General features: G+C 72.3%; 53 protein-coding genes and 1 riboswitch (2 of these 54 cut by a window edge). Of the genes, 24 read left to right on the plus strand and 29 right to left on the minus strand.

Going from position 1 to position 54,647, the window contains the following annotated elements:
- The 6 genes from pdxS to pgsA all read right to left on the minus strand — a co-directional run.
- A protein-coding gene (gene pdxS, locus HHX31_RS20890; RefSeq protein ID WP_169950011.1) for a pyridoxal 5'-phosphate synthase lyase subunit PdxS crosses the window boundary here: on the minus strand, window positions 1-355 show its 5' end (the start). The gene continues 560 nt to the left of window position 1, outside the view; the window shows 355 of its 915 coding nt (coding positions 1-355); its start codon is at window positions 353-355; its stop codon lies off the left edge, out of view.
- Window positions 356-463: 108 nt separating this feature from the next.
- On the minus strand, window positions 464-1,471 hold the full coding sequence (locus HHX31_RS20895) for a DUF3048 domain-containing protein (RefSeq protein ID WP_311932139.1): 1,008 nt from the start codon (window positions 1,469-1,471) through the stop codon (window positions 464-466).
- 133 nt (window positions 1,472-1,604) lie between these two features.
- Window positions 1,605-2,144, minus strand: a complete 540-nt coding sequence (locus tag HHX31_RS20900; protein ID WP_169950012.1) for a hypothetical protein — start codon at window positions 2,142-2,144, stop codon at window positions 1,605-1,607.
- The gene (locus tag HHX31_RS20905; protein WP_169950013.1) at window positions 2,141-3,274 is read right to left on the minus strand and encodes a glycosyltransferase family 4 protein; all 1,134 of its coding nucleotides are present in this window, start codon (window positions 3,272-3,274) and stop codon (window positions 2,141-2,143) included. The genes HHX31_RS20900 and HHX31_RS20905 overlap by 4 nt, the downstream gene beginning before the upstream one ends.
- A complete protein-coding gene (locus HHX31_RS20910) occupies window positions 3,271-4,245 on the minus strand; it encodes a phosphatidylinositol mannoside acyltransferase (protein ID WP_169950014.1) in 975 nt (324 codons plus the stop codon). Before HHX31_RS20910 ends, HHX31_RS20905 begins: the two co-directional genes overlap by 4 nt.
- Window positions 4,245-4,847: a phosphatidylinositol phosphate synthase gene (gene pgsA / locus HHX31_RS20915; RefSeq protein ID WP_169950015.1), complete on the minus strand. Its 603-nt coding sequence runs from the start codon at window positions 4,845-4,847 to the stop codon at window positions 4,245-4,247. The genes HHX31_RS20910 and pgsA overlap by 1 nt, the downstream gene beginning before the upstream one ends.
- A gap of 282 nt (window positions 4,848-5,129) precedes the next feature.
- On the opposite strand from pgsA, the gene HHX31_RS20920 reads away from it, so the two are divergent.
- From HHX31_RS20920 to HHX31_RS20930, 3 genes are all read left to right on the plus strand, one after another.
- The gene (locus HHX31_RS20920) at window positions 5,130-7,262 is read left to right on the plus strand and encodes an elongation factor G-like protein EF-G2 (protein ID WP_169950016.1); all 2,133 of its coding nucleotides are present in this window, start codon (window positions 5,130-5,132) and stop codon (window positions 7,260-7,262) included.
- A gap of 235 nt (window positions 7,263-7,497) precedes the next feature.
- The gene (locus HHX31_RS20925) at window positions 7,498-9,099 is read left to right on the plus strand and encodes a family 10 glycosylhydrolase (RefSeq protein WP_169950017.1); all 1,602 of its coding nucleotides are present in this window, start codon (window positions 7,498-7,500) and stop codon (window positions 9,097-9,099) included.
- Between the two features lie 132 nt (window positions 9,100-9,231).
- Window positions 9,232-11,328: a hypothetical protein gene (locus HHX31_RS20930; protein ID WP_169950018.1), complete on the plus strand. Its 2,097-nt coding sequence runs from the start codon at window positions 9,232-9,234 to the stop codon at window positions 11,326-11,328.
- A 33-nt stretch (window positions 11,329-11,361) separates the two neighbouring features.
- On the opposite strand, the gene HHX31_RS20935 is transcribed toward HHX31_RS20930, so the two are convergent.
- Window positions 11,362-11,913, minus strand: a complete 552-nt coding sequence (locus HHX31_RS20935) for an HIT domain-containing protein (RefSeq protein WP_169950019.1) — start codon at window positions 11,911-11,913, stop codon at window positions 11,362-11,364.
- A 250-nt stretch (window positions 11,914-12,163) separates the two neighbouring features.
- Here HHX31_RS20935 and HHX31_RS20940 point away from each other — a divergent pair, with 250 nt between their 5' ends.
- The gene (locus tag HHX31_RS20940; protein WP_169950020.1) at window positions 12,164-12,832 is read left to right on the plus strand and encodes an Asp23/Gls24 family envelope stress response protein; all 669 of its coding nucleotides are present in this window, start codon (window positions 12,164-12,166) and stop codon (window positions 12,830-12,832) included.
- A gap of 131 nt (window positions 12,833-12,963) precedes the next feature.
- Here the strand turns inward: HHX31_RS20940 and thrS are convergent, their stop codons facing one another.
- Together thrS and HHX31_RS20950 are read right to left on the minus strand one after the other, a co-directional pair.
- Complete coding sequence (gene thrS / locus HHX31_RS20945; RefSeq protein ID WP_169950021.1) at window positions 12,964-14,940, minus strand: threonine--tRNA ligase; 1,977 nt, start codon at window positions 14,938-14,940, stop codon at window positions 12,964-12,966.
- A gap of 408 nt (window positions 14,941-15,348) precedes the next feature.
- Window positions 15,349-17,649, minus strand: coding sequence for a phosphoketolase family protein (locus HHX31_RS20950; protein WP_169950022.1), 2,301 nt, complete (start codon window positions 17,647-17,649; stop codon window positions 15,349-15,351).
- Between the two features lie 85 nt (window positions 17,650-17,734).
- Between HHX31_RS20950 and HHX31_RS20955 the strand changes: the two genes are divergently transcribed.
- The gene (locus HHX31_RS20955) at window positions 17,735-18,235 is read left to right on the plus strand and encodes a MarR family winged helix-turn-helix transcriptional regulator (RefSeq protein ID WP_169950023.1); all 501 of its coding nucleotides are present in this window, start codon (window positions 17,735-17,737) and stop codon (window positions 18,233-18,235) included.
- Between the two features lie 56 nt (window positions 18,236-18,291).
- Here the strand turns inward: HHX31_RS20955 and HHX31_RS20960 are convergent, their stop codons facing one another.
- Window positions 18,292-18,864, minus strand: a complete 573-nt coding sequence (locus tag HHX31_RS20960; protein ID WP_211590105.1) for a TetR/AcrR family transcriptional regulator — start codon at window positions 18,862-18,864, stop codon at window positions 18,292-18,294.
- 63 nt (window positions 18,865-18,927) lie between these two features.
- On the opposite strand from HHX31_RS20960, the gene HHX31_RS20965 reads away from it, so the two are divergent.
- Window positions 18,928-19,899, plus strand: coding sequence for an SDR family NAD(P)-dependent oxidoreductase (locus tag HHX31_RS20965; RefSeq protein WP_169950024.1), 972 nt, complete (start codon window positions 18,928-18,930; stop codon window positions 19,897-19,899).
- A gap of 18 nt (window positions 19,900-19,917) precedes the next feature.
- Here the strand turns inward: HHX31_RS20965 and HHX31_RS20970 are convergent, their stop codons facing one another.
- The 4 genes from HHX31_RS20970 to HHX31_RS20985 form a co-directional block, all read right to left on the minus strand.
- On the minus strand, window positions 19,918-20,415 hold the full coding sequence (locus tag HHX31_RS20970; RefSeq protein ID WP_169950025.1) for a TspO/MBR family protein: 498 nt from the start codon (window positions 20,413-20,415) through the stop codon (window positions 19,918-19,920).
- 28 nt (window positions 20,416-20,443) lie between these two features.
- Window positions 20,444-21,409, minus strand: a complete 966-nt coding sequence (locus tag HHX31_RS20975; protein WP_169950026.1) for a DUF523 and DUF1722 domain-containing protein — start codon at window positions 21,407-21,409, stop codon at window positions 20,444-20,446.
- Window positions 21,410-21,411: 2 nt separating this feature from the next.
- Window positions 21,412-21,933 carry an RNA polymerase sigma factor gene (locus HHX31_RS20980; protein WP_169950027.1) on the minus strand — a complete coding sequence of 174 codons (522 nt, stop codon included), beginning with the start codon at window positions 21,931-21,933 and terminating at the stop codon, window positions 21,412-21,414.
- Window positions 21,934-22,044: 111 nt separating this feature from the next.
- Window positions 22,045-23,061: a MerR family transcriptional regulator gene (locus HHX31_RS20985; RefSeq protein WP_169950028.1), complete on the minus strand. Its 1,017-nt coding sequence runs from the start codon at window positions 23,059-23,061 to the stop codon at window positions 22,045-22,047.
- Window positions 23,062-23,282: 221 nt separating this feature from the next.
- Between HHX31_RS20985 and HHX31_RS20990 the strand changes: the two genes are divergently transcribed.
- The 4 genes from HHX31_RS20990 to plsX are packed head-to-tail and all read left to right on the plus strand — an operon-like array spanning window position 23,283 to window position 27,578.
- On the plus strand, window positions 23,283-24,224 hold the full coding sequence (locus tag HHX31_RS20990) for a polyprenyl synthetase family protein (protein ID WP_169950029.1): 942 nt from the start codon (window positions 23,283-23,285) through the stop codon (window positions 24,222-24,224).
- A complete protein-coding gene (locus tag HHX31_RS20995) occupies window positions 24,221-25,681 on the plus strand; it encodes an NAD(P)/FAD-dependent oxidoreductase (RefSeq protein WP_169950030.1) in 1,461 nt (486 codons plus the stop codon). The genes HHX31_RS20990 and HHX31_RS20995 overlap by 4 nt, the downstream gene beginning before the upstream one ends.
- Window positions 25,678-26,598, plus strand: a complete 921-nt coding sequence (locus tag HHX31_RS21000; RefSeq protein WP_169950031.1) for a phytoene/squalene synthase family protein — start codon at window positions 25,678-25,680, stop codon at window positions 26,596-26,598. The genes HHX31_RS20995 and HHX31_RS21000 overlap by 4 nt, the downstream gene beginning before the upstream one ends.
- On the plus strand, window positions 26,598-27,578 hold the full coding sequence (gene plsX, locus HHX31_RS21005) for a phosphate acyltransferase PlsX (RefSeq protein WP_169950032.1): 981 nt from the start codon (window positions 26,598-26,600) through the stop codon (window positions 27,576-27,578). The genes HHX31_RS21000 and plsX overlap by 1 nt, the downstream gene beginning before the upstream one ends.
- A 2-nt stretch (window positions 27,579-27,580) precedes the next feature.
- On the opposite strand, the gene HHX31_RS21010 is transcribed toward plsX, so the two are convergent.
- The gene (locus HHX31_RS21010) at window positions 27,581-28,369 is read right to left on the minus strand and encodes a spheroidene monooxygenase (RefSeq protein ID WP_249346226.1); all 789 of its coding nucleotides are present in this window, start codon (window positions 28,367-28,369) and stop codon (window positions 27,581-27,583) included.
- Between HHX31_RS21010 and HHX31_RS21015 the strand changes: the two genes are divergently transcribed.
- On the plus strand, window positions 28,326-28,940 hold the full coding sequence (locus HHX31_RS21015; RefSeq protein WP_169950033.1) for a glycerol-3-phosphate acyltransferase: 615 nt from the start codon (window positions 28,326-28,328) through the stop codon (window positions 28,938-28,940). The two genes, HHX31_RS21010 and HHX31_RS21015, sit on opposite strands and share 44 nt — an antisense overlap.
- Here HHX31_RS21015 and HHX31_RS21020 read toward each other — a convergent pair.
- The 6 genes from HHX31_RS21020 to HHX31_RS21045 all read right to left on the minus strand — a co-directional run bounded on the left by HHX31_RS21020 (window position 28,891) and on the right by HHX31_RS21045 (window position 36,658).
- A complete protein-coding gene (locus tag HHX31_RS21020; protein ID WP_169950034.1) occupies window positions 28,891-30,114 on the minus strand; it encodes a glycosyltransferase family 2 protein in 1,224 nt (407 codons plus the stop codon). The genes HHX31_RS21015 and HHX31_RS21020 overlap by 50 nt on opposite strands.
- Window positions 30,111-31,649, minus strand: a complete 1,539-nt coding sequence (locus HHX31_RS21025; protein ID WP_211590107.1) for an NAD(P)/FAD-dependent oxidoreductase — start codon at window positions 31,647-31,649, stop codon at window positions 30,111-30,113. The genes HHX31_RS21020 and HHX31_RS21025 overlap by 4 nt, the downstream gene beginning before the upstream one ends.
- The gene (locus HHX31_RS21030) at window positions 31,637-32,386 is read right to left on the minus strand and encodes a carotenoid biosynthesis protein (RefSeq protein ID WP_311932141.1); all 750 of its coding nucleotides are present in this window, start codon (window positions 32,384-32,386) and stop codon (window positions 31,637-31,639) included. Before HHX31_RS21030 ends, HHX31_RS21025 begins: the two co-directional genes overlap by 13 nt.
- Before the next feature lie 280 nt (window positions 32,387-32,666).
- Window positions 32,667-33,644 carry an aldo/keto reductase gene (locus tag HHX31_RS21035; RefSeq protein WP_169950036.1) on the minus strand — a complete coding sequence of 326 codons (978 nt, stop codon included), beginning with the start codon at window positions 33,642-33,644 and terminating at the stop codon, window positions 32,667-32,669.
- Between the two features lie 4 nt (window positions 33,645-33,648).
- The gene (locus HHX31_RS21040) at window positions 33,649-34,338 is read right to left on the minus strand and encodes a dienelactone hydrolase family protein (RefSeq protein ID WP_169950037.1); all 690 of its coding nucleotides are present in this window, start codon (window positions 34,336-34,338) and stop codon (window positions 33,649-33,651) included.
- A 163-nt stretch (window positions 34,339-34,501) separates the two neighbouring features.
- On the minus strand, window positions 34,502-36,658 hold the full coding sequence (locus tag HHX31_RS21045; protein WP_169950038.1) for a glycogen debranching N-terminal domain-containing protein: 2,157 nt from the start codon (window positions 36,656-36,658) through the stop codon (window positions 34,502-34,504).
- 167 nt (window positions 36,659-36,825) lie between these two features.
- Between HHX31_RS21045 and HHX31_RS21050 the strand changes: the two genes are divergently transcribed.
- Window positions 36,826-37,026 carry a transposase gene (locus tag HHX31_RS21050; RefSeq protein ID WP_169950039.1) on the plus strand — a complete coding sequence of 67 codons (201 nt, stop codon included), beginning with the start codon at window positions 36,826-36,828 and terminating at the stop codon, window positions 37,024-37,026.
- Window positions 37,027-37,091: 65 nt separating this feature from the next.
- On the opposite strand, the gene HHX31_RS21055 is transcribed toward HHX31_RS21050, so the two are convergent.
- From HHX31_RS21055 to HHX31_RS21065, 3 genes are all read right to left on the minus strand, one after another.
- Entirely contained in the window at window positions 37,092-37,877 is a 786-nt protein-coding gene (locus HHX31_RS21055; protein WP_169950040.1) for a hypothetical protein, read from the minus strand.
- A 675-nt stretch (window positions 37,878-38,552) separates the two neighbouring features.
- Window positions 38,553-39,215, minus strand: coding sequence for a fasciclin domain-containing protein (locus tag HHX31_RS21060; protein WP_169950041.1), 663 nt, complete (start codon window positions 39,213-39,215; stop codon window positions 38,553-38,555).
- Between the two features lie 258 nt (window positions 39,216-39,473).
- A complete protein-coding gene (locus tag HHX31_RS21065) occupies window positions 39,474-40,070 on the minus strand; it encodes a hypothetical protein (RefSeq protein ID WP_169950042.1) in 597 nt (198 codons plus the stop codon).
- A gap of 394 nt (window positions 40,071-40,464) precedes the next feature.
- Between HHX31_RS21065 and HHX31_RS21070 the strand changes: the two genes are divergently transcribed.
- Window positions 40,465-40,692, plus strand: a complete 228-nt coding sequence (locus HHX31_RS21070; protein WP_169950043.1) for a DUF2945 domain-containing protein — start codon at window positions 40,465-40,467, stop codon at window positions 40,690-40,692.
- Between the two features lie 229 nt (window positions 40,693-40,921).
- On the opposite strand, the gene HHX31_RS21075 is transcribed toward HHX31_RS21070, so the two are convergent.
- A complete protein-coding gene (locus HHX31_RS21075) occupies window positions 40,922-41,101 on the minus strand; it encodes a DUF4236 domain-containing protein (protein WP_030505005.1) in 180 nt (59 codons plus the stop codon).
- A 232-nt stretch (window positions 41,102-41,333) separates the two neighbouring features.
- Here HHX31_RS21075 and HHX31_RS21080 point away from each other — a divergent pair, with 232 nt between their 5' ends.
- Complete coding sequence (locus HHX31_RS21080; RefSeq protein ID WP_169950044.1) at window positions 41,334-41,741, plus strand: four-helix bundle copper-binding protein; 408 nt, start codon at window positions 41,334-41,336, stop codon at window positions 41,739-41,741.
- A gap of 217 nt (window positions 41,742-41,958) precedes the next feature.
- On the plus strand, window positions 41,959-42,462 hold the full coding sequence (locus tag HHX31_RS21085) for a MarR family winged helix-turn-helix transcriptional regulator (RefSeq protein WP_169950045.1): 504 nt from the start codon (window positions 41,959-41,961) through the stop codon (window positions 42,460-42,462).
- A gap of 195 nt (window positions 42,463-42,657) precedes the next feature.
- Here HHX31_RS21085 and HHX31_RS21090 read toward each other — a convergent pair whose 3' ends face one another.
- Window positions 42,658-43,266 carry a hypothetical protein gene (locus HHX31_RS21090; RefSeq protein ID WP_169950046.1) on the minus strand — a complete coding sequence of 203 codons (609 nt, stop codon included), beginning with the start codon at window positions 43,264-43,266 and terminating at the stop codon, window positions 42,658-42,660.
- 159 nt (window positions 43,267-43,425) lie between these two features.
- Window positions 43,426-44,874, minus strand: coding sequence for an amidohydrolase family protein (locus tag HHX31_RS21095; protein ID WP_169950047.1), 1,449 nt, complete (start codon window positions 44,872-44,874; stop codon window positions 43,426-43,428).
- A 245-nt stretch (window positions 44,875-45,119) separates the two neighbouring features.
- Between HHX31_RS21095 and HHX31_RS21100 the strand changes: the two genes are divergently transcribed.
- The 6 genes from HHX31_RS21100 (at window position 45,120) to HHX31_RS21125 (ending at window position 50,156) form a co-directional block, all read left to right on the plus strand.
- Complete coding sequence (locus tag HHX31_RS21100; protein WP_169950048.1) at window positions 45,120-46,301, plus strand: CaiB/BaiF CoA-transferase family protein; 1,182 nt, start codon at window positions 45,120-45,122, stop codon at window positions 46,299-46,301.
- A complete protein-coding gene (locus HHX31_RS21105; protein WP_169950049.1) occupies window positions 46,294-47,115 on the plus strand; it encodes a citryl-CoA lyase in 822 nt (273 codons plus the stop codon). Before HHX31_RS21100 ends, HHX31_RS21105 begins: the two co-directional genes overlap by 8 nt.
- Before the next feature lie 17 nt (window positions 47,116-47,132).
- Window positions 47,133-47,996 (plus strand): extradiol ring-cleavage dioxygenase, encoded by an 864-nt coding sequence (locus tag HHX31_RS21110; RefSeq protein ID WP_169950050.1) that lies wholly within the window; start codon window positions 47,133-47,135, stop codon window positions 47,994-47,996.
- Complete coding sequence (locus tag HHX31_RS21115) at window positions 47,993-48,352, plus strand: hypothetical protein (RefSeq protein ID WP_169950051.1); 360 nt, start codon at window positions 47,993-47,995, stop codon at window positions 48,350-48,352. Before HHX31_RS21110 ends, HHX31_RS21115 begins: the two co-directional genes overlap by 4 nt.
- A 54-nt stretch (window positions 48,353-48,406) precedes the next feature.
- Entirely contained in the window at window positions 48,407-49,372 is a 966-nt protein-coding gene (locus tag HHX31_RS21120) for a zinc-binding dehydrogenase (protein WP_169950052.1), read from the plus strand.
- Between the two features lie 139 nt (window positions 49,373-49,511).
- Window positions 49,512-50,156: a DNA alkylation repair protein gene (locus HHX31_RS21125; protein ID WP_211590152.1), complete on the plus strand. Its 645-nt coding sequence runs from the start codon at window positions 49,512-49,514 to the stop codon at window positions 50,154-50,156.
- Window positions 50,157-50,326: 170 nt separating this feature from the next.
- Here the strand turns inward: HHX31_RS21125 and HHX31_RS21130 are convergent, their stop codons facing one another.
- A complete protein-coding gene (locus HHX31_RS21130; RefSeq protein ID WP_169950053.1) occupies window positions 50,327-51,127 on the minus strand; it encodes an IclR family transcriptional regulator C-terminal domain-containing protein in 801 nt (266 codons plus the stop codon).
- 491 nt (window positions 51,128-51,618) lie between these two features.
- Between HHX31_RS21130 and HHX31_RS21135 the strand changes: the two genes are divergently transcribed.
- Window positions 51,619-52,266: a DUF305 domain-containing protein gene (locus HHX31_RS21135; RefSeq protein ID WP_211590109.1), complete on the plus strand. Its 648-nt coding sequence runs from the start codon at window positions 51,619-51,621 to the stop codon at window positions 52,264-52,266.
- 28 nt (window positions 52,267-52,294) lie between these two features.
- Here the strand turns inward: HHX31_RS21135 and HHX31_RS21140 are convergent, their stop codons facing one another.
- Window positions 52,295-52,885: a CHAP domain-containing protein gene (locus HHX31_RS21140; protein ID WP_169950055.1), complete on the minus strand. Its 591-nt coding sequence runs from the start codon at window positions 52,883-52,885 to the stop codon at window positions 52,295-52,297.
- 390 nt (window positions 52,886-53,275) lie between these two features.
- Window positions 53,276-53,418, minus strand: a riboswitch (cyclic di-AMP (ydaO/yuaA leader).
- A gap of 309 nt (window positions 53,419-53,727) precedes the next feature.
- Here HHX31_RS21140 and HHX31_RS21145 point away from each other — a divergent pair.
- Both HHX31_RS21145 and HHX31_RS21150 read left to right on the plus strand, forming a co-directional pair.
- A complete protein-coding gene (locus HHX31_RS21145; protein WP_169950056.1) occupies window positions 53,728-54,471 on the plus strand; it encodes a dienelactone hydrolase family protein in 744 nt (247 codons plus the stop codon).
- Window positions 54,472-54,481: 10 nt separating this feature from the next.
- Window positions 54,482-54,647, plus strand: the 5' portion of a protein-coding gene (locus HHX31_RS21150) for a DUF6295 family protein (RefSeq protein ID WP_169950057.1). The gene runs 122 nt beyond the window's last position; the window shows 166 of its 288 coding nt (coding positions 1-166); the start codon lies at window positions 54,482-54,484; its stop codon lies off the right edge, out of view.

A 54,647-nucleotide genomic window follows, 5' to 3' on the forward strand; every position in this document is an offset into this window, starting at 1 on the left:
GGGTCAGGACCTCGGACTCGTCGATGTAGTCGACGCCGAGCGCCTGGAGCACCTGGGCCTCGACGAAGTGCCCGATCCTGGCCTTGGCCATCACGGGGATGGAGACGGCGCCGATGATGCCCTCGATCATGTCGGGGTCGCTCATCCGGGACACTCCGCCCTGGGCGCGGATGTCGGCGGGGACGCGCTCGAGCGCCATGACTGCGACGGCTCCGGCGTCCTCGGCGATCTTGGCCTGCTCCGGGGTGACGACGTCCATGATGACACCGCCCTTGAGCATCTCGGCCATACCACGCTTCACGCGGGCGGTGCCGACGGCGGTGGTCTCGTTGACTTCGGGGGTGCTGCTGGACACGGTGCTACCTCACGACGGCGGGCCTACGGATTTCATCTCCATGGTAGGCGCTGGCCTGTCCAGCCCCGGACCGGCCCGGCCGGTGAAGTCGATCAAGCCTTTTGTCCATCACGGCGCGACCGGCTTGCGCGAGGCGAGCACCACCCAGACCTGGCCGCGGGCGAACGGCATGGGCGTGCCGTCGGCCATGGTGTAGGACGTGCCCTCCTTCTCCGAGGCGCGTGACCACTTGACCCGGTAGGCCTGGCCGTCCCTGAGCACGACGCCGGTGCCCTTGCCCACCGTGTGCACCAGCGGGGTGTAGCTGCCGGTGAAGTCGTGGAACTCCGACCGCTCGGTCTTCACCCACTGGATGACGATCGTGGGGGCGCCCTGCTGGCCGCCCTCCGCGGCCATGTCCTTCTCGCCGTCCTGGGTGACCAGCCAGCGCTTCTGCGCCGCCGACCAGGCGAACGTGAAGCGCGCCGCCGGATAGCGCACGGTGACGCTCTTCTGCGGCGTGCCCCCCGCGGGCGGCTCGTCGGAGAAGACGAAGCCGATGTCCTTCGCCTTGCTCGCCTGCGGCGCCTTGGCGAGGAGCTTCCTGGGGCTGCCGACCAGGTTGTACGGCGCGACGCGGCCCGGGGCGCGGGTGTACGCGGCGGGGACGCGGCTGTCGGACACGTCGAACAGCGAGGCCTTCTGGACGTAGGGGATCATCTTCGTCTGCACCCCGGAGTAGGCCAGGGCGGGCTTGCCGAACATCGGCAGGATGTGCAGGTCGGAGATGCGGGCGCTGCGGACCGGCCCCACCTGGGCGGGCAGCTTCGACGAGAAGATCGCCATGAGCCGGGTGAGCCCGCCCTCGACCTGCTCGACGTAGACGATGTCGGCGCTGCGCACGCCCATCTGCGGCTTGCCTGCGTGCGTGTTCTCGATCTTCACGGCGAGTACGGGCCTGCGGGCGGCGACCGGGCGCCCGGTGAAGGGGTGTTCTGGAGGCGGCGTGGGCGAGGGCGACGCCACCGGGCTCTCTTCCTGGGACTGGGCGGCCGGGCCGTCGTCGCCGGAACACGCGGTTCCGGTCAGGACGACCACCATGGCCAGCGTGAAGCCGATCCCTGCCCGCACCCGCACCGTACCGCTCCTCCCGGTGGAAAGCCCCCGCCACCAGGCACGACGGAACTGGCCCACGAGGACCGCCGACCAGCATGGCAACGAAACGGCATGAGCTTACCGGGATTAACGTGAAATGCCCGACAAAAAGCGACTAACCGGTAGCGAGCGACTCCGGCGGCTCGTCGTCGATGTCGAAGAACCGGGGCGGGTCGGTGTGCCCGGCCAGCCGCAGCGTGCGGGCCAGCCAGCGCCGCTGCGCCGTACGGGTGACGCCGGCGGCGTTGTTGTAGAACCGGCGCGAGTAGACGACCTTGGCGACCGCCGTGTCCAGCTCCTCCAGCAGCGCCGTCCCCGCCGGATGCTCGGCCAGCTTCTCCCTGAACCGCTCCTGGTCGACCACCGCCCGCAGCGTCCTCGACAGGTCGCTCTCGGCGTGCTCACGCTCGTCGGGCCCCGCCGTACGGGCCTCGTGGGCGGCCGCGGCGAGCACCAGCGAGGTCGCGGGGTCGAGGATGCGCGAGCCGGCGAGCTCCAGGCAGACCGCGGCGCGGCGCAGCAGCGCCGCGTCGAGCGCCGCCTGCGCGGTCTCCAGCCGGATGTGGAGGCGGTCGAGCCGCCCGGCCCGCCAGGAGACGTAGACGGCGAACAGCACGACGACGACGGCCGCCACGAGGATGACGGTGGTGGTCACGGCAGCGAGTCCTCCACGACTCCCGCGCTCGCGTGGGTGACGGTCTCGTAGACGCGCAGGACGTCCCGCGCGACCGTCGACCAGTCGTACTTCCACACGGCCTGGCGGGCCTCGTCCGAGAGCTTGGCGCGGCGCCCCGGGTCGTCGAGCAGCCTGGCCGCCTCCCGGGCCAGCGCGGCGGGGTCCCCGGTCGTGAACAGCGCCCCGGCCTGGCCCTCGCCCAGCACGCGGCGGAAGGCGGGAATGTCGCTGGCGAGGATCGGCGCGCCCGCCGACATCGCCTCCGTCAGCACGATGCCGAAGCTCTCGCCGCCCAGGTTGGGGGCGCAGAAGACGTCGACGGAGTGGTAGGCGCGCACCTTGTCGGCCTCGCTGACCATGCCGAGCAGCCCGACCCTGTCGCGGTACGGCTTGGGCACCCGGTCGAGCACCTCGTCCGGGTCGCCGGGGCCGGCGATCAGCAGCCGCAGCCCCGGCCGTTCCGGCGCGAGCAGCGCGAACGCCTCGAGCAGCACGGCCAGGCCCTTGCGCGGCTCGTCCATCCGCCCGAGGAAGCCGATCACGCCGCCGTCCGGGCCCCAGCCGGGCAGCGGCTCGCCCTCGGCGTACCTGCGCACCGTGACGCCGTTCGGGATCAGCACCGCGTCGCCGCCCAGGTGCTCCACCAGCGTCTTGCGGGCGGCGTCGGAGACCGCGATCCTGCCCGTGATCTTCTCCAGCGCGCTCTGCAGCATCGGCGCCGCCACGGACATGGCCCGCGACCGCGCGTAGGAGGCGTGGAAGGTCGCCACGATCGGCCCCCTCGCCACCCAGCAGGCCAGCACGCCGAGGGACGGCACGGCGGGCTCGTGCACGTGCAGCACGTCGAACCCGCCCTCCCTGATCCACTTGCGCACCCGGTTCGCCGACAGGAAGCCGAAGGCAAGGCGGGCGACCGAGCCGTTGTACGGCACCGGCACGGCACGGCCCGCCGAGGTCACGTACGCCGGCAGTTCGGCGTCGTCGGCGGCGGGGGCGATGACCGACACCTTGTGCCCGTCGTCGATGAGCGCCTCGGCGAGGTCCCTGATGTGCGCCTGCACGCCCCCCGGAACCTCCCAGGTGTAGGGGCAGACGATGCCGACGTTCACGACCCGGCCCCAGGCCGGGGCTCGAGGTCGTCGAGCCACAGGCGCTGGAGCATGTGCCAGTCCTCGGGGTGCTCGGCGATGCCCTTCTCGAACACCTCCGCCACGGCCTGGGTCATCACCGCGACCTTCTCCTGCCGCGTCCCTTCGGGCGGCACGGGGATCTCCTCGTGGATGCGGATGCCCCAGCCGTTCCCCTCGAACCAGAGCACGGCGGGCAGCAGCGCGGCGCCCGTCTGGATCGCCAGCAGCGCGGGCCCGGCGACCATGCGCGTCCTGGCGCCGAAGAAGTCGACCTCGACGCCGGAGGCGGTCAGGTCGCGCTCGGCGGGCAGGCAGACGGGCCTGCCCTGGCGCAGCCGCTTGGCGAGCGTGCCGAACGCCATCGCGCTGCCGCCGCCCTTGGCGGTCAGCGGCAGCACCTCCATGCCGAGCCGCCCGCGGTAGGCGACGAAGCGCTCGAACAGCGACTCTGGCTTCAACCGTTCCTGGACGGTGGTGAAGGGGTGGCCCTTGTGCACCAGCCAGGCGCCTGCGAGGTCGTAGTTGCCCATGTGGGGCAGCGCGACCACCACTCCCCTGCCTCGGGCGAGGTTGTCGAAGATGTGCTCGCCGCCGGTGGCCCTGGTGTCTTCGAGGATGCGCTCGCGGCTGTAGGCGGTGAAGCGGAACGACTCCATCCAGTAGCGGAAGTAGGAGCGCATGCCGGCCCGGCTCAGGGCCCGCACGGCGGGGTCGCCGGGGTCGCCGCCGACGACGCGGGCCAGGTTGGCCTCCAGGCGGCGCACGGACTTGCCCCGCCTGCGCCACAGCCAGTCGGCGAGGACCCGGAAGAACCACGCGGCCAGCCGTTCCGGCACGTACCGGACCACGGCCCAGCCGACGGTGTAGGCCGCCGCGACCAGCCGGTCGGCGAGCGGCGCCGCGCCGGGTCGCGCGGACCGCCCCGGGGGTGGGCCGTCCGTGTCCTTCATCAGTCCACCGCCTGTCTGTAGACGTGCGCCATCCGCTGCACCACGGTGACGGCGCTGGCGGCGGCGAGCAGCCAGAGCCCGGCCGCCAGGATGTAGGGCACACCGAGACCGGACAGCCCGGCCGCGACGAGCACGACCACGAGACGCTCCCCCCGCTCGGCGATGCCGACGTTCGCGGTCATGCCGAGTCCCTCGGCCCTGGCCTTGACGTAGGAGACCAATGCTCCCGCGGCGAGGCAGAAGAGCGCGACCACCGCCAGGACGATCTCGGGATCGTCCTTGAGGACGAAGTAGAGGATCAGTCCGGAGAAGATGGAGGCGTCGCCGAGACGGTCCAGCGTGGAGTCGAGGAAGGCGCCCCATTTGCTCCCATTGCCCGTCATGCGGGCCAGCACGCCGTCCAGGAGGTCGGCGAGCACGAAGAACGTGATGACGAGCGTTCCCGCGAACAGATGCCCGAGCGGGTAGAAGAAGAGAGCCGAGGCCACCACGCCGAGCGTGCCGATCGCTGTGATCACGTCAGGCGAGATCCCGCGGCGGGCGAGGGCCCGCCCCAGGGGGGTCATGACTCGGGTGACGGCGGGGCGCAGGATGTTCAACATCGCCGTCCGATCGTAGGCCATCCGGCGCCGCCGCACCTCGCAAGCGCATTCGCCGAAAAGTCTTGTGATATGCGCCACATGGGTAAAGGGTGAAGAGCACGCGCCCGCAGGACCGCCCGGAGATGTCACGGAGGTGAACCCGCCGTACCGCAGGACGCACGGCGGGCACGGACGTGGTCGTGAGAGGGCGAGCCCCCGGGTGCGGACAGCGACGGCACGAGCGGCCGGCGCGGGGTGCGTGCCACGCGCCCATCCCGACCGCTCCGAGATTCGGGAGGCGATGTGGCCGAAAGATCAACCGGCGCGACAACAGGGGCCGCGGGCAGGGCACCCGTGGCCGATCGGCCGGACATGGTGCGCAATGTCGTGCTGGTCGGCCATTCAGGGGCCGGGAAGACCACGCTGGTCGAGGCGCTGCTCGCGGAGACGGGCACCATCCAGCGTTCCGGCCGGGTCGAAGACGGCACCACGGTCAGCGACTTCGACGAGGTCGAGATGCGCCAGCAGCGCTCGGTCAACCTGTCGGTCGCCCCCGTCGTACACAACGGCTACAAAATCAACTTCCTGGACACCCCCGGGTACGCCGACTTCGTCGGCGACCTGCGGGCCGGGCTGCGCGCGGCCGACGCGGCGCTGTTCGTCGTCTCCGCCGCCGACGGAGTGGACGGGCTCACCCGGATGCTCTGGGAGGAGTGCGCGCTCGTCCGGATGCCCCGCGCCGTGGTCATCACCAAGATCGACCACCAGCGCGCCAACTTCGACGAGGTCCTCGCCACCTGCCAGGACGCATTCGGCGACGGCGTGGCGCCGCTCTACCTGCCGGTGGACGGCACCGGGCTGCTCGGGCTGCTGTCGCAGCGGCTGTTCGACTACAGCGGCGGCGGCAGGACCGAGTTGGAGCCGGACGACGACCAGCTCGCGCTCATCGAGCAGTACCGCGGCGACCTCATCGAGGGGATCATCCAGGAGAGCGAGGACGAGACCCTCATGGACCGCTACCTCTCCGGCGAGACGATCGACACCAAGGTGCTGATCGACGACCTGGAGAAGGCGGTCGCGCGGGCCGGCTTCTATCCGGTCCTCGCCACCGCTCCCGGCGTCGGCCTTATGGAGCTCCTGGAGATCGTCACACAGGGCTTCCCATCGCCGCTGGAGCACACGCTGCCGAAGATCACCGGGATCGACGGCAAGCCGTGCCGGGAGATCACCGCCGACCCGGACGGCCCGCTCGTGGCCGAGGTCGTGAAGACCACGAGCGACCCGTACGTCGGGCGGATCAGCCTGGTCCGGGTCTTCTCCGGCACCCTGCGGCCCGACATGACCGTGCACGTCTCCGGCCACGGCCTGGCCGAACGCGGGCACGAGGACCACGACGTCGACGAGCGGGTGGGCGCGCTGTCGTCGCCGCTGGGCAAGCTCCAGCGGACCGTGGGCAAGTGCGTCGCGGGGGACATCTGCGCGGTCGCCAAGCTGTCGCGGACCGAGACGGGCGACACGCTGTCCGACAAGGACGACCCGCTGCTGGTCGAGGCATGGACAATGCCCGAGCCGCTCCTGCCGGTGGCGATCAGGGCCAGGTCGAAGGCCGACGAGGACAAGCTCAGTCAGGCCCTGAGCCGCCTGGTCGCGGAGGACCCGACCCTGCGGCTGGAGAACAACGCGGAGACCCGCCAGCTCGTGCTGTGGTGCATGGGCGAGGCGCACGCCGACGTCCTGCTCGACCGGCTGGCCAAACGGCACGGCGTCGAGGTCGAGAAGATCGACCTGCGGGTGCCGCTGCGGGAGACGTTCGCCGGCAAGGCGCAGGGCATGGGACGCAACGTCAAGCAGACCGGCGGCCACGGCCAGTACGCGATCTGCCATGTCGAGGTCGAGCCGCTGCCGTCGGGCGGCGGGTTCGAGTTCGTCGACAAGATCGTCGGCGGGGTGGTCCCGAGACAGTTCATCCCGTCCGTGGAGAAGGGCGTGCGGGCGCAGATGGAGCGCGGGGTCGTCGCCGGCTATCCGATGGTCGACGTCCGCGTCACGCTCTACGACGGCAAGGCCCACTCGGTCGACTCGTCCGACATGGCCTTCCAGATCGCCGGCCAGCTCGCGCTCAGGGACGCCGCGTCCAAGGTGGCGACGCACCTGCTCGAACCGGTGGACGAGGTGTCGGTCCTCGTGGCGGACGACTACGTCGGAGCCGTGATGTCCGACCTGTCCTCCCGCCGTGGCCGGGTGCTCGGCACCGAGCCGGTCGGCGCGGGCCGCACGCTGGTGCGCGCCGAGGTGCCGCAACTGGAGATCACCCGGTACGCGATCGACCTGCGCTCGCTGTCCCACGGGGCGGGCACGTTCACCCGTTCCTTCCTGCGGTACGAGCCCCTGCCCGCGCACCTGGCCGACAAGGTCGCCGCGGCGGGCGAGCAGTAGCCCGATCCGAGCCCCGGCGGCCCGCCTCCCCGCCGCCGGGGCTCCGTCGTGTCCGCGCACTTCACCGGCGCCTTTTCCGGTGGCCGGGTTTCGCATTCCCGCCGTAAGGGGAGTCCCGTTAGGTGCCCCGCGTCACACGTGCATCACAAGTGCATTTCGTTTTTCTGGCTAAACCATTCTTTTGCCGATGTAAGACTTATGGCCGGACTTACTGGCAAATCAGAGGGGTAGCCACGTGACCGACCGGGGACAGGTCATCCGTCCGCTGATCGCGACCACCGTCATCGCCGCGGTCGCGGTCGGGGCCGCCTACACGTTCGGCCCCGACGCCCAGGCCGAGAAGGTCGCCGCGGGCAAGGCCGGCCGTACGACGGCGCCGAAGGCGCAGCAGGCCAGGGCCGAGACGCTCACCGCCGCCGACACCTGCGCCGTCAGCGCGCGATATCCCAAGCGCCAGCTGAGGGGCGTCTGGGTCGCCACCGTGCACAATCTCGACTGGCCGTCGAAGCCGGGGCTGCCGCCCGACCGGCAGAAGGCCGAATACGTGAAAATCCTCGACAACGCCGTCAAGAGCCGCCTGAACGCCGTGTTCTTCCAGGTCCGGCCCGCCTCCGACGCGATCTACCGCTCGCCGCTCGAGCCGTGGTCCCAGTGGCTCACCGGCGCGGCGGGCCAGGACCCGGGCTGGGACCCGCTGCCGTTCCTGGTCGAGGAGGCCCACAAGCGCGGCCTGCAGTTCCACGCGTGGTTCAACCCCTACCGGGCGGCCGACTCGGCCTCCTCGAAGCTGCCCGCCCAGCACCCGGCGCGGCTGCACCCCGACTGGACCGTCAGGCACGAGGGCAAGCTGTACTACAACCCCGGCCTGCCGCAGGTGCGCGACTGGGTGACCAAGGTCGTGACCGACGTCGTCAAGCGCTACGACGTCGACGGCGTCCACTTCGACGACTACTTCTACCCCTACCCCGGGCAGGGCACGCGGTTCGCCGACCAGGCCGCGTACAAGAAGTACGGCAAGGGCCTGCCGCTCGCCGACTGGCGGCGGCGCAACGTGAACCAGCTGGTCGCCCAGGTCTCGCAGGCGGTCCACTCGGCCAAGCCGCACACCGTGTTCGGGATCAGCCCGTTCGGCATCTGGCGCAATAAGGCCCAGGACCCGGCGGGCTCGGCCACCAAGGGCATGTCGGCCTACGACTCGATCTACGCGGACGCCAAGGCGTGGATCAAGGCGGGCTCGGTCGACTACGTGATGCCACAGCTCTACTGGCCCCGCGGGTTCGCCGCGGCCGACTACTCGGTGCTCGCCAAGTGGTGGGCCGACGCGGTGAAGGGCACCGCCGTCGACCTCTACATCGGGCAGGCCCTCTACCGCGTGGGGGCCGCCGACACCCCCGCCTGGACCAGGCCGGGCGAGCTGCCCGCGCACCTCACGCTGAACCGCGAGTATCCGGAGATCTCGGGCGACGTCTACTTCAGCGCCGCGCAACTCGCGAAGAACCCGCTCGGCGTGCTCGACCGGATCGTGAAGAGCCACTACACCCGCCCGGCGCTGCCGCCGGTGCTCAGGGCGAGTTCCACGCCGCCCGTCGCCCCTCGCGGGGTGAAGGCCTCCGGCGGGAGGCTGACGTGGCAGGCCCAGCCGGGCGCGCAGGCGTACGCGGTCTACCGGGTGACGGGCGGCAAGGACGCCACCTGCGCGACGGCGGACGCGCGCAACCTGGTGGCGGTCGTGCCGGCCTCCGGCGCCCCGTCGTACGCCGCCGGCGGCTCCGGCGCCTACTACGTCACCACGGTCGACCGCCTCGGCAACGAGAGCCCGGCGACCCGGGCGGGCTGACCCTGGTCCGGCGTGTCCTCCAGCCCTGCGCGTTCGGCGTCATAGCTGCGCGGGAGCAGCGGGTCCGATAACGTGGTCGCACGTTTTCCCAAGATCATGTTCGGGGCTGGGGGTCCGGTGAGAGGCACGTGGGTGAAGCACGCGCTCGTCGCCGTCGTGTTCGGCGTGTCGGTCCTGGTCCTCGCCCCGGCGGCGTCCGCCGGAGCCGCGGCGGCGCCGCATGGTAGTGGCGGGGCGTCCGCCGGGGAGCGGGTGGTGCTCGTCGGCATCCCCGGACTGATGTGGAGCGACGTCACCCCGGACGGCACCCCGAACCTGTGGCGGCTCGCCGGCGACTCCGCCCTCGGCTCGCTGTCCGTGCGGGCCGTGCGCAAGGACACCTGCCCGTACGACGCGTGGCTCACGGTCTCGGCCGGGGTGCGGTCTGCGGTGGGCGGGGGATGCGGCATGGCGCCCACCCCCGAGAAGGACGGCGAGGGGGCGGCGATCCCCGCGTTCTCCTGGCTGTGGGAGGTGCGGGGGCAGCGTGACGCGGGCGCGCTCGGGCAGGCCCTGCACGCGGCCGGGCGCACGACGATGGCCGTCGGCCCGGGAGCCGCGCTCGCCCTGGCCGACCGTCAGGGCAGGGTGGACGTCTACGCCGCCTCACCGGCCGAGGTCACCGAGTGGTCGCGCGGCGACGTGGTCGCCGTGGAGATCCCCGACCTCATCGCGCCCTACATCACCGGCGACCGGCTGACCGACGCGGCAGAAAGCCTGTCCGCCGGAGCCCGGCGGGAGGCGGCCCGGGCCGCCGACGCGAGGCTCGGGTCGGTCCTGCCGCGGCTAGGCCCCGCGACGGTGCTGGTCGCCGGGCTCTCCGACCACGGTTCCGTCCCCCACCTCAGAGCCGCCCTGCTGCACGCCCCGGGCGGCGGAGCGGCGGGGACCCTCGGCGCCCGCTCCACGCACCGGGACGACATGATCATCCTGCCCGATCTCACCGCCACGATTTTGGCCACGGCCGGGGTGGCCGCTCCCCCGGCCGTCATCGGCGTGCCGGTCGAGACCCACGCGTCCGGCGCGACCCTGGACGAGCGCGTCGAGGCCCTGCGCACCGCCGACGTGGCCGGGCAGACGATCCGTGACATGACCGGCGTCTTCTTCACCACGCTCGCCGTGCTCCAGGTGCTCTTCTACGTCATCGCGTTCGTGCTGCTGCGCCGCCGTGACGGGCTGTCCGCCGTACGGGCCGCCGCCGTCCTGCTCGCCGCGATCCCCGTCTCGACCTACCTCGTCAACCTCACGCCGTGGGCCCGTTCGGCGCAGCCCGCGCTGACGCTCTTCGCCTCGGTCGCCGTGATCGCCGCGGCGCTCGCCGTGGCGGCCCTCGCGGGGCCGTGGCGGCGCGGCGTGCTCGGACCGCTGACCGTGATCGCCGCGGTGACCTCGGCCGTGCTGCTCTGCGACCTGCTGACCGGCACCCCCCTGCAGCTCAACAGCCTGATGGGCTACACGGGCGTGGTCGGCGCCCGCTACTACGGCCTGGGGAACATCCCGTTCGCGCTGCTCGCCACGGCCGTGCTGCTCGTCACCACCTCCGCCGCCGACCGGCTGGTCAGGACCGGCCGCAAGGGCGTCGCGGTGACCCTGGTCGCCGCGCTCGGCGCCTTCGCGATGCTGCTCGACGGCTGGCCCGGCGTCGGCAGCGACTTCGGCGGCGTCATCGCCTTCGTGCCGGGCATCGCGGTCACCGCGATGATCGTGGCGGGCAGGCGGGTCTCGATCGTCAAGCTGGGCGCCTTCTGCGTCGCGGGCGGCCTGCTGGTGATGGCCATCGCCTATCTCGACTACCTGCGTCCCCCGGCCGGCCAGACCCACCTCGGCCGCTTCGTGGGCCAGGTCGTCGACGGCACGTTCCTGCCAGTGATCACCCGCAAGCTCGGCGCGATGCTGTCCACGCTGCTCAGTCCCAACCTGATGCCCGTAGTGATCGCCGCGTTCGCGTTCCTCGTCTTCGCGCTGCTGCGGCCGGGGGCCGCGAGCGCCGGGGTGCTGCCGATCGCGTTCGAACGGGCGCCCATGCTGAAGGCCGGACTGATCGGCGCGCTCGTGAGCGGGCTGGTCGGCATGCTCGTCAACGACTCGGGGGCCGCGGTGCTGTCCATGGCCCTCGCCCTGGCCGTGCCGCTCGTCCTCAGCGCGGGCATCCGCGCCCTGCAGTACGCCGAACCGGCCCCCGCCGCCTGACGGGGGCTCCGGCGGCGGGGCCGTACGGGCCGGTCAGGAGGTGGCGGGCCAGGCGTCGGCGAGCAGGTCGCGGGTGTCGCGGAGCAACTGCGGCAGTACCTTGGTGCGCCCGACCACCGGCATGAAGTTGGTGTCGCCGCCCCACCGGGGCACGACGTGCTGGTGGAGGTGGGCGGCGATGCCCGCGCCCGCCACGCCGCCCAGGTTCATGCCGACGTTGAAGCCCTGCGCCCCGCTCGCCTTGCGCAGCGCCTGCGTCGCGCGCTTGGTGAACTCGGCCAGCTCGGCGGTCTCGGGTCCGTCGAGGTCGGCGTAGTCGGACACGTGCCGGTAGGGGCAGACCATCAGGTGCCCGGAGTTGTACGGGTAGAGGTTGAGGACGGCGAACACGGCCGATCCCCTGGCCACGATCAGCCCGTCCTCGTCGGGCAGCGCGGGAATCTCACAGAACGGGCAGCCGTCGTCCGCGCCGGACCCGCTGGGCTTGTTCTCGCCCTTGATGTAGGCCATCCGGTGCGGGGTCCACAGGCGCTGGAAGCTGTCGGGAACCCCGGCGCCGGCCTGCTCGATCGGCTCTGAATCCACGGTCGTGCTTCCCTCCGGTTCGTCCCCTGCGCCAGGTCGCCGCCTCGGCCGCCCGCACGACGGCACAGCGACGGCACGGCAGCAGCATATGACCACGGGGATCTCTCCTCGCCCGCCGGGTTGACCCGGAGCGGATGCGGCTCCCCGGCGACTCCTGTGAGCGGGCGGATCAGCGCAGACGCCGGACGAATCGGTTGATCGTCGGGCAGAATGCACCTGCCGGACGCCCCCACCCTTATGGAGCCGTGAGATGAGCGAGGCCGCCGCCGTCGAGGAACGGATGGAAGAGCAGGTCGGCGCGTACGCCGGGGACGGCCTCGGCGACCCGGCCGTGGAGCCCTCCGCGCCCGCTGAGGCTGAGACGTCGGCGGTGGCCGAGAATCCGGCGGAGACCGGGACGTCCGCGGTGACCGAGGCTCCGGCGGAGACCGGGACGTCCGCGGTGACCGAGGCTCCGGCGGAGACCGGGACGTCCGCGGTGACCGAGGCTCCGGCGGTGACCGGGACGCAGGCGGAGACGTCGCGGCCCGGCGCTCCGGCCGCGAACGTCCTCAAGGGCCGCATCAGGGTCGCCGACGAGGTGGTCGAGAAGGTCGCCGCGCTGGCCGCCCTGGAGATCCCCGGCGTCGCCGACCTGGGCGGTGACCTCGAGCGCGCCTTCGAATCCGTACGGGACCGGATCGGCGTGGGGACCAAGCGGGCCACGCAGGGCGTACGGGCCACGATCAAGGATCAGCAGGTCTCCGTCGACGTGACCATCGTCATCGTGTACGGCCACGTCGTCATGGACGTCGCCACCGAGGTAAAGGTCAACGTCGCGCGGTCGGTGAGCCGCATGCTCGGCATGCTCGTGGTCGAGGTCAACGTCACCGTCGACGACGTCCGCCTCCCCGGCGACACGGACGGCGCCCCCGCCTGAGGACGACGGCCGGACCGTGGACGGATCCGTCCTTTGGGCACGATCGGTGCGGGGCGAGGGCCTCGGCGGGAACGCGGGCACCCCATTGCGGAGTGACCGCGTTCCGGCCGGACACGGACGGCCGCGGGTGATCAGACCTGGACGCGGCGGCGGACCGCGTCGACGATCTCGTCGATCGCCTGGTCGATCGGCACGCCGTTCTTCTGCTCGCCGCTCCGGTAGCGGAAGGAGACCGCCCCGGCCGCGATGTCGTCGTCACCCGCGAGCAGCATGTAGGGCACCTTGGCCTTCTGCGCGTTGCGGATCTTCTTCTGCATGCGGTCGTCGCTCTCGTCGACCTCGACCCTGATGCCGTGCTCACGCAGCCGCTTGGCGACGTCCTGGAGGTAGGGCGCGTGGGCGTCGGCGATCGGGATGCCGACGACCTGCACCGGGGCCAGCCACGCGGGGAACGCGCCCGCGTAGTGCTCGACCAGCACGCCGAAGAAGCGCTCGATCGAGCCGAACAGCGCGCGGTGGATCATGACGGGCTGCTGCCGGGTGCCGTCGGAAGCCTGGTACTCCAGGCCGAAGCGCTCGGGCAGGTTGAAGTCGAGCTGGATGGTCGACATCTGCCACGACCGGCCGATGGCGTCCCGGGCCTGCACCGAGATCTTGGGCCCGTAGAAGGCCGCGCCGCCCGGGTCGAGGACCAGTTCCAGCTTCTCGGACTCGGCCACCTCCCGCAGCGTCTGGGTGGCCTCCTCCCAGGTCTCGTCGGAGCCGACGAACTTCTCCGGGTCCTTGGTGGACAGCTCCAGGTAGAAGTCCTCCAGGCCGTAGTCGCGCAGCAGGTCGAGCACGAACCGCAGCAGCGAGGTGAGCTCGTCGCGCATCTGCTCGCGGGTGCAGTAGATGTGCGCGTCGTCCTGGGTCAGGCCGCGTACGCGGGTGAGGCCGTGCACGACGCCCGACTTCTCGTAGCGGTAGACCGTGCCGAACTCGAACAGCCGCAGCGGCAGCTCGCGGTAGGACCGCCCGCGCGCCCCGAAGATCAGGTTGTGCATCGGGCAGTTCATCGGCTTGAGGTAGTAGCGCGCGCCCTCCAGCTCCATGGGAGGGAACATGCCGTCGGCGTACCAGTCGAGGTGGCCGGAGATCTTGTACAGGTTGTCCTTCGTGATGTGCGGGGTGTTGACGAAGGAGTAGCCCGCCTCCTCGTGCCGGCGGCGCGAGTAGTCCTCCATCACCCGGCGGATCACCCCGCCCTTGGGGTGGAAGACGGGCAGGCCCGAGCCCAGCTCGTCCGGGAAGGAGAACAGGTCGAGCTCGGCGCCGAGCTTGCGGTGGTCGCGCTTCTCGGCCTCCTCCAGGAGGTGGAGGTATTCGTCCTGCTTCTCCCGGGACTCCCACGCCGTGCCGTAGATGCGCTGGAGCTGCGGGTTCTTCTCGCTGCCCCGCCAGTAGGCGCCGCCCGACCGCATGAGCTTGAAGGCCGGGATGACCCGGGTGCTGGGCAGGTGGGGCCCCCGGCACAGGTCCTTCCAGCACAGCTCGCCCGACTTGGGGTCGAGGTTGTCGTAGATGGTGAGCTGGCCACCGCCGACCTCGACGTTCGCGCCGTCGGCCGCCTCGGCCGCGCCGCCCTTGAGCCCGATCAGCTCCAGCTTGTACGGCTCGGCCGCCAGCTCGGCGCGGGCCTCGCCGTCGCTGACCGGGCGGCGGCGGAAGGTCTGCCCCTGCTTGACGATCTCGCGCATGCGCTTCTCGACGCGCTTGAGGTCGTCGGGGGTGAACGGCTCGCGGACGTCGAAGTCGTAGTAGAAGCCGTTCTCGACCGGCGGGCCGATGCCGAGCTTCGCCTCGGGGAAGATCTCCTGGACGGCCTGGGCCATGACGTGCGCGGTGGAGTGGCGCAGGATCGCCCGCCCGTCGGGGCTGTCGATCGCGACCGGCTCGACCACGTCGCCCTCGGCGACCTCGGCGGCCAGGTCGCGCAGCTCGCCGTTGATACGGGCGGCGATCACCGACCTGCCGTCGGCGCCGAGCGCCTCCCCGGCCGTCGTCCCCGCCGCCACCACGCGCTCGGCTCCGGCGAGGGTGATGCGAATCTCAAGGGCGGCGGACACGGTTGCTCCTTAGGACGGATGATCGTGGATCTCGGTGGCCGTGCCCACATGAGGCTGCGGCTCCGGTCGCATCCGATGCTACCGGTGCCGCCACCCCATATTGGTGACCATTCTCCCCACCCCTCCCCTCCCCCCGCGCGTGATCTTGCAGTTTGTCGCAGGCATGCCGTCCGAGGTGCGCGTTGATGCTTGGTGACCTTGCACTCTTCCGTACGGCGAGCCCGCTACCAGCGGAAACATCTTCCGTGATCATGCACTCGCGTACTGCAAGATCACGGATCGCATAAGGGCAGGTCACGCGGCGAACATCCCGTCACACTGCAAGATCACGGACGGTGACGCCGCAGGTCACAGCCATTCGTGCGACAAACTACAAGATCACGGTGGTTGGTGTGGTTGGGGGTGGGGTTAGTAGGGCCAGGTCCAGTCGCGGATCTCGGCGGGGTCCTCGCCGTACTCCCGGGTGTGGGCGCGGGCGCGCAGCCGGGCGTCGGCCATGCGCTGCCGCAGGTGCGCCTTGCGGCTGCCCAGGCCGGGCACCCGGTCGATGACGTCGATCACCAGGTGGAACCGGTCGATGTCGTTGAGCATCGCCATGTCGAACGGCGTGGTCGTGGTGCCCTCCTCCTTGTAGCCGCGCACGTGCAGGTTGTCGTGCCCGGTACGCCGGTAGGTGAGCCGGTGGATCAGCCACGGGTAGCCGTGGAAGTTGAAGATGATCGGCTTGTCCGTGGTGAACAGCGCGTCGAACTCGGCGTCCGGCATGCCGTGCGGGTGCTCGGAGGCCGGCTGCAACCGCATGAGGTCGACCACGTTGACCACCCGGATCCGCAACTCGGGCAGGTGCTCGCGGAGCAGCGCGGCGGCGGCCAGGGTCTCCAGCGTGGGCACGTCGCCGGCGCACGCGAGCACGACGTCGGGGTCGGCGCCCTCGTCGGTGGAGGCCCAGTCGAGGATGCCCAGCCCGCGGGTGCAGTGGACGACCGCCTCGTCCATGCTCATCAGGTCGAGCACGGGCTGCTTGCCCGCCACGACGACGTTGACGTAGTCGCGCGAGCGCAGGCAGTGGTCGGCGACCGACAGCAGGGTGTTGGCGTCCGGCGGCAGGTAGACGCGTACGACCTCGGCCTTCTTGTTGACGACGACGTCGAGGAAGCCGGGGTCCTGGTGGCTGAAGCCGTTGTGGTCCTGGCGCCACACGTGAGACGACAGCAGGTAGTTCAGCGAGGCGACCGGCCGCCGCCAGGGGATCTTGCGGGATGCCTCCAGCCACTTGGCGTGCTGGTTGAACATCGCGTCGACGATGTGGATGAAGGCCTCGTAGCAGTTGAACAGCCCGTGGCGGCCGGTCAGGAGGTAGCCCTCCAGCCAGCCCTGGCACTGGTGCTCGCTGAGCACCTCCATGACCCTGCCCCCGGGGCCGAGGTTCTCGTCGGTCGGCAGCAGGGCTGCCTCCCACTCCTTGCCTGTCACCTCGAAGACGGCCGACAGGCGGTTGGAGGCGGTCTCGTCCGGGCCGAGCAGCCGGAAGTTCGTGGGGTTGGCCGCGATGACGTCGCGCAGGAAAGACCCGAGTACGCGGGTCGGCTCGGTGGAGGCCGTGGCCGGGGCCTTGACCTCGACCGCGTAGTCGCGGAAGTCGGGCAGCACCAGCGGGCGCAGCAGTTCCCCGCCGTTGGCGTGCGGGTTGGCGCTCATCCGCAGCGGCCCGTCGGGCACGTTCGCCGTGATCGCCTCGACCGGCCGCCCGTCGGCGTCGAACAGCTCCTCCGGCCGGTAGGAGCGCATCCACTCCTCCAGGTACTCCAGCCGGTCGGGCCGGTCCCGCACGTCGGTCAGCGGCACCTGGTGGGCGCGCCAGGTTCCCTCGACCGGGAGCCCGTCGACCTCGCGCGGCCCGGTCCAGCCCTTCGGCGTACGCAGGATGATCATCGGCAGCGGACCGCCGTCGGCCATCTGGTCGAAGACCGTGTCGAGGGTGCCCGCCATGAGCTCGTGCATCTCGGCCGGTTCCTGGCCCGAGACGATGTGCGGGCGGTAGCCGTAGCCCTCGAAGAGCTTGACCAGCTCGTCCTCGGGGATCCTGGCCAGCACGGTCGGGTTGGCGATCTTGTACCCGTTCAGGTGCAGGATCGGCAGGACCACTCCGTCGGTGTTCCGGTCGAGAAACTTGTTGGAGTGCCACGCGGTGGCGAGAGGGCCGGTCTCGGCCTCGCCGTCGCCGATGATGCAGGCCACGGCCAGGCCGGGGTTGTCGAAGGCCGCGCCGTACGCGTGGGAGAGCGCGTAGCCGAGCTCGCCGCCCTCGTGGATGGAGCCGGGAGTCTCGGGGGCTACGTGGCTGGGGATGCCGCCGGGGAAGGAGAACTGGCGGAAGAGCCGGCGCATACCCGCGGCGTCGCGCGTGATGTGCGGATAGCGCTCGGTGTAGGTGCCTTCGAGCCACGCGTGGGCCACCGCCGCGGGACCGCCGTGGCCGGGACCGGCGATGTAGATCATGTCCTGGCCCCGCTCCCGGATGATCCGGTTGAGGTGAGCGAAACAGAAGTTGAGCCCGGGAGTGGTGCCCCAATGGCCGAGTAGTCGCGGCTTGACGTGCTCGGGCTTGAGCGGCTCCGTCAGCAGCGGATTGGCCATCAGGTAGATCTGGCCGACGGACAGATAGTTCGCGGCCCGCCAGTAGGCGTCGATGTTCTCGTATCCGTTCATATCCACGACCCTTTCCCAATGGCGGCGGACGAACCAGGGTCTTTCGCCCCAAGATCAAGCTGCTCCCGGCGGTAGTCTTGGCGCCATGTCCGGCACCCGATGGCTCGACGAGGATGAGCAGCGCACCTGGCGCGCCTACGTGCGGACGAGCCAGCTCCTCCAGGAGGCTCTCGAACGGCAGTTGCAGCGCGACTCGGGAATGCCGCACGCCTACTACATGATCCTGGTGGTCCTCTCCGAGTCGCCCGGCCGGACCATGACGATGACGGAGCTGTCCGCCATGCTCCAGTATTCGGTCAGCCGCCTGTCCCATGCCGTCTCCCGGCTGGAGGAGAAGGGCTGGGTGCGGCGGGTCAAGCAGCAGGAGGACCGGCGCACGACCGTCGCCGAGCTCACCGACGAGGGCTTCGCCGCGATCGTGGAGGCGGCGCCCGGCCACGTCGAAGAGGTCCGGCGGGTGCTGTTCGACCCCCTCACCCCCGGCCAGGTGCGGCAGTTCCACGAGATCCTCGCCACGATCCTCGCGGCCTTCGATCACCGGGCCGACGCCGAGCCTTCCCGCGCGCTCGACGGCGCCGCCCAGTAGATCCCGCCGTGGCCGTACGAGGCGGCCGGTCTCGCGCGCGACATGGTCAAGCCTGTTCAGCGCAGCAGGAGAGCGATGGCGACCTCCAGTCGTTCGAGGTAGACCTCCCGCGACGCGACCTGATGCTTGAGGCCGATCGACGCGCTGATCATCGTCTGCGCGACAAGGGGAGCCGCCTCGCGTCCCGACTTGGTGGCGACCGCGTCTGTGATCAGTTCCTCGAAACGCCGGCGCGGAGTCTCGACGATCTCTCCGAGGAGGTCGGGATTGTCCTCGATGACCATCACGACATCGCTCGCCAGCGGGCCGATGTAGCGGCCTGCCCACTGATCGAACGCTTCGAGGAGGCGCTCCGAAAGGGGTCGGCCGGTGTCGGCCAGGACGTGTTCGACCGCTGTGATATCGCGCTTCAAGGCCTGGGCTACCGCCGCACGGAACAGAGCCTCCTTCGAGGAGAAGAGGAAATAGAGCCCGGGCCGCGAGATGCACGCCGCCCGCGCGACCTCCTCCATCGAGGTCTTCCGGTAACCGAATCGCGCGAACGTGACCATCGCGGAGTCCAGAACCGTGATCCGACGATCGGTGTCGGCGACCGTCGACGGCGGGTGACCGACCTCGGGACTGCTCATGACAGGAGCATACGAGCCGACGGCGAACTATTCAAAAAGAGTCTAGTGTGTATAGTCGCTGCCATGACCCCGCGCGAACTCATCTCCACGCCCTTCACCTCCTCCAGCACCGCGGACGAGGTGCTGCGAGGCGTCGACCTCACCGGCGTCCGCGCGATCGTGACCGGAGGTTCCTCCGGAATCGGCGCCGAGACCGCTCGTGCGCTGACCTCTGCCGGAGCGGAGGTAACGCTCGCCGTCCGGAACACGACCGCGGGTGACGCCGTCGCCGAGACGATCGCGCAGTCGACCGGAGAGATCCCTCCCCGAGTCGTCCGGCTCGACCTCGCCGACGCAAGCACCGTCACGCGGTTCGTCGAGGCATGGAACGGCCCACTCCACCTGCTGATCAACAACGCGGGCGTGATCACCGGTGGCCTCGAACGTACGCGTGAGGGCTGGGAGTTGCAGTTCGCGACGAACCATCTCGGCCACTTCGCCCTGGCCACCGGCCTGCACGACGCCCTGGCCCTGGGAGCGGCCGACCGTGACGGAGCACGGATCGTCTCGGTCAGTTCGACCGCGCACATGCGTTCCGGCATCGACTTCGACGACCTCCACTTCGAGCGTCGCAGCTACGACCCGCAGATCGCCTACGCCCAGTCGAAGACGGCGAACTCTCTCTTCGCCGTCGAGGCGACTCGCCGCTGGGCCTCCGACGGCATCATCGCCAATGCGGTGAACCCCGGCGGTGTCGCGACGGGACTGCAGCGCAACTTCACAGCGCGGCAGAAGGCATCGCTCGAGGCGGCCGAGGCCGCCGGCGTATTCACCTACAAAACGGTCGAGCAGGGAGCGGCCACCAGCATCGTCGCGGCCGTCGCGCCGGAGTTCGCTCACTCCGGAGGCCACTACCTCGACGATTCACAAGAGGCTTACACCGTGCCGGACGACGCCGACCTTGCGCAGCACCCGCACGGCGTCAAGGAATGGGCGCTCGACCCCACTGCCGCCAAGCGCCTCTGGACGGTCTCGACCGACCTGCTCCGCGTCTGAACGTGATGATGTACATGCTCAGACCTTCGGGTTGTGCCGCGCTTCCGGGTTGCGGCGTGCGATGGCGGCGTTGAGCGCGGTGGCGAAGACCGTCCACCCCGTGTACGGCAGCAGCAGGAGCCCGGCCGTGCGGTCCTCGCGCAGGAGGCGGCGGGTCAGCAGGGCGTTCGACACGTCGAGGGCGAGGATCTCCGCGAGCGCGAGGCGGGGGTTGCGCGCCCTGAAGAACAGCGGCGGCCAGGCCGCGTTGAGCGCCAGGTTCACGGCGAGCGCCCACCGTAGGGCCGGCCGGGAGCCGTCGTCTGCCCGCGAGAGCGCGCGGGCGGACGCGTAGGCGATCGTCGCGTACAACGGCGTCCAGACCAGGCCGAACGCCTGCGGCGGCGGCTGCCAGGAGGGCTTGCGCAGCCTGCCGTACCAGCCTGAGCCCGCGTCGGTGGACAGGCCGCCGACCGCCGCGGCCGCGGTCACGGCGAGTGCCGTGCGCAGCAGTGTCTTCGTCGATGTGGATCCCATGGGTCCTCTCATGCCCGGTGGGGCGCGTTCATGCGGGGACGTGGTTGCGCAGGCACAGCGTGTCGGGATACGGGGACAGGTAGGTCTGGTCGCGGACGTACTCGATTCCCGCGCCTCTCGCGTGATGCCTGAGCAGGGCGAGCGGCACCGTCAGGGCGACCCTGCGGGCCTGGTACGACTCGATCACCTCGGCCAGGTCGGCCCGGCGGACCGGGTCGAGCGCCTCGCCGATCATGCCGAGGCAGTGGTGCAGGACGTTGACGTGCCGCCCGACCGTGGCCCTGGTGGCGAGGGCCGTACGGAACGCCCGGTCGTACTCCCGCGCCAGCGCCTCCCCCGGCCGTTCGCCCGCCGCCGCGACGAGCCGCCCGATCTCCCGGTAGGCCGCGGGCGCGTGGGCGAGGATCTGCATCTTGTGCCGGGCATGGAAGGCGACCAGGTCACGGGGGCGCCAGTCTCCGGCGAGCAGAGCCCGCAGACGGGCGGAGGCGAAGACGCGCTCGACGAACGCCTCACGCAGCACGGCGTCGCGCAGCCTGCCCTCGTCCTCGATCGCCAGGCCGGGCAGGGCGCCGGCGATCACGGCGGCGAAGATCCCCCTGCCGTGCCGGTCGGCCGGCCCGTCCTCTCCGGCGTACACCGGGATCCCGTGGAGCCCGCAACTCGGGCTCTTCGCCTTGAACACGTACCCGTCGACGTCCGTCAGGCCGGCCGCGCGCTCGGCGGCGAGCGCGGTCATCGGGGCGGTCAGGTCCACGCGCGTCCTGCGGGTCGTCAGCCGGGGCCCGTCTGCCGAGCGCTCCAGGCGGAGCGTCTCACGCGGGGCGCCGAGGCCGATCTCGATCTCGGGGCAGATCGGCACCCAGTCCACGTGCTCCGACAGTTCGCCGGTGAGGAACCGGTCACGGCTGTGGCCGCCGTTGAACCGCACGGGAGCGCCGAGCAGGCAACTCGACACCGCCACCCTGGGCCTGGTCCCCTCCGCCGGTGCCATGGTCAGGCCGCCGGGCGCAGCAGCGTGGACAGCCGGTGCAGGCCGCGCGCCGTACGCGCCTTGACCGTGCCGAGCGGGACGCGCAGGTGCTCGGCGATCTCCCGCTGGGTCAGGTCCCCGTAGTACGCCAGCTCGATCGCCTGGCGCTGCACCTGGGGCAGGGCGGCCAGCGCGCGCAGGACGCGGTCGCGGTCGGCGAACTCGTCGCCGTCGAGCCGGCCGTCGCGCCCCGCGGGGTCGGGCACCGCCTCCAGCGGCACCGTCGCGGGCGTGCGCGCCCGCAGGTGGTCCACCGCGCGGTTGCGGGCGATGCCGAACAGCCACGCTGAGAGGCTGCGGCCCGGGTCGAAGCGGTGCCGGAAGCGCCACACCTCGGTGAAGACGACCTGCAGGACGTCCTCGACGTCCTGCGGCGGCACGAGTCTGCGCAGGTAGGAGCGTACGGCGGGCGAGTGGGCGCGGTAGCACTCGCCCAGGGCCCCCGGGTCTCCCGCGGCGAGGCGGAACTCCAGCGTCTCCTCCATCGGCCCCCCTTGACGGAAAACTTATTCAAAACCTATTCATAGCTGCCCGCGCCCGCAGAGGGCAACCATGGGGGTCGAATGCCGGTTACAAAATGCGCCAAAGTGCGCGAATCACCGCAGAGTGGTCATTACCGCCGAGATGGCGTCGCGAAACGTCGTCACCCGGACGACCTCCGCCGGCAGGTCGTCGCCCCACCCGGGGCCCCCGGCCACGACGCGGCAGGCGGGGCGCAGCCGCGGCAGCCCGGCCAGCGGCGCGGGATCGCCGGTCTCCCGCATCTGCGACCACACGAACACCGCCGCCGGGCCCAGGCGGCGCATCGCGTCCGCCAGCGCCGCGTACGGCGTGCGCGCCCCTAGCACGCGGGTCCCCACCCCGAGCGAGCCGAGCGCGGCCGCCAGCGCGTGGATCGGCAGCGCGTGCTGCTCCTCCTCGGCGGCGGCCAGCAGGACCGGACGGGGATGCGCGGGCGCGGGCGAGCGGGCGGCGAACCGCGCGAGCGCGACCTGGAGCCGGTCGGAGAACAGGTGCTCGACGTCGATCCCGGCGAGCGTGTCCTGCTGCCTGCGGCTGACCGCCGCGAACACCGGCAGCACGAGCCGCTCCCAGGTCCACACCACGCCGTGCGCCGCCAGCGCCGCGTCCAGCCCGGTGCTCACGGTCGGGGCGTCCAGCGCCGTCACGGCGCGGGCCAGCATGGCCGCCGACAGCACCCCGGGCTCCGCGGCCTGCCGTACGGCCGGCGCCGACGGCGGGCGCGGCTCGGACGGCGCGGGCGACGCCTCCGGTCCGGAGGACGACCGGGGCGCGGCGGCGGCCTGCCCGGACGGCGCCGCCCGATCTCCCGAGGCCGACCGCGGCCGCAGCGCCAGCTTCGCCGCGTCGGCGGGCGGCATCCCTGCCCTGATCAGCCGGTTCATCTCCTCCAGGCGGCGCAGGTCGGCGGCGTCGTAACGGCGGTGCCCGCCGGGGCTGCGCCTGCTCGGGCCGATGCCATACCTGAGGTTCCAGGTGCGCAGCGTGGACGCGGGCACGCCGAGCCGCCGGGAGACGGCCCCGATGCCGTAACCCGGCTCGTCCTCGGGGGCCGCGTTGTCGCCCGCCCCGGGCGCGTCCTCGTCTGCCACCGCTCACCCCGTGTCCTCCGGCCGGTCGTCCCGGCCGCTCACCGTGCCCCCGCGGACCGTCTCCGTGGACCGCCCCCGTGGACCGCCTCCGCCCTGCCGGTCGCCCCCTGGCCTTGATTCGGCGGAGGAGCCCGGCACGGATGCAACCGCGGGAGCGGGCGGGCGCGAAAACTCTACTGACGGCGCCGCCGATCACCGTAACGATCGAAGGAGCAGTGCGCATGGTGACGTTGACCCGCGAGACCGGCGGCGTTCGGGACGAGACGCGGGAGCCGTTCGATCGCCACCTGTCCGGTCCCTCCGACGGCTTCGCCTCCGAGCCGTCCATGTTCGACCGGGCGCTGTTCGATCGGGCGCTGGACGACCTGCTCCGGCGTGAGATGGACCGGCTGACCTTCCTCGGGGCCGACGACCGGGAGACGTTGCGGCGGCACCTCGCCGCCTTCGTCACGGGCGGCGGCAGGCGGCTGCGGCCCGTCTTCGTGTACTGGGGCCACCGCGCCTCCGGCGGCTCCCCCGACGACCTCGGCGCCGTGCTGGCGGCGGGCTGCTCCGTCGAGCTCATCCACGCGTGCGCGCTGATCCTCGACGACGTGATGGACGAGTCGCCGCTGCGGCGCGGCCGGGTCACCGCCCACGTGGCGATCGCCGAGCGGCATCGGGAGCTCGGCTGGGCCGGCTCGCCGCGGCGGTTCGGGGAGTCGGCCGCCGTCCTGCTCGGCATGCTGGCCTTCACCTGGGCGGACTCCGCGCTGCTCGCCGACCCCCGCAGGCTGGCCGACGCCATGGAGGTCCTCACCCAGCTGCGCGTGGAACTGGCCGCGGGGCAGTACCTCGACCTGACCTGCGCCGCCCGGGGCGATGGCGGCCGACGGGAGGCCCTGCTGATCTCGACGTACAAGTCGGGCAAATACACGGTGGAACGGCCACTGCACCTCGGCCACGCCATCGCCGGGGGCGAGCCCGGCCTGCGCCAGGTCCTCACCGCGTACGCGCTGCCGCTGGGCGAGGCCTTCCAGCTCCGCGATGAAGTCGACCTCGCCCGCCGCCTCACCCAACCTGAACCCGCCCGCCCAGGGCCGGCCCAGCCAGGACAGGACCAGCCGAGACCCGCCGCGCCGGCTGGCTCCGCGGAGCCCTCGTCCGGCGGGGTCCGCCGGTGACCGGGCCTGTCGTGGTCGTCGGCGCCGGGCTCGGCGGCCTGGCCGCCGCGATGCGCCTGGCCGGAGCCGGCCGGGAGGTGACGGTGGTGGAAGCGGCCGACGTGCCGGGCGGCTGCTGCGGCACCGCGGCCCTGGGCGGCCACCGCGTCGACACCGGCCCCTCGGTGCTGACCATGCCCGGAGTGCTGGCCGAGACCTTCGCCGCCGCCGGGCAGGACGTGGAGCGCTGGCTGCCGCTGCGCCGGCTCGATCCTTACTATCGGCTGACCTTCCACGACGGGTCGTCGCTGGACGTGGTGGCGGGGGCCGACGCCATGGCCGAGCGGGTGCGGGCGCTGTGCGGGCCCGCGGAGGCCACGCGTTATCTGCGGTTCCGGCACGTGCTCGGCGAGATGTTCGAGGCCGAGTGGAGCGCGTTCATCGACCGCGACATGACCCGGCTGCGCGCGCTCGCCCGGCCGTACGCGCTGGCGCGGCTCGCCGCTCTCGGCGGTTTCCGCCGGCTGGACGGGCTCGTACGGCGCCACCTCACCGACGAGCGGCTGATCAGGGCGCACACGTTCCAGGCGCTGTACGTCGGCCTGTCGCCGCGCCGCGCCCTCGGCGTGTACGCGTCGATCGCCCACATGGACACGGTCGGCGGGGTCTACTTCCCCCGCGAGGGCGGCATGCACGCCGTGCCGCGGGCCATGGCCGCCGCCGCGGAGAAGGCCGGCGCCGTCATCAGGTACGGCGTGCGGGCCACCCGGGTCGAGACCGACGGGGCGGGGGTGGTCGCCGTCCGCCTCGACACCGGTGAGCGGCTGGCCGCCCGGCACGCCGTGGTGGCCTGCGACCTGCTGCGGGCGCACGGGCGGCCGGGCGGCGACGGCCTGCTGCCCGAAGAGGCGATCGACTGGCGGCTGCGCCGGCCCCGGCTCTCCCCCTCGTGCCTGGTGGCCCACTTCGCGCTGGACCGGCGGCCGGACGGTCAGGCCCACCACACGCTGCACTTCGGGCGGGAGTGGGCGACGACGTTCGCGGCGCTGGAGTCGGGCGCGCCCCAGCCGGACCCGAGCCTGCTCGTGACATGTCCCGACGACCGGGGGCCCGCCGTGCTCAGCGTGCTCGAACCCACGCCCAACACGCTGAGCGGGGCCGACTGGGCCACGCTCACCCCCCGCCTCATGGACCGCATGTTTGGCCGCCTCGCCGGCCTCGGCTACGGCGACCTGTCCGGCACGCCCCGGCTGGTGTTCGATCCCCCCGCCTGGCTGAGTCGCGGCCACTCGGCCGGCACGCCCTTCGCGCTCGACGCCCGTTTCACCCAGACGGCGTGGTTCCGGCCGTCCGGGGCGGCCCGGAGGGTCCCCGGCCTCCATTTCGCGGGCATGTACACGGCGCCAGGCGTCGGCGTGCCGCCCGTGCTGATCTCCGGCCGCCTGGCCGCCGAACGCATTTTGGAGAACACCCCATGAGCGCGTCACCCGAGACGCGGGCCGCGACGCTGACGGCCGGCTACGAACGGTGCCGCAGGCTGCACGCGAGCTACGGCCGCTCGTACTACCTGGCCACTCGCCTGCTGCCCGCCTGGAAACGGCCGCACGTCCACGCGTTGTACGGCTTCGCCCGCTACGCCGACGAGATCGTGGACTCGTTCGCGATGACCGGCGACCGGGCCGCGGCGCTTGAGCGCCTGTCCTCCCGGCTCACCGCCGCGCTGGACGGCGAGCACGTCCGCGATCCGGTGCTCCCCGCGTTCACGCACACCGTGCGGGCGTTCGGGATCGACCAGGCGGACGTGCGGGCGTTCCTCGCCTCCATGCGCGCCGATCTCACCGTCGGCAGGTACGCGACCTACGACGACCTGCTTGGCTACATGGAAGGGTCGGCGGCGGTCATCGGGACGATGATGCTGCCGGTGCTGGAGGCGCTGCCCGGCGAAGAGGCGCGGGCCCGCGAGCCCGCCCGCCAGCTCGGGCTGGCCTTCCAGCTCACCAACTTCATCCGCGACGTGCGTGAGGACCTGGCGCGTGGCCGCGTCTACCTCCCGCTGGAGGACCTGGACAAGTTCGGCGTGACGGAGGCCGACCTGGCCGCGCCGTACGCCACCCCCGCCGTGCGGGAACTGGTGGCGTACGAGTGCGACCGCGCCCGCGACCACTACCGGCGGGCCCGTGAGGGGATCGCGCTGCTCGCGCCCTCGTCCCGGCCCTGCATCCGGGCGGCGTACGAGCTGTACGGCGGCATCCTGGGCGAGATCGAGGCGGCCGGGCACGACGTGCTGGCGAGGCGGGCCAGGGTTCCGCGCACGCGCAGGCTGGAGATCTTCACCCGGCACCTGCTGGCCGCCCGCGCCGCCGCCCGCGCCGAACTCCGGGTGGGGGTGGCGTGATGTCCCTGCCGGTCGTGGTGGACGCGATGGGCGGGGACCACGGGCCCGCGGAGATCGTGCGGGGGGCGGTCGAGGCGTGGCGCGAGCACGGCGTGCCGGTCGTCCTCGTGGGCCGGGCCGGGGTCGTGCGCAGGGAGCTCGCCCGGCTCGGCGCCGCGGGCGAGGTCGACGTCGCGCACGCCCCCGACGTCGTGCCGATGACCGAGCGGGGCGCGGGCGCGGTCCGGATGGTCGGCTCCAGCCTGTCCGTCGGCTTCGACCTCCTGCGGGAGGGGGCAGGGGCGGCCTTCGTGTCCGCCGGGTCCACCGGGGCCGTGGTCGCCTGCGCGGTCGACCGGCTCGGCACTGCGCCCGCCGTGCTGCGCCCCTCGCTGGCCGTGGCGCTGCCGACGACCGCGGGCGGCGCCACGGTGCTGGTCGACGCCGGCGCGACCGTCGACCCGACGCCCGGGATGATCGCCCAGTTCGCGCTGCTCGGGGCGGCGTACGCGCAACTCGTGCTGGGGGTGGCGGACCCGCGCGTCGGGCTGCTGTCGATCGGCGCGGAGCCCGGCAAGGGAAACCGGCTGACGCGCCGGGCCGAGACGCTGCTGCACGGCCTGCCGATGCGGTTCCACGGCAACGTGGAGGGCGGCGACGTGCTCACCGGGGCCGTCGACGTGATCGTCACCGACGGGTTCACCGGCAACGTCGTGCTGAAGAACGTGGAGGGGACCGTGCGCGCCACGCTCGCCCTCGCGGCGGCGGACGGCGTGGCCGCCCCGGCCGCCCTCGGGCGGGTGGCGGCCCGCTACGACCCGCGGACGCACGGCGGCGCGGCCCTCCTCGGGCTCACCCGCACCGTCGTCGTGGCGCACGGCTCCTCCCGGGCGGGGACCATCGCGCGGGCCTGCGTGGTGGCCCGCGACCTCGCGGAGGGCGAGATCGTGGCCAGGCTCGGCGACCGTCTCACGAGTCTCGCCGTCCAACCGGCGCCGTGACCTCACGCACTGCCGGACGGCGCCCCCTGACCCGGCGCCCCCTGACCCGGCGACACCAGACCGGCGAGGGGGTCGGCGCCGCCCCAGGTGCCCGCGCTCGCGTAGGGAATGAACCGGGCGAACAGCTCCTCGGAGTACCAGTCGTGGGCGCGGACCCGTTCGACGACCTCACGGTGCTCCCGCCCGGCGTAGGCGAACGCGCGTACGGCGGCGGCGTCGCGCCACAGCGAGAAGGTCGCCTGCCTGGCCAGCGGCCACTCCCCCAGCCCGACGGAGGCGATGCAGCTCTCCTGGGCCCGCAGCCACCGGTCGACGGTGGGCACGGACCGGTAGAACGCGGTCAGGCGCGACGGCCGGATCGACGCCCGGGTCAGCACCGCCACGGGCCCCGCCGCCGCAGGGGACGGTGCGTGACCAGGCGGCCGGGGCACGGGTGTGAACGGCTCGACGCCCTTCCAGCGCCCGCGCGAGGAGATCGGCGCGAGCCGTACGTCCCAGGTCTCCACGGCCTCGCGCCGCCACCTGGCCGGGATCGGCGAGCGCGTCAGGAACTCCTCGGCCGCCCGCTCGTCGCGCCAGACGGCGAGCAGCGCCCAGCGGCGCAGGTCGGCGCCGAAGGTCATCGACGCTCCCCTGCCCGTGCCGAGCAGCCGCCAGAACAGCAGCCCCCCGGTGCGGCGCAGCACCGGGCGGTCGAAGGCCATGTGACGCATCGCCCCCCGGTCCTCGTATCTCTGGAGGTGGAACGTGACGACGCTCCCGCCGTTCGTCCCCCTGCTCGTGGCGTCCATCGGCGGTTATCTCCTCGGCTCTGTTCCGGTCGCGGTGCTGGTCGCCGGGCGGCGTGGGGCCGACCCCCGGGAGATCGGCGACCGCAACCCCGGCTTCTGGAACGTGCGCGAGCGCCTCGGCGGCCGTACGGCCGCGCCGGTCTTCGCCGGGGACATGGCCAAGGGCGTGCTCGCCGGGCTGCTCGGCCTGCTGGCCGGCGGCGCGCACACCGCCGGGGCGGGGGTGGTCGCGGGCGCGAGCGCCCCCGCGGCGTACCTGGCCGTGGCGGCCGCGATGATCGGCCACGCCTGGCCGGTCTTCGCCGGGTTCCGCGGCGGGCGGTCCGTGCTGACCTTCACCGGCGGCGTCGCGGTGATCTGCCCGCCCGCGTTCGTGCTCGCGCTCGCCGTTCTCGGGGTGGTGTTCCTGCTCACGCGGTCGTTCGCGATCGGGGCCAGGGCCGGGGTGTTCGCGATCCCGCTGCTGCAACTGCCGTTCGCGCCGATCGGCCACGTCGCCGCGACCGGGGCGCTCATGTGCCTCATCGGGCTGCGCTTCGGGCAGGCGGCGCTGGCCGCGCGCCGCGCGTGACGGCGCCCGCGCCGTCGCCGCCGCCGTCAGGCGTGGCGGGGTAGGCGCGGCTCCGCCAGGTCCTGACGGGCCGCAGCGTCGCCTGCGTGAGCCGTACGGCTGTGGCCGGGTCGAGCAGGAACGACAGCGCCACCCCCGCGCCCGGCCGGGCGTAGCTGCGCCGCAGCGCGGCGCCGAGGAGCACCCGTACGGCGAGCAGCGCCAGGTCGAGCCGGGTCGGCCGCCCGGCGGCCAGGCGGAGCGCGGGCAACGCGGCGGCGAGCCAGACGACGGCGAGATCGGCGGCCTGCCAGGCGGGGCTGGTGACGTCGCGCAGCGGGAGCGAGCGCCCCCACTCCCGCCACACCCCGGCGGCCGACTCGTGCATGTCGACCTCCAGCAGTTCCGCCGCGTCGAGGAAGCCGACCCTCCAGCCGCGGGCGGCGAGCGCCCTGGCGAGGGCGACGTCGTCGGTCATGTGCCCGCGCACCCGGGCGAAGCCGTCGGCCCGCCGCATCGCCTCCCGCCGGAAGGCCAGGCACTGGCCGTTGGCCACCACGCGGTGCGGCGGCGGCGGGGCGGGCGGCCCGATGGGGCCGAACCGGTAGACCAGCGTGGCGAGGAACGACGCGTGCAGCGCCTGCTCGGCGAGGCCGTCGCAGACGAACCGGGGGCCCGCGCTGACCAAGTCGTGGTCCCGCAGGGCGGCGGCGAGCGCGCCGAACAGGCCGGGCCTTGGCCGGGTGTCGGCGTCCAGGGTGACCACGATCTCGCCGCGCGCCCGCGACAGCCCCTGGTGCAGCGCCCACTGCTTGCCCACCCAGCCGTCCGGCAGCGGACGTCCGGGCACCACCGTCGCGCCGTACGCGGCGGCGAGCCGCGCGGTGCCGTCCGCCGACTCGTCGTCGACCACGATGACCTCGGCGACGGCGGGGTCGGCCAGCACCGCGCGCAGGCAGGGACCGAGCCGCCCCTCCTCGTCCCTGGCGGGGATGACCACCGACACGTCCGGCCCGCCGTCGCCCCGGGGCTGCCGGACCCGGTTCCCGCCGCCGGGCGCGGCGAGGGGCGGGAGCCGCCGGCGGCCGCGGGCGAGCCGCGCCAGCACGACCAGCGCGGCGACGGCCTGGGCGGCGGCGAGCGCCCGCCCGAGTGTCCCGGCCGCCCGGGACCCTCCGACCGCGCCCGCGCTCACCGGCGCCCCTTCCCGGCGCGCCGGGCGGAGCCGGGGAAGTCGCGGCGCACCAGCGCGGCCACGATCCGCCCGCCCATGGCCACCAGCGGCAGCCCGCCTCCCGGATGCGCGGAACCGCCGACGAGGTAGAGGCCGCGCACCGGCCCCCGGTTGCCGGGACGGCGGAAGGGGGCCATCGGACCGCCGTACGCGCCGCCGTAGATCGCCCCGCCCCACGCGCCGTACCGGTCGCGCAGGTCGGCCGGGGTCAGCAGGTCGAGGAAGCGCAGCCGGCCGGACAGGTCGTGGCCCCTGCTCGCCAGACGGCCGAGCACGAGCTCCGCGTACGCCTCGGGCGGCATCGGCCAGCGCGCCGGGTCGCCGGCGGGGACGTTCACGAGCATGCTCCAGCTTTCCGCGCCCGCGGGGGCCTGGGTGGGGTCGTCCGCCACCGGGCGGGCGATGTAAACCGTGGGGTCCTCCGGCGGCCTCCGCCGGTCGAAGATGTCGCGGAACTCGCGCCGGTAGTCGGCGGAGAACACCACCGAGTGGTGCGGCATGCCCTCGGTCCGCCCCTCCACGGCGGCGAGCAGCAGGAACGCGGACGACGACAGGCCGAGCCCGGCTATCCGGCGAAGCCGGGCACGGTCGGGCAGGAGCCGCCCGTACAGCGCCGCCGCGTCGGCGTTGACGATCACGATGTCGGCCCTGACCGTCTCCCCCCTGACCGTGCGGACGCCGCCCACACGGCCCCGGCCCGCGATCACCTCGCCGATCTCGGTCTCCAGGTGGATCTCGACGCCCGCCTTCGCCAGCGACGCGGCCAGCGCGTCGGCGAGGCGGGGCAGGCCGCCCCGCACGTACCATCCGCCGTCTCCGTGCTCGATGGCGGGGACGCAGCCCAGGGCGGCGGGCGCCCGGTAGGGGCTCGACCCGGCGTAGGTGGCGTAGCGGCCGACGTACTGCCGCAGGCGGGGGTCCCGGAAGAAGCGTCCGGCGAGCGCGTCCAGCGTGCGGCCTGGCGCGACCGCGAGCAGGTCGCCCGGCCGTGGCCGCCGGCCGGGGTCGCGCCGCCCGTCCGGTCCGCCCGTGGTCCCCGAGGCCCCATGGCCGGACCGTGGGATCGGCGGGTCGACGACGGGCCCTGACAGCGGTCCCGCGAAGAAGGTGCGCATCGACGCGTCCAGGCAGCGCCCGGCCCAGCGGTGGTAGTCCCGCCAGCCGCGGCCCTCGCCCGGCGCGAGCCGGTCCACCGCCTCAGCCGTGCGCTCCGGGTCGCGGTAGGTCGACATTGTCGAGCCGTCCGGCCAGTGATAGCGGCACAGCTCGTCGAGTTCGACCAGGTCGAGCGGGACGCCGAGGTCCAGGAACAGGCCCGGCAGGGTGAGCAGCGAGGGGCCGATCGAGAACGTGAAGCCGTCCCGCCTGTGCTCGGCCAGCTTGCCGCCCAGCCGGGGCAGCCGCTCGTAGACGCGCACGTCGTGTCCGTCCCTGGCGAGCAGCAGGGCGGCCACCATGCCGCCGACGCCGCCGCCGACCACGATCACCTCCGCCATGCGCGTCCCCAGGCGAGCAGGGCGAACGTGCCCATCGCGAGCCCCCCGGCGGCGGCCACGAGAAGATCGGGCGGCCGGAAGACCACGGCGAAGCCGACGGTCTCCATCACCGCCATCACCGTGTAGAGGGCGACCAGCCCGCTCGCCCCCGTACGGCCGCCTCCCGCGCGGGCGCCTCCCGCGCGGGCGCCTTCCGCGCGGACCGTGACGCGGTCGATGAGCGTCATGACCAGGAGGGAGACCAGCAGCCACCCGGCGAAGTTGCTGAGCGGCACGCCGCGGTAGGGCCCGGGTTCGGCCCAGACCCACAGCCCGAGCCTGAGCATCTGCGGGTCGAGGAACAGGTCCCAGGAGGTGAGCGCCAGCGCGCCCGTGACGATCGGGGCCGGCCGGCCGCGCGGCGCCACGCGCCGGGCGACGGCGTGGGCGGCCAGGCCCATGCCGCCCCACGCGAGGGCGACGATCAGCGGGACGCCGCCGGGCCGCGGCCACAGGGCGTCGGTGTAGCGGTAGTCGCCGAACGGCAGGCCCGTCCTGACGCCGATCCACTCGGCGGCGAAGCCCGCGGCCACCGCCGCCGCGAACGCGCCCGCCGCCCTGGCCGGGGTGTACGCCGCGGCCGCGAAGGCGAGCGCGCACACCGCCACCAGGACCACGACCACGGTGGTGAGGCGCAGGTCGCCGGGCCGCAGCCCCGTAGCGATCTGGGCGGCCACCAGCGCGGCCAGCGCGATCACGACGGCCACGGTCGTCGCGCGCCGGACGCCGCCCGTTCCTGCCGCGTCCGCCAGGTGTGCCCCGCCTGCCCCGCCTGCCGCGTCCGGCCGCGGCCGGGACGGCCACGGCCCCTTCAGGCGCGGCCGGCGTGATCCGCGCCGCCCGTGTGGTGTGGCGCCGGCCTCGGCCGCTGTGATGTTCCTCGTCTTCACACAGGGTGATTCGAGCGGATCCCCGTGATCGGATGCCCCCGGCCCCTGCGACGGGGCTCATCGGCCGCGGGCACGCCGCGGCGGCAGGTCACCAGCGGTGGTGCACCTGCGGCCTGATCAGGTCGTCGTAGACCTCGCGGACCGCCTCGTGGGTCTCGGCCGGCAAAGCGGGGAACCCGGCCGCCGCCGCGTTGCCCCTGGCCTGGGCGGCGTTGCGGGCGCCGGGGATGACGACGCTGACCCCGGGCTGGTCGATGATCCAGCGCAGGGCGAACTGGGCCATCGTCATGCCCTCGGGCACGAGGCCGCGCAGCCGGTCGACCGCCTGGAGGCCCACGCCGTACTCGACGCCGGAGAAGGTCTCGCCGACGTCGAACGCCTCGCCCTGGCGGTTGAAGTTGCGGTGGTCGTCCTCGGTGAAGACCGTCTGCGGGCCGTACTTGCCGGAAAGCAGGCCGCTGGCGAGCGGGACCCGGGCGATGATGCCCACACCGGCCTTCTCCGCGGCGGGCAGGACCTCGTCCAGCGGCTTGAGCCGGAAGGCGTTGAGGATGATCTGCACGGTGGCCACGCCGGGCCGCGCGATCGCGGTCAGCGCCTCCGACACCGTCTCCACGCTCACGCCGTACGCGGCGACGCGGCCCTCGGAGACCAGCGTGTCGAGACCGTCGAAGACCTCGTCGGTGTCGAAGACGGCGCTCGGCGGGCAGTGGAGCTGCACCAGGTCGAGGGTGTCGACGCCGAGGTTGGCGCGGGATCGGTCGGTCCAGGCGCGGAAGTTGTCGAGGGTGTAGGCGTCGGGCGTCTGCTGCACCCTGCGGCCCATCTTCGTGGCCACGGTCAGGCCGGGCCGCTCCTTCAGCAGCTTCCCGATGATCTTCTCGCTGCGGCCGTCGCCGTACACGTCGGCCGTGTCGATGAAGGTGGTCCCGGCGTCGATCGCGGCGTCGAGCGTGGCCAGCGCGTCGGCCTCGCTCACCTCGCCCCAGTCGGCCCCGAGCTGCCAGGCTCCCAGCCCGACGACACCCACCTGCCTGCCCGTCCTGCCCAACACGCGCTGTTCCATGAGGTCAGATCGTAGCGGGGCGGCCGTGGGCGGGGGGCGTTCCACCCGCCAGGTGACGGAGGAACCAGTCGCGGGCGAGCCGCGCGACCGTCTCCAGCGTGCCCGGCTCCTCGAACAGGTGCGTGGCCCCGGGCACGATCTCCAGCTCCACCGGCCCGGCGATCTCGCGCATCGCCGTCCTGTTGAGGTCGAGGACGACCGTGTCGCGCTCCCCCACGATCAGCAGCGTGGGCTGGCGCACCGAGCGGAGCGCGCCGCCCGCGAGATCGGGCCTGCCGCCCCTGGAGACCACCGCCCCGACGCCGCCCGGCCGTGCCGCCGCGGCCACGAGCGCGGCGGCGGCGCCCGTGCTCGCGCCGAACAGCCCTACGGGCAGGCCGCCGACGAGCTCGTCGTCGGGCAGCCGGTCGGCCAGCCCGCCCACCCGTTCCGCGAGCAGGCCGATGTCGAAGCGCAGGTGGCCGGTGAACGCGTCCTCGCGCTCCTCCTCCACGGTGAGCAGGTCGGCCAGGACGGTGGCGAGCCCGGCTCTCCGCAGTTCCGCCGCGACGTACCGGTTGCGCGGGCTGTGCCGGCCGCTGCCGCTGCCGTGGGCGAACAGCACCGCTCCCCTGGCGTCCGCGGGGACCGCGACGTCCGCGTCGAGCACGACCCCGGCGAGGGGGATTCGCACGCTGAGTTCGACTCCGCTCATGACGCCCTCCCCTGCCGCGCTACCGCCCGCTCCGCCTGGGCCATGTGCGCTCCGCGGACCCCAGCCGGACTTCACCGGACTTCGCGGAACATCCGGGCGTACCCCAGGACAGTCCCGGCAAACCGGGTGTTCCCAGGCACGGCGCCGCCCGTCCTTCCCCGGGTCACGGGTGGGCGCCCGACCCCGAGGGCGGACGCGGCTCGGGGATGAGGCGCACGTCCTCGGGCAGGCCGCTCACGTGCACCGCGCCGCTGTCCTCCGTGGCCTCCACGTCGACGCGCACGCCGGCGAGCGGAATGCCGGAGATGCGCAGCTCGCCGAACCCCTTGGGCAACGTCGGCGCGATCCACACCCTGCCGTGCGGCACCCACGGGTCGATGCGCAGCAGGAGCCGTACGAGCTGGACCGGGGTGGCCGCGGCCCACGCCTGCGGCGAGCACGAGGTCGGGTAGGGCACCGGCAGGTGGAACTCCTCACGGTCGAACCCGCAGAAGAGCTCGGGCAGCCGGTCGCCGAAGGCCCGCGCGGCGTCGAGCAGGCCGGTGGCGACGCGCTGGGCCTCCTCCACGAACCCGTAGCGCATGAGCCCGGCCGCCACGAGCGCGCTGTCGTGCGGCCACACGGAGCCGTTGTGGTAGCTCATCGGGTTGTACGCGCCCATGTCGGAGGCGAGGGTGCGGACGCCGAACCCGGTGAACATCCGGGGCGAGAGCAGGTGCTCGGCCACCGCGGGCGCCTTGTCCCTGTCGACGATCCCCGACCACAGGCAGTGGCCCATGTTGGAGGCGAGCGCGTCGATCGGGCGGCCCTCGTGGTCGAGCCCCACGGCGAAGTAGCCGCGGCCGGGCAGCCAGAACCGTTCGTTGAACCGGGCGCGCAGTTCGGCGGCCAGTTCCCGGTAGCGCCGCTCCCTCTCGGTGTCGCCCGTCTCCTGGGCGAAGTAGTGGCGGGCGATGCAGGCGGCGTAGACGTACCCCTGCACCTCGGCCAGGGCGATGGGCGGCCGGGCGAGCGTGCCGTCGGCGAAGTTGATCCCGTCGAAGGAGTCCTTCCAGCCCTGGTTGAGCAGGCCCTGGTCGGTCTTTCGCTGGTACCACAGGAAGCCGTCGCGCATGCCGTAGCGCTCGATCCACTCCAGGGCGGCGTCCGCGTGCGGCAGCAGCCGATCCACGGCCTCCCGGTGCAGCCCCCAGCGGCGCAGTTCGCCGAGGAGGACGACGAACAGCGGGCTGGCGTCGACCGAGCCGTAGTAGGCGTGGCCGGTGGCCGACGTGTCGTCCTGCCTGGCGCCGTACCTCAGCTCGTGCATGATCTTCCCCGGCTCCTCCTCGGTCAACGGGTCGATCTTGGTGCCCTGCAGCTCGGCCAGCCGGCTCAGCGTGCCGTACGCGAGGTCGGGGTCGAGCGGCAGGGCCAGCCACGAGGTCAGCAGCGAGTCCCGGCCGAACAGCGTCATGAACCAGGGCGCCCCGGCGGCGACGGTCGGCGGCAGCTCGGGGTGATCGGGGTCGAACAGCCGCAGCGCGCCGAGGTCGTTGTGGGACTGCCGCAGGATGCCCGCCAGGGAGGCGTTGGTCGTCGTCACCTTGGGCAGGCGCTCCTCCCACTCGAACAGCCGTCCCGCCCGCCGGGCCACCGCGGGGGACAGCCTCTTCTCCGAGTACCACGGCTCGGTCTCGACCCCGTCGATGATCGGGTTGGCCCGCAGGCAGGCCGTCCACTCTCCGCGCGGGGGCACCACCACGCGGAAGACGAGCAGGCGCGGGTTGACGACCGGCAGCACGGGGGTGCCGTCGGTCTCGCCGACCACCCGCACGCCCCGGGCCTTGCTGACCGAGAACATGCGCAGCGACCGCTCCTCCGCCGAGGTCGTCACGTCGGCCACCCAGTGCACCCGGTGGGTCTTCACCTCGAACAGGTCGCACACGTCGGAGCCGATGTGCAGGGTCACCATGCAGCCGGCCGGCTCGTGGGACATGTTGCGGATGGTGAGGTCCTCCGACAGGCCGCCGCCGACGTACCGGTCGCGCACGACCAGCAGCGTGCTCTCCGCCTGGCCCGGCCGCGGCGCGGCACGGCCGACGAAGGTGGCGTGGTAGGGCTCGCGCGCGAGAACCTGCAACTCCTCGATCGCGCCGTCGTCGACCCGCAGCTCCCACTGGGACAGCAGGCGGGTGTCCGCGTAGTAGATCCCCTGCGCCGACCCCGGCCGGATGTCGCCGTTGCGGGCCGACACGCAGAACGACCCCCCGGCGACGAGCGTCATGGCGCCCCCGCCGATGGCGCTGGGCTGTCCCTCGAACGTCCACCCGCTCGTCATGCCGATCACCCCGGCCCCGGTCCCTCGGTCTCGACGGTTGGCGTCATACCCGGAGAAAGAGCCAGTTTTCGCCATGTTTGCGGCCCAATGTCCGCCTTGACGGAACAACAGACGGGTACGGGGACGGTTTTGCCTGTCTATGACCTGGCGTTTCCTATTCTTCCCGCATGCGCAGGTGGGTGAGCTCCGAGGGGCACGAGATCGACCCGGTCGTCATCGAGGGCCGCCCGCTGCTCCGCGTACGGCACCTGGGCTACCACGTCGGCTACTGCGCGTCCGTCGCGGAGGTGGCCGCCCACGTCGACCTGGCCGACCTGGTGGAGGTCGTCGAACTGCGTCGCGCCGCCGGGACCCGCGATCATGGATGAGGGGTGAGCCGGATCGGCTCACCCCTCCGTCGTGCCACCGCGTCACCTCATCGCGGCGCGGGCACTCAGTCCCAGCCCGGCATGCTCCAGAGGTCCCGCGAAGCGGGCGCCTTGGCCTTGGCCTTGGGCCCGGAGGCCTTCGCCTTGGCGGCCTTGGGCATGCCGGCCTTGGCCACGCCCCCGGACATGGCCCCGGAGAAGAACGGCCGCGCCCACGCGCCGGCGTCCTCGTCCTCGACCTCCTTGCTCGCCGGCTTGCGGGTGAAGTCGTCGCCGGAGAGCTTCGTGTACTGCGGCTGGCTGGCCGAGGGGTTGAGGAAGACGTCCTGAGGGCCGCCCTGGTTGTTGTTCTTGCCGGTGGCGGGCATCGTGAACATGAAGCCCGGCTGCGAGCCGTTCGCCTGGTCGCCGTTCGCGGGGGCGCCGGCGGGCTGGCCGCCGCCCATCATCGGAACGTTGCCCATCATGCCGCCCCCGCCGGGGCCGCCGGCCTGCCCGCTGTCGGACATCGGGCCGTTGGGGTTCTGGCTGTCCCCCATCGGACCGTTCGGGTTCTGGCTGTCGGCCATCGGACCGCTGGGGCCCTGGGCGTCGGCCATCGGCCCGTTCGGGCCCTGGACGTCGGTCTCGTCCTCGGGCGAGAAGAACGGGCCGACGTTCGCGCCCTTGTTCAGGATCTCCAGGGCCTTGGAAGCGACGAAGTCGGGCTCCTCCGGGTGGCTCATCGCCAGCGCGGCGATCTGCTTGCCGGGCGCCATCGACTCGCCGGCGGACAGCGGAGCCGGGTCGGCGGGCGCGCCCGTGGGGCCAGACAGAAGTGCTGCGGCGAGTACGGCAGTGACTAGAGGCATGAGAATTTCCCCCGAAATCTGGTGGACGGTACAAGGACGAAGTTAAGCGCACGATGCCGGGCGATCACGGACCCGACGCTCAGTGTCCGGTCAAATAAGAGGATCGGCCTCATCAGGACATAGGCCACAGGACGCCTCAGCTCATCCCTCAAAAAAACGCCTTATCCGGACGAAAGGTGCCACTGATAATAAAAGGCGAAATAAGCGCACGATAGAGGTGTGCGCGCTTTCTCCGGAAATGGCGGAGATGCGATACCGAACGGCCCAGAGTGAGCGGCCCGCCGGGGACAGGCCCGCGATGGTCCGCACTGAGTCCCCGAGCGTACGAGGGCGCGCGGGAAGACCGTCACGGGTGCGCGGCGGCAGTGTCGCGGCACAGGTGTCGCGGCACAGGCGCGCGACGGAGCGCTCGTCCGACCCGGGGAAGCCGGACGGTCGGTTATGGAGACGGGGAAGCGGGAGGCCCTGGATGAAGCGCGGCGGAGCCTGGCGGCGCGCGCTCATGCCCGGAGAGAGATCGCGGCAGGGAGATGGCCGGTGTAGGCCTGAGGCGGGTGGTGACGCCGCCGGGCGCGGACGATCTGAGGCGCCTAGGGGGCGCGCCTGCGGGCGAACGAGACAGGGGTGAGCCGTGAGCGGCTCACCCCTGTGCGGCTGTCGCAGGACGACGGCAGGTCACCTCGGCATGAGGACCTTGTCGACCTCGTAGATGACGGCGTTGCTCGTCGCGATGTTCCCACAGGTCACAGCGGCGTCGTTGACCTTGAGGCTGGAGTCGGACCCCGAGACCTTGATCTTCCGACCCTCCAGAGAGGTCAGCTCACCGTGCATGTCCGTCGGCGTCTTGCGGCCCTTCACCACGTGGTAGGCCAGCAACCCCCTGAGCGACTTGCGGTTCGACAACAACTGGTCGAGCTGGCTCTTGGGGATCTTGTTGAACGCTTCGTTCGACGGCGCGAACACCGTAATGTCCTGGGCCGAGTTGAGCGTCTCCGCCAGGCCGGCCTTCTTCACCACGCGCGCCAGCGTCGACAGCGACGGGATGTCGGCGAGCGCGGTGCCGATCGGCACCTTGGCCAGTTCCGCTGGGCTGCCCTTGCCCGAGGCCGGCAGCGAGGCGCAACCGGCGCCGACGGGCGCCCCGGCGGCAGACGGCGACGCCGAGGGGGTCGCGGTGGCGCTCTCACTCGCCTCCGCGCTGGGGGTCTCGGTGGTCATGTCCGTGGCGGTCTCGTTCGCCGCGACCGGAGCCGCGGGGTTGCCGCCCTGGCTGCCGCAGGCCGCGGACATCGAGAGCGCCGCGGTCAGGGCGGCAAGGGCGAGCAGACGGGTGTTCATGATTGTGCTTCCTTAGTCGTGGAAAGGTCGTTGCTGGGTGGCGGGTCGGGTGCGTGACGAGACACGGAGCGAACGCGCCGGTCGGTCCCGGGACCGGACGCGGTGCGCGGCGTGCCACCCGCACGGCCGCCCGCGCCTGCCGACCCCTGCGGACGGCGACATCGGAAGAGCCCGCCACACCGGCTCAGCACCGGTGCGGCGGGCCGACCAGGCGGGCCGATCACACGGGCCTCTTCCGTCAGGCCGTCCGGGACGGGCTCACCAGCCGTGCGACACGTGGTGCTGGCTGGGGCGGGCGACCGTCTTCTTACGCGGCGCCTTCTGCTGCGCCGTCTTGTGCTGTGTCCTGGGCGCCGGGTAGTACCTGGTCGTCTGAACGCCGTTGACGGGGCGGAAGGTGAACGGCTGCGTCTGGCCGGAGGCGCCGGAACCGATGACGGGCTGGATGAAGACGTCGCGCGTCTTGGGATCGATCACCGGGACGTACCTGGTCTCGTTCCCCGCTCCCGGCGCCAGGTCGCCCGACGTCTGGACGGGCTTTCCCGCGACCGTGCCGGAGACTCCGGGCGTGCTCGAACCGGCCCGTACGACAGGAGCGGCACCCGTGTCGCTCCGCCGTCCGTCCGTCCCACCGGGAGCCATCCATGGCGGCGCCTGGGGCATGGGGAACGGGAAGGGCGCGGCCTGGGGCGTCATGCCGGGCGGCGGCGCGAGTTGAGGCCGATCCGTGGACGGCGACGCGGCGGTGGTCTTGTCCGTGGTGGCCCTCGTTCCGGGCGGCACCGGGTCCGGCGGCATGGCTGCCGGCCCCGACAGCAGGGCGCCGGCCAGCACAGCGGCTGTAAAGAGAGGCATGAGACTCCCCCGAGGTCATGGATGGTACGAGCACGACCGTAAGCGCCGCACCGGGGAGTGATCACGCATCCGACGACCAATGTCCGGTCAAGCATGGTGATCGGGTGCATCACCCGCAAAGATCCCCATCGCACCCGCAAGCACACGGCGCGAGCCTCGGGCGCGGCGAGCCCTGCGGGCACGGCAGGCCCGGCCAGGCGAGCACAGTCAGGCGGGCACGGTCAGGCGGGCACGGTCAGGTACGCAGGCTCGGCCGGGCGGCGGGTCCCGTCGGAGGACGCCGACATGGGTTCCCCACCCCGACATGGGACTCGTACGCGAGTTTTGCCGGAAATAGAGCCGTTTGGGCGTGATGCCGGGAGGGTGGCGTACCCGCCGGGGTAGGGCCGGACGTATGAGTAAGAAGAACAAGAGGGAAGAGCCGTCGGTGGGCGACGAGGTCACCTGGAAAAGCCACGGCGGCACCGCGACCGGCAAGGTCGAGAAGAAGATCACCGAGCGCACGGAGGAGGCGGGCCGCACCGTGGCCGCCTCACCCGAGGACCCGCAGTTCCTCGTACGCAGCGAAAAGAGCGGCGGGGAGGCGGTGCACAAGCCGTCGGCGCTGCATCCCAAGGAGTGACGTCCCGTCCGGCGAGCGGCGGACCGCTGTCCGTCCGGCCCGGACGGACAGCCGGGGGTCGCCCGCACCGTTCCCCTGGTGGGGTGTCCACGGACCCCGGCCGGGTCGGTCACCGCGCCGGAGGGAAGCTCCGGTCCTCGCGAAGCCCGCTCCGCTGGGCCCTCGCCGCTCCCCTCCGCTCCCCTCCGCTCCGCTCCCTCGATCCCGGTGAACGTCCGTGGACGGTGCCTTAGCTGAGGGTCTTCTTCCAGTGGAAGCCGCCGGGCAGGTTCACCGTGAGGGTGCGGCGCCCGTCCGCCGTCTTCGTGACGCGGAAGGCGCGTCCGCCGTAGCTGTGCCCGACGCCGCCGCGTGACAGGTTGAGCCTGAACGGCCCCATCTTGATCGACTTTCTGTAGCTCCAGCCCATGGGTCCCTCCATGACGTTGGTGGCACCCGACTACCCAGGAAGACGATCAGCACACAAGATTTACTCCGTTTACCTCCCCGCCGGAGGGTATGGCCCAGACCTGCACGAGCTTTTTCGCCGTCAGGACCCGGACCGGACAGTCACCGGGCACCTGGGGCTCCGGGGCCGGTCGCGCCGGCCGGGGTCTTCACCGCCTGACGGCGCCCCGCCCGAGACCGGAAGGAGCGATGCCATGGGGCACGCCGGAGTGATGCTGGAGACCTACCCCGCCGATCTCGGCGGCGTGGACAGACAGGCGCTGGCGAAGTGCATCGAGGCCTGCTTCGACTGCGCGCAGACCTGTACGGCCTGCGCGGACGCCTGTCTGAGCGAGCAGGCGGTCGCGGAACTCGTCCGTTGCATCCGCACCAACCTCGACTGCGCCGACATCTGCGCGACGACGGGCCGGGTGCTGTCGCGGCACACCGGCTACGACGCGAACCTGACGCGCGCCCAGTTGGAGGCGTGCGCGCAGGCGTGCCGCAGTTGCGCCGACGAATGCGGCCGGCACGCCCACGTGCACGAGCACTGCCGGGTCTGCGCCGAGGCGTGCCGCCGCTGCGCCCATGCCTGCGACGAACTGCTGGCCTCGCTCGGCTGACACCCGCCCGGACGTCCGGGCGGCCGGCTTCCCCCGGCCGGGGCGAACGCGACCGGGCCCGCCACACGTTCGCGCCGCTCCTTCGCGCCGGGGCGCACCGGTTCGCGCCGATCCACGCAGGTCGTCGGCCCAGCCGATTTCGCCCGGCGGACTCACCCACCCGATTTGCCCGGCGCGATGACGTGGCGGCAGGCGCGAGCGTGTAAAAACGGTGCCTATGGCAATGGAAGCGGGCGAGGAGCCCCTGGGCGACGACCTGGAGGCCGTCACCGTCGCCGTGCTCACCGCCTCTCGCGTGCTGGTCGCGGTCTCCGCGCGGTCCCTCGCCGCCGCGGAGGACCGGGTCACCCTGCCGCAGTTCCGCATGCTGCTCGTGGTCGGGCAGGGCGAGACCAAGCTGGTGACGCTGGCTGAGAAACTCGGCGTGAACCCGTCGACCGCCATGCGCATGGCCGACCGCCTCGCCGTCACCGGTCTGCTGGAGCGTGAGGTCAATCCGCACAACCGGCGCGAGACGCTGCTTCGGCTGACCGACAACGGACGGCGCATCGTGGACGAGGTCACCGCCCGGCGCAAGGAGGAGATCGCCGCGATCCTCGCGCGGATGCCGGCGTCACGGCGGCAGGCCCTCATCGTCGCCATGCGGGAGTTCAACGAGGCGGCGGGCGAACCGCCCGCCGGCGTCGCCTTCCCGCTCGGCTGGCCCGGCCCGTCCTCCTGATCGCACCGCGCTCAGCCGCCCGGACAACGCCGGGGGGGCCGTCCGCGTCGCCACGTTACTCACGGCCGCCTGATCATCGTCACTCGCGGCCGCCTCCGGAGGCAGCCCCCGCCGAGCGGCCCGGCCGGCCGAGGTCGGCAGGGCCCAGCGGGGGCCGGCAGGGTCAGCAGGGTGTGTCAGCAGGGTGTGGCGGGGTCAGCAGCCGGAATCGGCGCAGGCCCCGGGGATGAGCCCGGCGGCTCCGTCCGCGCCCGAGGGGGTCTCGCCCTCGTCCTGGCCCGAACCGCCCTTCGAGGCGCCGCCCGCGGACGAGCCGGTCCCCGCCCGGTCGGCGCCGGAGCCCTGCTGCCCGGAGGAACCGCCTCCCGAGGAACCGGCCGCGGTGTCCGCGCCGCCTCCGGCGGGCGCCTTGCCGCCACCGGAGCCGTCTCCGCCGGACCCGCTCGCGTCCTGCCCGCCTGAACCCTGCTCTCCGGAACCCTGCTCTCCGGAACCCTGGTCGGCCGAGCCCTGCGTGTCCTGTCCGCCGCCGGCCTCGGCCTGGTCGCCGTCACCGGCGGAGCCGCCGTCCTGCGCGGGGGCCGACTGCTGCACGCCGCCTCCGGCGGGCGGGGTCGCCGGGCCCGAGCCGCCGCGAAGGGCGTAGCCCGCTCCCCCGGCGGCCAGCACGGCGACAAGGGCCACGGCGGCGAAGACGAGGGGCTTCCTGTTCTTGGTCGTGGCCGGCGGCTGATCCCGGCTGGAGAGGATCTCCTGCCGGAAACGATCGTCCTGGCTCAGCTGCGGCGGGACATGCCCTTGCATGTGAGACAACTCCCAGCGGTCGTTACGGGGGAAAGCTCCACGGCTTCCGCGGGTGGCTGCCCACATTAACCCCACCGGTGAGTCAATCTCACAAATAACCGCAAACAATCATGAATCTCCCAGGCTTCTCCCCCCGGCCCGAGCGCGTGTCACACCAGCTCAGGCGCTGTGCGTCGCCGCGCTGCTGTAGTCGGTGTACGTGTAGGGGTTGTCGAGGATCTTCGTCTCGGGGATGTCGGGGTTCATCCCCTTCTGCCAGGCCTCCTCGCCCAGGGTCGAGCGCAGGTACTCGACGGTCCGCTCCACCTCGCGACGGGCCGCGGCGAGGTCCACGCCGACCAGGCGGTGCTCGTGCTTGACCACCCGGCCGTTCACGAGGACCGTGTGCACGTCGCCGCGCTGCGCCTGGAACGCGACGTGCCCGTACGGGTTGAGCAGCGGGAACGACACGGGCGACGCGTCGTTCTTGATGAGCACGAGGTCGGCCTTCTTGCCCGGTTCGATGCTGCCGAGGTCGTCCGCGCGGCCGATGGCGCGGGCTCCTCCCCGCGTCGCCCAGTCCACGACCTGGTCGGCGCGCAGGGCGCAGTGGGTGACCGTCTCCCCCTTGGCATGCGCCTCCATGTGCTCCCGGGAGCGGTCGGCGCCGAGCGTGGTGCGCATCGCGGAGAACAGGTCACCGCTCCACCAGACGCTGGTGTCCATCGACAGCGACACGGGGATGTGGTGCGCGCGGATGGCCCAGGTGGGCGGGTAGCCCTGGCCCGCGCTCTGCTCGCTCTCGGTGGAGACCGAGATCGAACCGCCGGTGGCGGCGATGCGGTGATAGGAGTCCGCCGACAGCGAGGCCGCGTGGACGTAGACCGTCTCGGGCGTCATGAAGCCGTGCTCGTACATGAGCCGGATGCCGTCGTCGCTGGTCGCGCCCCACACACCCGCGTGGGTCGTGACGGGGACGCCGAGGTCGCGGGCCACCTCGAAGGCCGGCTTCTCGGGGAAGGCCGGGTCGCCGGTGACGTCGAAGGCGAGTTGGAAGCCCAGCATGTCGTCGCCCGTGATGCGGCGCCTGACGAAGTCGCGGAACTCCGGCGCACCGGTCCACTCGGCCGGCGGCGCCTGGATGTTGCCGTAGGCCAGCACGAACCGGCCTGGCACCGCCCGCAGGGCGTCGACTGCCGCGTCGGCATGGTCGACGGTCCGCAGCCCGTGCGACCAGTCCACGACCGTCGTGACGCCGGCGTCGATCGCCTCGATCCCGGCCAGCAGGTTCCCCGCGTGCACGTCCTCGGGCCGCCACAGCTTGCCGTACTCCAGGTAGTACCAGACGAAGTACTGCGTCAGCGTCCAGTCGGCGCCGTAGCCGCGCATCGCCGTCTGCCACATGTGCCGGTGAGTGTCGATCATGCCGGGCATGACGATGCCGCCGGCGGCGTCGACCACCACGGCGCCGTCCGGTGCGGGCAGGTCCTGACCCACCTGCGCGATCCGGTCGCCGACGACGAGGACGTCGGTGCCGGGCAGCACGCTGTGCGCGTCGTCCATCGGCAGCACCGTCCCCCCGCGCAGCAGCACGGGCCGGTCCTGCCCGAAATCGGTCGGCTCGTTCATCGTCGAACTCCTCACCCTCAGGACGGTCGACGCGCGCCGCCGAACAACTGTCCGCCACACGGTCAGCGCTGCATCCGCTGTTACTCTCCCCAGCGCCGCTCCCGCTGTCAACCATGGCTTTCGCGCCGTATCCTCGCGTGACCGCGCGGCTCGCCCGGCCGCGCAGAACGAGGTCTATGCCAGAATCGGAGTCACGGACTAATGTCCGTTCAGCGGACAGACTCACAGCGACGAGGGGGAGCCCGATGACAGACGACACCGCGCCCGAGCGGGGAGGCGGGCCGCTGTCCGGCGTGCTGGTGGCCGACTTCTCGCGCGTCCTGGCCGGGCCGTACGCCACCATGCTGCTGGCCGACATGGGCGCCGAGGTCGTCAAGGTCGAAGGGCCCACGGGAGACGACACCCGCACCTGGACCCCGCCCGTACGCGGCGACGTGTCCACCTACTACCTGGGCGTCAACAGGGGCAAGCGGTCGATCGCGCTCGACCTGCGCGACGAGGCGGACGCCCGGGTGGCCAGGGAACTGGCCCGCCGCGCCGACGTGCTGGTGGAGAACTTCAAACCGGGCGGGCTCGCCAAGTACGGGCTCGACTACGCCTCGGTGAACGCGGCCAACCCCGGCGTGGTGTACGCCTCGATCAGCGGGTTCGGCTCGGGCGCGGGCCGTGACGTGCCCGGCTACGACCTCATGGTGCAGGCCATGTCGGGCCTGATGAGCCTCACCGGCGACCCGGAGGGACCGCCGTACCGCGCGGGGATCTCCGTCTTCGACGTGATGGCGGGCAACCACGCCGCCATCGGCGTGCTCGCCGCCCTGCGCCACCGCGACGCCACCGGGCAGGGCCAGCACGTCGAGGTCAACCTGCTGTCCTCGGCGCTGACCGGCCTGGTCAACCACAGCTCCGCGTACGTCGCCGGGGGCGTGGTCCCCTACCGGATGGGCAACGCCCACCCCAGCGTGTTCCCCTACGAACCGCTGCCGACCGCAGACAACGACCTCATCGTGGCGGCAGGCAACGACGGCCAGTTCCGCAGGCTGTGCGAGGTGCTCGGCATCCCGGAGGTCGCCGACGACCCGCGCTTCGCGCGCAACGCCGGCCGCACCGAGCGCCGGGAGGAACTGCGCCCCATCCTGGTCGGACGGCTCGCCACGCGCGGCGCGCTTGAGTGGTTCGACCTGCTGGTCGCCGCCGGGGTGCCGTGCGGGCCGATCAACACCATCGACGGCGGGTTCGCCATGGCCGAGCGCTTCGGGCTCGACCCGGTCGTGGAGGTGGGCGAGGGCGACCGCGCCGTACCGACCACCCGGCACCCGATCCGGTTCTCCGCGACCCCCGCCGCCTACCGGCTGCCGCCGCCGGAGCTGGACGAGCACGGGGACGAGCTGCGTAAGTGGCTGACTCAGGAGGAGGACGACGATGTCTGACCGGCCCGAGATGATCGAGCGGCCGTCGTACCCCACGGCGTTGGGGGCGTCCTCGCCGAAGTCGATCACGCTGCTCGGCTGCGACCTGGCCGAGGACGTGATGGGCAAGGTCGGGTTCGGCGAGCTCGCGTTCTGGCTGGCCGCGCAGCGCAGGCCCACTCCGGGTGAGACCCGGGTGTTCGAGGCCGTGCTCGCCGCGCTGGCCGACCACGGGTTCACGCCGACCGCGATCGTCACCCGGCTGACGTACCTGTCCGCGCCCGACTCGATCCAGGGCGCGCTCGCGGCCGGGCTGCTCGGCGGCGGGTCGCGCTTTCTCGGCGTGACCGAGGACTGCGGCCGTTTCCTGCACGAGGTGCTGGCGGCGCAGGACGGCCCGCTCCCCTCCGCCGACGACGGCTGGGACGCCCTCGCGCTGGAGACCGTACGGGCCAGCCGGCAGGCCGGGCGGTTCGTCCCCGGCCTCGGCCACCACGTGCACAAGGAGGGGGACCCCCGCACTCCCCGGCTGCTGGCGATCGCCGCGGAGGAGAATCTGGTCGGGCCGCATCTGTCGCTGTTCACCGCGATCGGCCGGGTGCATCCGCGGGTGCTGGGCAAGACGCTCCCGCTCAACGGCGCGGGCGTCTGCGGCGCGGCGCTGGCTGACCTCGGCCTGCCGCTCGAACTGCTGCGCGGCTTCGCCCTGCTCGCCCGTACGGCAGGCCTGATCGGGCAGCTCGCCGAGGAGCTGCGCCGCCCGGTGGCGAACGAGATCTTCCTGTCGGTGGACCTCAACAACCGGTCCGTCGACCCCGAGCCCTACACCCCCTGACGCAGCTGGAGGCTCGCATGGCTGAACTGGTCGCGGTGATCGCGTCCACCCATCACCCGTTCTACTACCGCGCCAGCACGGCCACCGGCGAGGACCGCCCGCCCTTCGCCGACGAGTGGGTGCGCAAGGTCGAGGCGTTCCGTGAGACCTTGACGAAGGCGCGGCCCGACGTGCTGGTCATGGTCGGCTCCGACCACTTCCATCAGCTCTGGCTCGACAACATGCCGCAGTTCCTCGTCGGCAAGGCGCCGTTCTACGACGCGAACTGGTACAACGAGGAACGCGAGTTCGGCCTGCCCCGGATGCTCTTCACCGGCCAGGAGGACCTGTCGGCGTACATCCTGCGGGAGGGCCTGGACGCGGGCTTCGACCTCGCCTTCTCCAACGAGCTGCGGATCGACCACTCCATCACGTGCCCGATCATCACGCTGCGCCCGCAGAACGACCTGCCGATCGTGCCGATCTACACCAACATCTTCGCGCCGCCGCTGCCGCGGCCGAAGCGGTTCGTGCAGCTCGGCCGCACGATCAGGGAGCTGGTGGAGTCGTGGCCGGCGGACAAGCGGGTCGCCGTGATCGGCACCGGGCACCTGTCGCTCGAGCTCGGCGGGCCGCGCCAGTTCGGCCCGCACGGGCCCGACCCCGAGTTCGACAGGAAGGCGGTCGAGTGGATCTCCTCGGGCGACATCGAGGGCTGCCTGTCCGAGGTCACCCTCGACAGCCTCCACCTGCCCGGCAACGCCACGCACGGCTTCATGGACTTCATGCTGATGATGGGTGTCGCGGGCGAGGGCGCCAAGGCCGACCACGTCGACACCTACGACCTGTTCCACACCATGGAGGCCTACTTCACCTGGTACCCCAACGGAGGCGTGGCGTGAGCAAGTATCTGCTGAACAAGTTCCTGTTCACCGTCGACCGCGATCCCGACCTCGTCGAGCGCTACCGCGAGGACCCCAGGGGCATGGTCGAGTGGTGGGAGGCCGAGCACGCCAACCGGCTGCTGAGCTGCCACGGCGGCGAGGCGTCCACCTGGCTGCGATTCGAGGACGCGGAGCGCGAGGCGCTGGCCGGCCACGACTACCCGAAGCTGTTCGAGCTGGGCGCGCACCCGTTCCTCACGCTCACGCTGTTCATCGCGATGTTCGAGCGCGACCACGAGCCGCTGGGCTTCCAGACCGAGTACGCCAGGCGGCTGGCCCACATGTCCATGCCGTATCCCGACATCGCGACCTGAGTCACCCCCGGACGGCGAGCGGCCATGGCGGCGAGCTTCAGCGAAAGGCGGAACATGCGGGCGGCACAGATCGTGGAACCCGGCAGGCCCCCGGTGGCCGCCGACCTCCCCGTGCCCGTCGGCGGGCCCGGCGAGACGCTGGTCGAGGTCGTGGCGGCGCCCGTCACGCCGCTCGACCTGCTCTGCGCGAGCGGCACTTCCTACTTCGGCCGGCCGCGCACGCCGTACGTGCCGGGGGTGCAGGGGGCCGGGATCGCGGACGGGCGGCCGGTGTGGTTCGCGACCACGGCCGGGATGGCGCCAGGCGACGGCAGCATGGCGCAGACGGCCGCCGTGCCCGCCCGCGACCTCGTCGAACTGCCCGCGGGCGCCGATCCCGTCGAGGTCGCCGCGCTCGGGCTCTCGGCCGTCGCCGCGCACATGGCGCTGACCTGGCGCGGCGAGCTCGCCCCCGGCGAGCAGGTGGTGGTGCTCGGCGCGGGCGGCGTGGTGGGGCAGGCCGCCGTACAGATCGCGCGGACCGCCGGAGCCCGCAGAGTCGTCGCGGGCGCCCGCTCCCCCACCGCCGCGGAGCGCGCCCGGCGGGCGGGCGCGGACGCCGTGGTGGCGCTCGACACCGGTGACGTCGCCACGCTGGCGGCCCGCTTCGCCGAGGCCTGCGACGGACCCGCCGACCTCGTGCTCGACCCGCTCTTCGGCGTGCCCGCGGCCGCCGCGGCCCACGCGCTGCGGGCGGGCGGCCGGTGGGTCAACCTCGGCTCCTCGGCGGACGAGACCTGCCCGATCGGCTCCTCCACGCTGCGCGGCAGGTCGCTGCGGTTGCTGGGATACACCAACAACGAGCTGACCCCGGAGCAGCGGGCCGCCTCGATCGCGTTCGTGGCCGGGCAGTCCGTGGCCGGGCGGCTGTCCGTCGCCCACGAGCGCGTCCCGCTGGAGGAGTGCGCCGCCGCCTGGACACGCCAGGCCGCCGGCGCCGCCTCCGGGCGGATCGTCCTCGTCCCCGGGGCATCGTCCTGAGACCGAAGACGGTGGAGCGGACGCGCGGGGACTCCTAGGCTTGGCCTCTCACGCGATGGCCGGGACCGGGCAGGAGGCCGAAGTGGCGGAGACGAAGCCGACCGAGACAACGCCGACCGAGGCGATGGTGGCCGAGGTGATGGCCGAACTGGCCGGCCTCGATGATCCGAAGGCACGCGAGGTCAACGAGAGGCACGGTGACGATCACGGTGTGAACCTCGGCAAACTGCGCGCGATCGCCAAGCGCCTGAAGACGCAGCAGGAACTCGCCCGCCGGCTCTGGGAGACGGGTGACACCGCCGCGCGACTGCTGGCGATCCTGATCTGCCGTCCGAAGGCGTTCGAGCGGGACGAACTGGACGCCATGCTGCGCGAGGCGCGTGCGCCCAAGGTGCATGACTGGCTCGTGAACTACGTGGTGAAGAAGAGCCCGCACGCCGAAGAACTGCGCCTGGCCTGGTCCGCCGATTCCGACCCGGTGGTCGCGAGTGCCGGCTGGGCGCTGACCACGGAACGCGTCACGAGAAAGCCCGGCGACCTCGACCTAGCCGGACTGCTCGACGTCATCGAGGCGGAGATGAAGAACGCGCCGGACCGGCTGCAGTGGGCGATGAACCACTGCCTGGCGCAGATCGGGATCGAACACGCCGAGCACCGCGCCCGTGCGATCGGCATCGGTGAGCGCCTGGAGGTGCTCAAGGACTACCCGACCTCCCCGGGCTGCACGTCCCCGTACGCCCCCGTCTGGATCACCGAGATGGTGCGCCGGCAGCACGCCGGTTAGGAGGCCGGTCCGCGCTCACGCGCGCCACGACACTCCCTGGTGGAGGGTCCACGAACCTTGGCCGGGTCGGTCACTGCGGGGCGGGTCGGTCACTGCGCCGGAAGGAAACTCCGGTCCTCGCGAAGCCCGCTCCGCTCCCTCAAGCCCGGTGAATGCCGGTGGACAGCGCACTAGGACGCCGTGACCTGCGGGACCGACTCGTAGAGCGCCCAGTCGGCGCTGATCGCCCCGGCCGTCGTGAGCAGCAGGGGCAGGTGCTCCCCCGTGAGCCTGTCCAGGGAGGTCTCGGCGGCATGGCTGTTCACGTTGACCGCCGCGATGACCTTCCCCGAGCCGTCGCGCAGCGGCGCGGCCACCGACCTGATCCCGAGGGCGAGCTGTTCGTCGGTCAGCGCCCAGCCCTTGGCCCGCACCTCGCGCAGCATCGCGTCGCGCTCCTGCCTGCCGGGCCGCCACCGCGGCTCGATGCCCGACCGGCTCGGCTCGGCCAGCACCCGCTCCAGCTCGTCCGGCGGCAGCGCGGCGAGCAGCACCTTGCCCAGGGACGTCTGCAGCGCCGGGAACCGGGTCCCGATCTGCACCGACAGAGCGACGATCTTCGGCACGGCCACCCGGGCGACGTACACGATGTCGGACCCGTCGAGCTGCGCGATCGACGACGACTCGTGCGTCTGGGCGACCAGCCGTTCCAGATGCGGCCGGGCGACCTCCCACAGCCCCGTCGAACGGACGTAGGAGACTCCCAGCTCCAGCACGCGCGGGGTGAGGGCGAAGCCACCCTGCTCCGGCCGGGCGTAGCCGAGCTCCTGCAGCGTGAGCAGGATGCGCCGCGCGGTCGGCCGGGCCAGGCCGGTCGCGGCCGCCACCTCGGTCAGGGACATGACCGGACGCCCCGGCTGGAACGCCCTGATGACATCGAGGCCGCGAGCCAGCGCCTCGATGAAGTCAGGTCCGGTGTCGCCTCGCGCCATGAGCACCTCTTCCGCTCGAACTCGCCGAGTCAACTCTAGACCCTGGCCTCCTGCCGCTGTCCGCCTGGCGGCGGGAGGAGTCGACCAGGACGCACGCGTTTACATCGCCGTAACGACAGGGACGGCAGCCGAATCCTCTGACATGACCGCTCAGCGGACCTATGTCCGCGTCAACGTGGCCTGCGAGACGGGCGGAAGGGCAGGAGGAGGCATGACCCGCGGCCGGCCGGGCACCTCTCCCAAGGCGGACGGTGAGCGGGGGTCGCGCTTCCTTGTACGAGAGGTCGCGGGAGCTCTGGAGGTCGCGCCCGGCGGGCCGGACGCGCGACCCACCCGCAGCGGTGGGGCCCGCCGTGACCACCGCGCTTCCAGGACGACCGCGCTTCATGACCACAGGGCTTTCAGAACCGCTGAGCTTTCAGAACCACTGGGCTTTCAGAACCACTGGGCTTTCAGAACCACTGGCCCCGACGACTACGGAGGTGGTTGCGATGAGGGGACGCGTCCTGTCCTCGGCCCTGCTGGCTGCCGGTCTGCTGGGCGGCACGGCCGGGCACGGCGCCGCCGCCTTCGCCGGAACGGCGGGCCCGCCCGCCGAACAAGCCGTCCCCGCACCGGCGCCCACCACACCAGCGCCCACCACACCGGAACCCACTACACCGGCGGCCACGACACCGGCGGCCGGCCACAACGAGCACGACGTCATGTTCGCCGAGATGATGATCCCGCATCATCGTCAGGCGGTGGAAATGTCGAAGCTGGCCCCGAGCCGGGCGGCGGACGCCCGGGTCAAGCGGCTCGCCGAGCGGATCGGGGCCGCCCAGGACGGCGAGATCCGGACGATGAGCGGCTGGCTCACCGCCTGGGGCAAGCGGGTGCCCGACGAGAGCGCCGCACCGGCCCACCACGCCATGCCCGGAATGATGTCCCCCGAGGAACTGCGGCGCCTCGAAGGGCTGTCTGGGCGGGCCTTCGACCGGGAATTCCTCACCATGATGATCCGGCACCACGAAGGCGCCGTGACCATGGCGCGCGACGAACTGCGCACCGGAGTGTACGAACCGGCCCGGCGGCTGGCGACGTCCATCGCGGCCGGCCAGACGGCCGAGATCAAGGAGATGAAGGGCCTCCTGAGGTGAGACCCGGCCGTCCCTGAACGCGGGGAGGTCACCTGCGGTGCCGCCCCCAGGAAGGCGCCGCGGCGGCCTTGACCCGGAGCCCCGTCACCGCGGTGGAGACCAGCGCGCAGAGCAGACCGGCCGGCAGGACGGCGTCGCCGGGCATCCACACGACGTCGGGAGACCGCCCCTGTTCCGCCGCCATGTTCCTGGTGGTGGACGGCGCCTGGACGCTCGCGTTCACCGCGGCCACGGGCTCGACCGTCACCGGCGCCTTGGGCGTCACCTTGACCTTGCGCGGCAGGCCGTAGCCGACGATCTTGTTCTTGTCGCGCACCTTCCGCTTCAGCCACACGCCGTCGACGTTGCCCTCGATCGTGTGGACCTTGCCGCCCACGACCTTCTCGACCACGCCGACGTGGTCGATGTCGCGGATGTTCTTGGTGCCCGCCCAGTCGAAGAAGACCACGGCGCCCGGCTCGGGCTTGTCGCTCCAGGCCTGCTTCTTCTTGAACCACTTGGCGTGCCGCGTGGTCAGCGCGAACTCGCCCACGTGGTCCTGCACCCCGGCCCGATTCGCCGCCCAGGAGACGAACATGTCGCACCAGGGGGCGGTCTTGAAGTCGGGGTCCTTGGCCACGTTGTCGGCGTACCACTCGCCGAACTTCGTATGTTTCCCCGCTCGTTCGCGGTAGCCCAGCTCAGGGCGGACGGCGTCGAGCAGCTGACTTGCTATGGGATCGCTGGAAATCGGAGGCTCCTCATGGCACTTCGAGACATGACGAACCGGCCCGCCGGTGCGTGACCGGCATGACGTGACCGCATGGCGGCACGACGGCATGACGGCATGGCCGTACGAGGGCATGGCCGTACGAGGGCACGGCCTCGGCGGGGCGGAATCAGGAACGGGAGACGGGGCGGCCCTTTATGGGCGTGTCATCACCCGGGAATGCCTGGAGACGTCCAGGGCGGGGCAGGTGGTCCGTCGATGCGATCCGGACCAGTGGGCAGGTGGAGCCGACACTCCACGCTCTCCTCTCCTCGGCCGCCTACCGGGTTAGCTGACGGGTTCGGGCCGGGAGTAGCCCTACCGGATGATCCGGATTCACCCCAGGAGACATGGGTCCCCGGTTCCCGGGATAGATGACGTCCGGGATTCGGCGGTCGCCGGCCGTCCTCGGGTTGAGGACCGCACTACCGGCGAGACACGGGAAGCATAGTAGATAACAGGTAAGAAACGATCCAAATCCCGGCAAACCGTCTCACTCCGGCCACTGCCGTACGACACTCTCGCTGGTCCTCACGGTCGCGGCCCGCCCTCGGTGAGATGTGCCACACAGCCGTACGGCAGGTTGCGCCCGGGGCATCACCGGGTCCGGACAACCCGGAATTTAGTTAACCAAAGCAACTACTATCGTGGTCTCCCGGCGCGGCCACCTCACCCGGCCGCGTACCACCGTGATCACAGGGGGATGGATTTCAATGACCGACGCGATGTGGGCCGGCACGGTCGCCGTCACCGGACACGAAGGCGCTGATCTCGAGGCGTACGCCGCCCGGCCGCTCGACTCCGGCCCGCACGGCGGGGTCGTGGTGATCCACCACATGCCCGGGTACGACGAGGCCACCAAGGAGATCGTCCGCAAGTTCGCCGCACACGGGTACGCGGCGATCTGCCCCAACCTCTACTCCCGCGAGGGCGCCGGCGTCAGCCCGGACGACCAGGCCGCGGCGGCCCGGGCCAAGGGGGGCGTCCCGGACGAGCAGCTCGTCGGCGACGTCGCCGGTGCCGCGGCCTACCTCAGGGGCCTTGAGCACGCGAACGGCAGGATCGGTGTCATCGGCTACTGCTCCGGTGGCAGGCAGACGTTCCTGGCCGCCTGCTCACTCCAGCTCGACGCGGCCGTCGACTGCTACGGGGCCTTCGTCGTCACCCCGCCGCCCGCCGAGTTCCCCCTCAAGGCCGGGCCGCTGATCTCGCGGGCCTCCGACCTGTCCTGCCCGCTGCTCGGGCTCTTCGGCGCGGACGACAAGTTCCCCTCGCCGGAGGAGGTCGCGGAGCTCGACGCCGAACTGACGAAGCTCGGCAAGGAACACGAGTTCCACGTCTTCCCCGACGCCGGCCACGCCTTCTTCTCCGTGGACCGGCCGAACTACCGTCCCGCCGCCGCCGTGGAGGGCTGGAAGAAGGTCTTCGGTTTCTTCGGCCGCCACCTCGCCGCCTGAGGAGGACCAGATGTGCACCTATCTCACTGAGAAGATCCGGATCGACGGCGCGGCCAAGGGCGCGTCCGGCTGGTTCACGGTCACCGACGGCATGGTCTACATCGACCATCCCTACCATGCCTGCCAGGAACACACGGTGAACATCGACCTCACGAACCCGGCCGAGGGTCCGTCGG

It is taken from the genome of Microbispora sp. H11081 (assembly GCF_012999535.1).
Classification (GTDB): Bacteria; Actinomycetota; Actinomycetes; order Streptosporangiales; family Streptosporangiaceae; genus Microbispora.

What these genes read in the sequence shown, in the direction of transcription:
- HHX31_RS21135 (WP_211590109.1), top strand. Translation starts at nt 51,619, where the DNA reads ATGAGGGGACGCGTCCTGTCCTCGGCCCTGCTGGCTGCCGGTCTGCTG.
- HHX31_RS21095 (WP_169950047.1), bottom strand. Translation starts at nt 44,874, where the DNA reads ATGAACGAGCCGACCGATTTCGGGCAGGACCGGCCCGTGCTGCTGCGC.
- HHX31_RS20950 (WP_169950022.1), bottom strand. Translation starts at nt 17,649, where the DNA reads ATGAACGGATACGAGAACATCGACGCCTACTGGCGGGCCGCGAACTAT.
- HHX31_RS20980 (WP_169950027.1), bottom strand. Translation starts at nt 21,933, where the DNA reads ATGGAGGAGACGCTGGAGTTCCGCCTCGCCGCGGGAGACCCGGGGGCC.
- HHX31_RS21040 (WP_169950037.1), bottom strand. Translation starts at nt 34,338, where the DNA reads ATGAGCGGAGTCGAACTCAGCGTGCGAATCCCCCTCGCCGGGGTCGTG.
- HHX31_RS21105 (WP_169950049.1), top strand. Translation starts at nt 46,294, where the DNA reads ATGTCTGACCGGCCCGAGATGATCGAGCGGCCGTCGTACCCCACGGCG.
- pgsA (WP_169950015.1), bottom strand. Translation starts at nt 4,847, where the DNA reads ATGTTGAACATCCTGCGCCCCGCCGTCACCCGAGTCATGACCCCCCTG.
- HHX31_RS21025 (WP_211590107.1), bottom strand. Translation starts at nt 31,649, where the DNA reads ATGGCGGAGGTGATCGTGGTCGGCGGCGGCGTCGGCGGCATGGTGGCC.
- HHX31_RS20960 (WP_211590105.1), bottom strand. Translation starts at nt 18,864, where the DNA reads ATGAGCAGTCCCGAGGTCGGTCACCCGCCGTCGACGGTCGCCGACACC.
- HHX31_RS20940 (WP_169950020.1), top strand. Translation starts at nt 12,164, where the DNA reads ATGAGCGAGGCCGCCGCCGTCGAGGAACGGATGGAAGAGCAGGTCGGC.
- HHX31_RS21065 (WP_169950042.1), bottom strand. Translation starts at nt 40,070, where the DNA reads ATGCCTCTCTTTACAGCCGCTGTGCTGGCCGGCGCCCTGCTGTCGGGG.
- HHX31_RS21085 (WP_169950045.1), top strand. Translation starts at nt 41,959, where the DNA reads ATGGCAATGGAAGCGGGCGAGGAGCCCCTGGGCGACGACCTGGAGGCC.
- plsX (WP_169950032.1), top strand. Translation starts at nt 26,598, where the DNA reads ATGTCCCTGCCGGTCGTGGTGGACGCGATGGGCGGGGACCACGGGCCC.
- HHX31_RS20975 (WP_169950026.1), bottom strand. Translation starts at nt 21,409, where the DNA reads ATGGCACCGGCGGAGGGGACCAGGCCCAGGGTGGCGGTGTCGAGTTGC.
- HHX31_RS21070 (WP_169950043.1), top strand. Translation starts at nt 40,465, where the DNA reads ATGAGTAAGAAGAACAAGAGGGAAGAGCCGTCGGTGGGCGACGAGGTC.
- HHX31_RS21090 (WP_169950046.1), bottom strand. Translation starts at nt 43,266, where the DNA reads ATGCAAGGGCATGTCCCGCCGCAGCTGAGCCAGGACGATCGTTTCCGG.
- HHX31_RS20990 (WP_169950029.1), top strand. Translation starts at nt 23,283, where the DNA reads ATGGTGACGTTGACCCGCGAGACCGGCGGCGTTCGGGACGAGACGCGG.
- HHX31_RS21075 (WP_030505005.1), bottom strand. Translation starts at nt 41,101, where the DNA reads ATGGGCTGGAGCTACAGAAAGTCGATCAAGATGGGGCCGTTCAGGCTC.
- HHX31_RS21035 (WP_169950036.1), bottom strand. Translation starts at nt 33,644, where the DNA reads ATGGAACAGCGCGTGTTGGGCAGGACGGGCAGGCAGGTGGGTGTCGTC.
- HHX31_RS21125 (WP_211590152.1), top strand. Translation starts at nt 49,512, where the DNA reads ATGGCCGAACTGGCCGGCCTCGATGATCCGAAGGCACGCGAGGTCAAC.
- HHX31_RS21100 (WP_169950048.1), top strand. Translation starts at nt 45,120, where the DNA reads ATGACAGACGACACCGCGCCCGAGCGGGGAGGCGGGCCGCTGTCCGGC.
- HHX31_RS21120 (WP_169950052.1), top strand. Translation starts at nt 48,407, where the DNA reads ATGCGGGCGGCACAGATCGTGGAACCCGGCAGGCCCCCGGTGGCCGCC.
- HHX31_RS21010 (WP_249346226.1), bottom strand. Translation starts at nt 28,369, where the DNA reads ATGGACGCCACGAGCAGGGGGACGAACGGCGGGAGCGTCGTCACGTTC.
- HHX31_RS21060 (WP_169950041.1), bottom strand. Translation starts at nt 39,215, where the DNA reads ATGAACACCCGTCTGCTCGCCCTTGCCGCCCTGACCGCGGCGCTCTCG.
- HHX31_RS21000 (WP_169950031.1), top strand. Translation starts at nt 25,678, where the DNA reads ATGAGCGCGTCACCCGAGACGCGGGCCGCGACGCTGACGGCCGGCTAC.
- HHX31_RS21130 (WP_169950053.1), bottom strand. Translation starts at nt 51,127, where the DNA reads ATGGCGCGAGGCGACACCGGACCTGACTTCATCGAGGCGCTGGCTCGC.
- HHX31_RS20965 (WP_169950024.1), top strand. Translation starts at nt 18,928, where the DNA reads ATGACCCCGCGCGAACTCATCTCCACGCCCTTCACCTCCTCCAGCACC.
- HHX31_RS21080 (WP_169950044.1), top strand. Translation starts at nt 41,334, where the DNA reads ATGGGGCACGCCGGAGTGATGCTGGAGACCTACCCCGCCGATCTCGGC.
- HHX31_RS21045 (WP_169950038.1), bottom strand. Translation starts at nt 36,658, where the DNA reads ATGACGAGCGGGTGGACGTTCGAGGGACAGCCCAGCGCCATCGGCGGG.
- HHX31_RS20955 (WP_169950023.1), top strand. Translation starts at nt 17,735, where the DNA reads ATGTCCGGCACCCGATGGCTCGACGAGGATGAGCAGCGCACCTGGCGC.
- HHX31_RS20970 (WP_169950025.1), bottom strand. Translation starts at nt 20,415, where the DNA reads ATGGGATCCACATCGACGAAGACACTGCTGCGCACGGCACTCGCCGTG.
- HHX31_RS20910 (WP_169950014.1), bottom strand. Translation starts at nt 4,245, where the DNA reads ATGAAGGACACGGACGGCCCACCCCCGGGGCGGTCCGCGCGACCCGGC.
- HHX31_RS21050 (WP_169950039.1), top strand. Translation starts at nt 36,826, where the DNA reads ATGCGCAGGTGGGTGAGCTCCGAGGGGCACGAGATCGACCCGGTCGTC.
- HHX31_RS21055 (WP_169950040.1), bottom strand. Translation starts at nt 37,877, where the DNA reads ATGCCTCTAGTCACTGCCGTACTCGCCGCAGCACTTCTGTCTGGCCCC.
- HHX31_RS21145 (WP_169950056.1), top strand. Translation starts at nt 53,728, where the DNA reads ATGACCGACGCGATGTGGGCCGGCACGGTCGCCGTCACCGGACACGAA.
- HHX31_RS21110 (WP_169950050.1), top strand. Translation starts at nt 47,133, where the DNA reads ATGGCTGAACTGGTCGCGGTGATCGCGTCCACCCATCACCCGTTCTAC.